The sequence below is a fragment of the Thioalkalivibrio sp. ALJ2 genome, assembly GCF_000378325.1.
Taxonomy (GTDB): Bacteria; Pseudomonadota; Gammaproteobacteria; order Ectothiorhodospirales; family Ectothiorhodospiraceae; genus Thioalkalivibrio.
This window is the reverse complement of sequence record NZ_KB899555.1, coordinates 336,439-393,196: the sequence shown is the minus strand read 5'-3', so window position 1 is coordinate 393,196 and position 56,758 is coordinate 336,439. Positions and strand designations below refer to the sequence as shown.

Genomic DNA, 56,758 nt, shown 5'->3' with positions numbered 1-56,758 from the left:
CGAAGCACGTTCGCCGGTGTGCTCCTCCTCGGCCCTCTCGGCATTGACGAGATCTCGCAACACCGCCGCGTGGCTGTGCTCCACGTCCCGCGTGGCCGTCAGCAGGGTCAGGCGGCCACGGCCGGCGTACCCCAGTAGCCGGCCCCAGGCCTCGGGGGCCGCCCCCAGTTCCGCTTGGTAACGGCGGCAGAAATCGCGCCAGCGCCCCGGGTCATGACCGAACCAGCGGCGCAGCTCCGGGAACGGCGCGATCTCTTTCTCCCAGGCGTCCAGTGCGAGTGCGGATTTCTTCACCCCGCGCGGCCAGAGCCGATCGACCAGCACGCGGCACCCGTCCTCGGGATCGACCGGATCGTAGACGCGCCGGATCCGCACTTTCCCCTGACCTGCCGGTTCATCAGTCGCGTTGACCCTATCGATTGGAGCTGTCCAGAGCTTCCAGCAGCGGCCTCAAATGTGACTCGTAGCGTCGCCACCGTTCCACGGAGCTCTTGTAGATGGGCTTCCTGACCTGCGTGACGCTTGCGGTTTTTACCGGACGCTCGGCCTCATGGAACGCGAGGCAGCGGTCATCCCACTCCAGTCCGCAAAAATCAACAATCCGCCGAGCACCGGAGTCGAGGTCAACAACCATGTCTTCGTAATTGACCTCCAGCATCACGCCTTCCGGCAAGACTTCCCGCCAGTGGCTCATCAACGCTTCGTACCGACGGTAATAACGCCCCAACTCTCCCAGGTCATAACTAAACGCCATTTCGTCGCGAAAAAGCTTGGTGAAACACGACACACAGGTGTCGACCGGGTTACGGCGTGTATGGATGACCCGGGCATTGGGGAACACCATGTGGATCAGGCCCAGAAAAAAGAAGTTGGTCAGAAGCTTGTCCGTGATTCGATCGGCGGTCTCGGAGGTCCCGGAGAGCGCAGTCAGGTAGTGCTGCGCGAGGAACTCGACCTGGCGGTTTGTCAGGGTGGGGGCAATTTCCGGGTGCCGCGGAAGCTCCGGAAACAGGTTGCGGGTGGCATGCAAGGCACCACTGAGGAACTTGACCTCTCCCGCACCGTGCACCTCGGGGTGGCTGGCTAATACCTGCTCCACCAGCGTGCTGCCCGAACGGGGCATGCCCACAATGAAGATGGGCAGGTTGGCCGGATGTGCCCCGGCGTGTGCGCCACGCACAAACTCGTGATTAAAGGTCGAGCGGATGCGCTCGAAATAGCGGATGGACGCCTCTTCATCGAAGGATTGGAGCGAGCGCTTGATGCGCGCGCCCTCCATGTAGTGATGAAACGCGGCATCGTAATCGCCCATGTCGTCGTAGGCCTTGGCCAGCGGGTAGTGGGCAAACATTTCGCTTTCGTCGTCCTGGCCGCTAGCTGACGCGACGCGTTCCTGGAGCAATGGCAGGTGAGGATCGTCCGCGGTGAAGCGCTTGAGGTCCGTCAACGCCGACAGGGCCGCATACGAATCGGGATGGGTTTCCAGCACCCGCTCGAGTTCCGCGCGCGCACGTGGCAGATCACCCAGCGTCTTGTAGGTGTTCGCCAGCGAGATACGGCACTCGTGATACTCGGGACGCTGTTCCAGCGCCTTGCCAAACCACTCCAGCGCCTCGTCATAGCGATCCAGTTCGTGACAGGCCTGGCCGTAGACGCATTGCACCTGGACATCGTCGGGCGCGGCCGCAAGGGCCTCTTCCGCGAGGCGCCCGGCTTCGGGGAAATGGGAGACCCGAAGCCGGGCCCGAGTCAAGGCCACGAGGCCGGAGGCACTACGCTCGCGCGCCAGAGCCTGCTCCAGCAATTCCGTCGCGTCCTCCACACGCCCTTGCTGGAAGAGTACATCCGCCAGCCGATGGATGGCCTCTTCGCGTTCAGGCTGGCGCTCGATCACCCGGCGAAAGGCCTCTTCCGCGGCCTCCGCCTGGCCGGACTCGGCATCCAGAATCCCTCGGTTGTACAGCGCCTCCACGTAGTCCGGCCGCTGCCGAATCGCTTCCGCGTATCCTTCACGTGCTTCTTCGGCCCGGCCCTGGGCCCGCAGAGCATTGGCCAGGTTGTTGTGAGCCTCGGGATATTCGTGCTGGAGCTCGATCGCACACCGGTAGGCCTGTTCCGCGCGCGCGAAGTCGCCCTGATCGAACCAGGCAATGCCCAGATTGTTGTGGGCCTGGGGCGATCCAGGGTCGAGCCGGGTCGCGCGCCTGAGCGCGGCGATCGCGGACTCCAAATCGCCTTTCTGGCGCAGCATTTCGCCAAGGTTGGCATGGTAGTTGGCCACGGCTCCGTTGAGCCGGATCGCCTCGCGTAAACAGGCTATGGCATCGTCCAGATCCCCCTGACGCTGACGGATCACCGCCAGGACATTGTAGTTGTCGACCAGCATCGGCTGGGCCTTCACCAGCTGCCTGCAGAGTGCCTCCGCAGCCTCCAGCCGCCCCGCGTTCATCCACTGCAGGATGCGCGCCTGGGCTTCGGCCGGTGACAGGTTCTTTCGTGTCTGTGATCGCGCGGGGGATTCGGACATCAGCGGAAGTACCTGGACGGGAAACGGGCCGGCAAAACGGCCCGAATGGGGGCCATCAGGCCACCTCGGGATCAGAAGCGATAGGTGCCGTTGAGCATGACATTGTGGTCCGTGGTGTCAGAACTGTACCGCCCGCTATAGCGAACGCCAAGCTCAAGGTTCTCGTCGCTCTGGACCGCGAAACCCGCATCCAGGCCCACGGCATCCTGCGAAAAGTCGGATCCGCGCGAGGAGAAGGAACCGCCCGGCACGCCGGCAAACGAGGTGCGGACTGTGTGCGGCCGGTCGCCGAATTCGCGTTCCCAGCCGACCCGGACCTGGGCCGTCGCGCGTGCATCTCCCGCCACCTCGAATTCGTGGGCGAAGCGCACGCCGAGATCGGAGACCACGCTGGTCCCGCGACCGGCAACACCCAGTTCGGCACCGGTGTCGCCCGATTCCTCGAACGACGAGATCCGACCGCGCGCGTATGTCAGGCCGGCATAAGGTGTCACGTGGGTATTCTCCGCCAGTTTGAATTCGTGCCCGGCCTCGCCTCCCGCACTCCAGACGGTCGCCGTGAAATCGCCTTCGACGGTGCCCTGTACGCCGCCGATGTCGATGGGACGTTGTGCCTCCCCTGAGTAGCGGGCAATCCCGGCCATGCCCCGCACGTACGAGTCGCCCTGGTCGACCTGCCCGTAGACACCGAGCTGGATGCCGTCATAGTCCAGCGAACCCCGGTTGGTGTCGAAGTCAAGATCGGCGCTGTAGTACCCGACGGCGAAACCCGCCCGCGCACTGGGTGTCATCTGGTAGTCGGCACCAAGCATCACGCTGTAACGGTCGTGATCGAAACCCGGCGCGCCGTCATCGCCATCGGTGTCTCCGCGCGTCCCGGTCGCCTGCAGCCAGACCCCCTCGGCCTCCGGATCCGGGTTCGAACTCGGATTGCCCATTGCCGCGCCAGACATCGGCGAGGTGTCCAAGCGCTGTGCGGCCGCCTGCTCGAAGTGGTGCAGGGACCCGGTAATCGAGCGCAGACCCTGCGCATAAATGGAGCCGTCAAGCTGTCCAAGCGCCTGCCGGTAGGCCTCACCATCCAGTGTGAACAACTCGCCCACGAGCGCTCCGTAGGCATCGGATCCCCCACCCGCCTGTAGCGACGGGTAGGTCACTTCGAGGGATTCCGCCACCGACCGCTGGTTGCCCGTCAAGTCATCCGCCGCATCGAATGCGAATCGCTCGACCTGGAGGTCGACGGCGGTCCATTCCGGGTTGAATCCGTCGCGATACACGACATCAACGTCCAGCAGGGCTGATTCGAACACCACGGTATCCCATTCGCCGGAGCCGTCGTCCGTTAGCACGAAGTCCCGATACGTCGTCAGGTCGGCGTACAGGCCACTAGTCGCACGCAATTCCAGGGTCCCGTCCAGCGCGACTTCGTCGGCGTTGACCTGGCTAACCGAAAGGCTCTGTCCTCCGGCCTCCACCGTCTCGTCCCCGGCCGCCATTTCGATGCTCAGCGTGCTGTCCGCCTCTTGCTCGTAGGACCGCAGATTCAGATCGGACCCACCATCCTGCTCGTGAAGCACCAGTTCAAGCCCGCCACCATCCAGGAGACTCAGGGAGCCATTGCGGGCGCTCTCGGCCGGATTCACCACACCACTGAGCCGGGTCACGCCCTCTGATACCTCAATACGGTCATCCTCGCGCAAGGTTATATCGCCAACCAGCCGACCATCCGCCTCGCTACCACGCCAGTCCATGAAGACCGAACTGCCAGTTGCGACCGAGAGATCGATCAATGTGCCCCGGCGCAACGTGTCACCACCGTCCTCGGACCACTCAGCGGTCATCCATCCGCTGTCGTTGAGGATCTCGAACTCCTCGTCGAACTCGACCTCGTCACCGATATCCAGCACGTTCACCCAGCCATCCGCAGTGCCCTGCGCGTAGGCCGACAGGACGGACGAAGCCCCCTGATTGCGAATGAACCCCTGGACACCTTCGACATCCAGGCGCAGCGCACTGGCGTACGCCTCGCCATCCGACGTGGATGCCGAGACTATGATCTGACCCTGGTTAGTGATTTCGCTGACCGTAGGACTGCTGGACGACGCTTGCTGGCCAAGCCCCACCGCCTGGGCTACGGCATCGCTGTTCTGAGCGTTCGCCTCCGCCCAGGCCGACACCACGACAAGCCCGCTGTTGCTCACGGAGAAGGTCGAGCTGTCGCGTCCCGAGGCCTCCTGGCGGATGCCGTAGATATCGGTGGCGCGCGCGGTGGCGGTAGCACTGCCCGGTGCCTCGGCCTCTGCAAACGCCTCGGCCGCCACCAGCAACGTTCCAGTGTTTGCCAGCGTCAGTGTGGCATCGCCCCCTGGCAACACCTCTTGAAACAAACCATGAACATCCGTCGCGAAGGCGGAAACACTGGCTTCGCCACTGGCGCCTTCCGCCAGGGCCCGGGAGTCGGCGACACCCTCAACCTCAATGACGCCGCTGTTTTCCAGAGCCAGTTCGAGTCCGTCCGCGGCACCCCAGGCGCTCTGTTTGATCCCGAACAGCGCACTGACGGACACCGATGTGCCCTCCACCGACGCCATCCCCCCGGCACGTGCCAGCATGTCCAGACGAGCCTGCCCCCGCACCTCGATGGAGCCCTCGTTCAGCGCGCTGATCGTGGCCTCGTCATCGACATCATCGACAAACTGGTGGATTCCGAACAGTTCGCTGACATCCACACTGCTGCCGGATACGCTCGCGTTTCCCGGCGCCTCGGCCGTAGCCTTGCTCCAGGCCTCGCCGTGAATGTCGATCGTACCGACGTTGATAGCCGTATCAGCGGCGCTTGCCGCTGTTCCATCGAACGCCTGGACGATACCTCCAACGCTGCTGACCGACACCGAGCTTAATGTCGCCTCGGCATCGCCGTTGGCGCGAGCCGTCACGCTGCTCCCGCCTACCGCTGACAGGGAAATCGAACCTTCGTTGAAGGCAAGAGCCTCGCGCGCCCCAGTTTCAACTGGGGAAACAAATGTGGAAGCGAACTGCTGGTACAACCCGTACATCGACGAAACCGCCACGGAAGAGGCCTCGGCCACGCCATCGTCTCCCGCAGTAACGGAGGATTTCACAACTCCCTCGGCGTCGATCGCGATGACGCCCGAGTTGACGGCCGTCATATCCAGCGAGTCCGACTCGGACCCCAGCTCCTGATGGATGCCCACCAGATCGGACAACTCGATCTCCACGTCCGTCGCCTCGGCATGACTACCCGCCAGCGCCGTTACCGAGGCCGTGCCGAGCGCCCGCAGGTCGATCACGCCATCATTGACGGCCACAAAGGTCGCGTCCGCCGCGTCGTCCACGTACTGAAGGATGCCGAAGACCTCCGACACGGATGCGGAGCTGCCAGTAGCGTCATCCACCGAGCCGTCCGCCTCTACATCCAGCACCTGGCGACTGGTCCCGGTGATCCGGATGTCCCCCGAATTGTCCGCCACCAGCAGGGCATCGCCACCGGCCTGGTCAATGCTCTGGTGGATGCCGGTCAACGCGGAAACGTTGGCGCTGTCGGCGCTCGCATACGAGACGCTCCCAGCCACAACCCCTCCGGTAACGTAGGCACGACCATCGATCGCGATGGTTCCCTCGTTGACGGCCACCAGCTCGGCGGAGCCGCCAACGTCCTGTGCCCTCTGGTAAATCCCCGCCATCGAAGAGGCGCTCGCACTGGAGACCTCGATATCGGTGGCCTCGCCTGCCGTCTCGACCCGGGCGAAGGTCTCGGCGGCCGCCCGGATATCGATCACGCCCGCGTTCATCGCCACCAGCGTGGCATCGCCCTCGATGCTCGTTAAAACGGAACCCACGCGCTGGTAGACGCCATAAAGATCGTTGACCGTCGCCGACGCCACATCTGCGAACGCCTGCCCACTAGCCGTGCCTTCCACACGGTTCTCAGCCTGACCCAGCACGCTCAACGTGCCCTCGTTGAGGGCGACCAGGCCAGCGTCACCCTCCGAATCCCTCGCATACTGCCGAATGCCATACAAGTCGGTTACGCTCACCGAAGAGGCTTCGATCGACACGTCGCCACCCGCCTCCGCAGCTCCCAGCACTTCCGCATTGCCCGCCACCGTGATCGACCCTTCATTAAGCGCCAGTGCCACCAGATCCTGCTCGACACCTTCAATATCCTGCTTGATGCCGTACAGGTCGCTTACGCTGGCATCGGATGCCAATACCGGGGCATCACCTCCGGCCTCGCCAATGGCTCGACTCGCAGCTCGACCGAGCACATCGATGGAACCGACATTCCGCGCTTCAAGTTGAGCATCGCCCGCGACCGCGTCGACACCTTGCCAAACACCGTAGAAGTCATCGGCCTCGACCGTATCCGACTCGACATAGGCATCGCCGCCCGCCAGGCCGTGCGCCGCCGACTCGACATCACCTCGCACCCGTATGGCACCGTCGTTGGTAGCTTCCAGGACGGCATCACCGGAGATGTCGTCCACCTGCTGGTGGATTCCGTAGAGATCGGAAACCGCGACATCAAGACCGGAGACGGAGTCCACGTCTTGCCCTGCCTCGGCCGTCAGGGCAGCGCGGACCTCGCCGACAACCTCGAGCGTCCCGCTGTTGCTGGCCGTGATATCGGCATCACCATCGATGTTCGACAACGCCTGATAAATCCCGTAGACATCCGACACCGTCGCCGAACTCGCGTCCAGCGAGGCATCGACGCCTGCTTTGACCCACCCTTCGGCATCCGCCAGACCCGAGACCAGGATCGAGCCCGTATTGTCCGCGAGCAGCGACGCCTGCTCGCTGGAACCTGTGGCGCCGACATCGACCATCCGCTGATGAATGCCGTAGAGGTCCGAGACCGACAGGGACGACATCGATCCGGAATCCGCAGTGTCACCGGCCTCCAACCGCAGCCGGGAGCGCGCCTCGGCGCTCACATCTAGGGTTCCACTATTGGAAACGACGCCGGACGCATCGCCGTCCACATCTGCGAAGACCTGGAACAGCCCGAAAAGGTCAGACACGGAGGCCGATCGTGCCCGTGCCGATGCATCCGCCTCGGCAATCGCCTCCAGCTCAACCTCGGCCAGGGCCGTCACGGAAATCGCGCCATCGTTGGACAGGATGGCGTTGGTGTCGCCCCCTACACCCTGACCCGAGTCGCCCAAACGCTGGAACACACCGTAGACGTCGGAGAGGCCAGCGGTGGAAGCGAACACATCCTCGATCTCGCCCGCGGCCCGGGCGGTTGTGTGATTCCCCGCGCGCACGTCGACCGAGATCTGACCGCGATTGGCGAAAACGACGTCGGCGTCCTCGGCTATCGCGATCGCCTCCTGCCGCACACCGTAGACCTGGGATATCTGGACGTCCTGGGTAATATCGCCGATGGAGCCATCCCAGCCGACGTTGCCGCCCGCGTCCAGGTCGGTCTCGAACCGCGCGCCGACATCCACCGTGAGGGCCTGGCCCTCTTCCTGCACGGCCACGGCACCGACCGACCCGCCAACCTGGCTTATGCGCTGAGCAAGACCATAGACCTCGGAGACGGTCACTGCGGGATCGGTGAGGTCAGTGTCACTATCCACCACCCGCGCGTCCCCCAGCGCACGCACGTCCAGCTCGGCCGCGGCGTCCAGGGCAAGGGTCAGGTCGCCATCGTTCACGATGACCGCGCTGACGTCGCCACCGGCGTCGTCGTGGTACTGCAGGATGCCGTAGACCTCGCGGATGTCCGCACGAGTGATGGTGGCCAGGGCATCCCCATCCGCAATCGCTTGCGTCGTCACCAGCACATCAGCCGCAACGGCGACGGGACCCTCGTTCATCAGAGCGGATGCGCTGTCTTCGCCCACCTCAGCATGCAGCTGCGCAACGCCGAACACTTCCTCAACCTCAGCCAGTGCCCCGAAGGAGCGGACATCGGCCTCGCCTTCACTGCGCAAGTGGCTCTCCGCCAGCGCTCCCACCGATACGGAGAACTCGTTGATGGTAATGGACGTGCCCTCGCCACCGATGTCCAGGACGGACTGGCGCACACCGAAGAGCCGGGAAACCGCTGCCGCGAGCCCGGTGTCGGTGCCATCATCCTCATGGAACCCCTGGACGAAAGCGTTGGACACTGCGTGGACCTCGAGAGGGTCCGCGATCATCAGCGACAGATTCCCATTGCCCCCTGAGCCCTGGACCTGCTGATCGACCTCAACCGTATCGGCACTCAGCGTCCCTATGCCGAAGGCCACGCCCAAGGAAATGGCCGAAATCGAAACCGCCGGGGTCTGAACGGCATACCGAAACGCCTGCGGCCTCGTTTTCACGCAGCTTCTCCTCGTGGATGGGCTGTTCGAGCCCAAAGTTGTTCTCCCCGGGCAGTCAAACAGCCGAGGACGCCAACTTCAAACTGATATCTCCCGCCGCGTTAGCTCGGCGTGATCCATTACGGTTTTACCCCTTCGGGCATGGTCATCAGCCCACGTGGGTCTGCAGCCAGTATTCGAGCAGGGCCGCATGCCACAGCTTGGAACCCTGGATGCGGGTGAAGTACTGATCCGGGGCGTCCAGCAGCTTGTCGATGTAGGCCGGCTGGTACAGCCCGCGCTCGCGCGACGCGCGCGAGGTGAGGATGTCGCGCATGAACTCGAGGAAGTCGCCGCGCACGTATTTCAGCGCCGGCACCGGGAAGTAGCCCTTGGGCCGGTCCAGCACCGCGTCCGGCAGACGCCCGCGGGCGATGCGGCGCAGCACGTCCTTGCCGCCGTCGCCCAGCTTCAGGTGCGGCGGCATCGCGGCGGCCGTCTCCACTAGCTCGTGATCCAGGAACGGGACCCGTGCCTCCAGGCCGAAGGCCATGGTCATGTTGTCCACACGCTTGACCGGGTCGTCCACGATCAGCGTGGTCACATCCAGCGCCAGCACCGCGTCGATGAAGGAATCCGCACGGTCGGTCTCGAGTTCGGCAAACTGCTCGCGCAGCCAGTCGCCGGTCACGTCGTTCGCCGGCGGGTGGCGCAGCATCTCGGCCATCTCGGGGTGATCGCGGTCGAAGTAGTGGCGACGGAAACGTTCCACCCAGTCGCCGTGACGGTCCTCGGCCATCTGCGGGTACCAGAAGTAGCCACCGAACACCTCGTCCGCGCCCTGCCCGGACTGCACCACCTTCACATGCTGCGAGACCTGCTCGGACAGCAGGTAGAAGGCGACCGCGTCCTGGCCGAACATCGGCTCGGCCATCGCCCCCACCGCCTCCGGCAGGCGCGCCAGCACCTGGTCGTTGGGGATCAGCGTGGCCTGGTGGTCGGTGGCGTAGCGCTCGGCGACCGGATCGGAGTACTCGAACTCCGAGCCCTTCTCCTCCGGCTGGTCCTCGAAACCGACGGTAAAGGTGCGCAGATCCTGGGCCCCTTCCTCCGTCGCCAGCGCGACCAGCAGAGAGGAATCCAGTCCTCCGGAGAGCAGCACGCCCACCGGCACGTCGGCCACCTCCAGGCGCTTGCGCACGGCGCTGCGCAGACTGTGCTCGATACGCTCCTGCCATTCGGCGTCGGACACGGCCTCGGCCGGGCGGTGGGCATACAGCGTCCAGTAACGTTGCAGTCGCTCCTGCCCACGCGCATCGATACTGAGGTAATGCCCCGGCTCCAGCTTGCGGATACCGCGCAGCACGGTACGCGGCGCGGGCACCACCGCGTGCAGCGAGAACAGCATGTGCAACGCCTCGGCATCCAGCTCGGTGTCCACGTCGCCCGCCGCCAGCAGCGCCTGGGTGTTGGAGGCGAAGCGGATGCCGTCGCCACCGCGCGCCAGATACAGCGGCTTGATGCCCATGCGGTCGCGCGCCAGCAGCAGGCGCTGGGCGTGGCCGTCATACAGCGCAAAGGCAAACATGCCGTGCAGCCGGGCGACGATGCCCTCGCCCCACTCGGCATAGCCGCGCAGGATGACCTCGGTATCGCCGGTGGAGAAGAAGCGATGGCCGCGGCCCTCCAGCTCGCTCCGCAGGGCACGGAAGTTGTAGATCGCGCCGTTGAACACCAGCGCGAGCCCGGTCTCCGGGTCGAACATCGGCTGGTGCGCGCGCTGCGACAGGTCCAGGATCGACAGGCGCCGGTGCCCCAGGGCCACCCGCCCGGAGGCCCACAGCCCGTCGGCATCCGGCCCGCGCCGTTCCAGGCAGGGCAGCATGCGCGCCACGGCCTCGCCACTGGCGCGCCGTTCACCCCAGACGAATTCTCCCGCGATCCCGCACATCGATTCTTTCCTTGCTGGTTGGGTGGCTTGGTTTTGGAGCCGGCTTGTTCCTCTCCGGCGCAGGCAGGGCTTCGCCTGCAGGCAGGCTCCTACCGTTCAGGGGGCTCTGACGAGCTTCCGCCGAAGGCGGCCTCCAGGGCCTCCATCAGGGCCTGGCTGGCGGCCCCGGCGCGGTCGCGATCCGCGTGCGCCATGTAGAACGGCACCTCGTGGCGCGTGCCTGCCTCCAGGTTCAATTCGACCAGACACCCCTGCTCAAGATCCTCCGCGATACGATCCAGCGGCAGCCAGGCGAAGCCGATCCCGGAGCGCAGGATCGCGCGCGCGGTACTCATGTGCGAGACCGTCCAGCGCTGGTCGGCCTCGAGCCAGCCACCCTCCCCGGCCTGCTGCTCGCCGGAATCACGAACCACGATCTGGCGCTGCGCCTGCAGGTCCCGCCGTGTCAGCCGCTGGCCGTCGGCCAGCGGATGTCCCGGGTGTGCCACGCAGACCATGACCTGATCCGCCAGCCAGGCACCCAGATAGCCGCCCGGCAGCTCCGGCGCGATCAGGATATCCACCCGGCCTTCGCGCAGGAGTTCCGGGCCGCCGCTCAGCACAACCTCCTCCAGCTGGACACGCGTGGCCGGATAGGCACGGGAAAAGCGCTCCAGCGCCTGGATCACCGGGCCCCGCGGCAGGATCTGGTCCACCGCCAGCCGCACCTCGGACTCCACACCGGCGGCGAGCGCACCGGCCAGGGCCTCGATCTCGGCGGCCTCCTCCAGCAGGTGCTCGGCACGGCGCAGCAGCGCCTCGCCCGCCGGGGTCAGCACCGCCTTGCGGCCCTGGACTTCGAAGACCTCGACGCCCAGGCGCTCTTCCAGCTTCTGCACCGCATGATTCACACTGGAGGGGCTCTTGTGAACTTGTTCCGCGGCACGAGCAAAACCGCCGGCGGCCACCACCGCCTGCAACATGCGCCATTGCTCCAGGGAGACGCGGATCAATGGACCCGCCTACGTCGGCATCCAGGAGTCCACGCCAGGACGCGGCGGCCCCGTTCTGGTGACAGGCTGCACCGCCACTGCCGCGGCTTCTCAGCACACAGCATCGAACCAAACGCCGCCCGATTCATCCTAGTGTTCCTCGGGGCACCCGCAGCCGGTCTTGTGGATACGCCGATGCCATTCCTCGCGCATCCGCGCGCAGGCGGTCGTGGTCATCAGCAGCAGATGGACCGTGGAGGGGTAGATCCGGCCATCCATGCGCAGGGTCTCGGTCAGCTCCGGGTCCTTGCCCTCGGGAATGTAGAAAAAGTCCTGTCCCTCGCGCAGCTGGTCCTTTTGCGCCTTGAACAGGCGAAAGGCCGTGCCCTTGGGCACTCCGTTCCATTCGTCGATCTGACGCAGGCTCAGGGTGGCGTACCCCGCATGAATAATCGGTTCCGGCGGGGTCGCGCTGGCGGAACCCTCACGCCCGGGAAACAGTCCTGCACTACGGGGGTCTTCGTCGCTTTCGATCCTCATGCTGGCATTATGGCATGCCGAAAGCCGGCCGACGGAACAGGACGACACGGATGGAATTGTTACAGGAATACGGGCTGTTCTTCGCCAAACTCGTGACCGCCCTCGTAGTGGTGCTGATCTTCGTGAGCGCCGTGGCGGGGGTGGTCGCCAAGAGCCGCGAGAGGCGGCCGGACCGCCTGACGGTACGCAAGCTGAACGATCGCTATCGCCGCATGGAGAAAACCATTCGCCACGCGGTCGAGGGAAGCGCGACCTGGCGGGCCCGGCTGCGCAAGAAGCTGGGATGGCGCGGCAGCGATTCCTCGCCCGGCGAAGGCGAATCCACCGAAGCGCCAAAGCCGGAAACCCCGACCGAACACCCCGGCCCGGATTCCGGCGAACAGGAACGGCCCAGGGTGTATGTGCTGCACTTCAACGGCGACATCCGCGCCTCCAGCGTCGACAGCCTGCGCGAGGAGGTCACCGCAATCCTGACCCTCGCCCGCCCCGAGCAGGACCGGGTGATCGTATGTCTGGAAAGCCCGGGCGGGCTCGTCCCGTCGTACGGCCTGGCCGCCTCGCAACTGGCCCGCCTGCGCGACCAGGGACTGGACCTGACCGTCGCGGTGGATCGTGTCGCGGCCAGCGGCGGGTACATGATGGCCGCGGTGGCAAACCGCATTGTGGCGGCACCCTTCGCGGTGCTGGGGTCGATCGGGGTCGTAGCCCAGATTCCGAACCTCCACCGCTGGCTGGAGCGTCATGACATCGATGTCGAACTGCTGACCGCCGGTGAGTACAAGCGCACCCTGACCGTACTCGGGGAGAACACGGACGAGGGCCGGCGCAAGTTCCGCGAGCAGCTGGACGAGGCGCACGACCAGTTCAAGACGTTTCTTTCCCGCTACCGCCCATCCCTGGACCTGGAGAAAGTGGCAACCGGCGAGCACTGGTACGGCGAACAGGCACACGACCTGGGCCTGGCCGATGAACTGCGAACCAGCGATGATCTGCTGCTGGAGACCAGCCGCGAGGCCGACCTGTTCGAGATTACCTATACGCGCCCGCAGCGCCTGAGCCGACGCGTCACGCTGGCGATGGAATCCATCGTCGAGCGTGCGCTGCGCGGCAGCGCTCCTCATGAACGGCTATAACCGGGGAAGAAGCGCCCACCCCCAGTCGTCCAACATCAAGAACCGACCCGGAGGACACGACCATGCAACATCGCTCCCGCACCCCTGCCTTTTTGCTCTGCCTGCTTGCCGGCATTGCCCTGTTCGCGTTGCCGCTGGCGGGCAGTGCGGACGACAAGATGCCCTGGGGCTCGGCCGAGATGATGGACCGCGAATACGAGCCACGAAAGGTGGTCTACGACGTCTATGTGGATACCGAAGACGAGCTGAACATGGTGCTCGATCGCGTCAGCATGCTGAACAACGTCTACGAGTCCGATCCGTTCGAGGCCCACATCGTGCTGGTTTTGCATGGCCGCGAGGTCCCGTTCTTCACGCGCGACCAGTTCGAGGAGCGCGAGGAAACCATGCGTCGCGCCAAGTCCCTCAGTGAAGGCGGCGTCATCGAGTTCCGCATGTGTGAGGCCTCCGCCCGGCTGCGCGGCATCGACCACGAAGACGTCCACGGCTTTGTGAACCTGGTGCCGATGGCCGACGCGGAGATCATCGAACTGCAGCACGAGGGCTACCTGCTGATGCAGTGAGGCCCCGCCTGCAGGCAGACGCCAGAACCCTGGTGTCTGCCTGTTAACGCCCCTTCAATGGCTGCCCCGAGCAAGCCTCCCTACGCCCCATCGATAGCACCCCAAGGAATCCCCGCTCATGAAACGACGTCTGCTTGCCCTCCTGATCGCAGCCACCGGCCCCACCCTGGTTCTGGCCGACGAACCGCGGAAGAGCGACCCTGATCAGAATGTCTACATCCCAGGGGCCGAGGACAGCCAGGGCGTGTTGCGCGTGGCAGCAGTCTACAACGGGGACCGCATCCGGATTCACTACGAGTACGAAACCAACAGCCCCAGCTGGTATCACCAGTACTGGCGCTACGAGGATGGCGAATGGGTGCGCTACGGCTCCGGCGGCCCGGAGCCGGACGAGCACGGCCTGTACGAAGACCGCATCTCGATGATGCTGGACGACGGCTCGGTCGACGACTTCATGCGCCTTGGTGGCTGGATGACGGCACACGAAGGCATGCGCAGCCTGAGCTCGGAGGTGGATCGCGACGACGTGCGCGAACACCCCAAGCTGGGCGAAGCGATGGGCCGCAGCGATGTGCGCAAATACCTGCCGCAGACCCGCGAGACCGATGACCCGGAAGATGTCTCCTGGGACGCCATCCGCGATGATGACGAGCTCGAGGCGATGCGCGAGAACGGCGAATTCCTCGACCTGTGGCAATGGCGGGCCCACCGCAGCCACCCGATGGGGTACGCGGATAACGGCTATGTGCTGCACTACCGCCTCGCCTCCGAGGGCGACAGCATGTTCACCACCAACTGGGACGACGACACCGAGCAGCCCGCCTATATGTTCGACCCCGACCAGGTGGGCGCCCCGGCCCTCGACTGGGAGCGCCTGGTCGCGGGCGAATATGGCCAGAACGACCCCTACTTCCTGTCGGAAAATAACTCGGTCGCGTTTGACCCCGACTATGACTGGCAGGAGGGCGACACCCTGCCCCAGCGCTTCCTGCGCGAGCCCGGTGGCAGCCGCGGCGCGATCGAGGCCACCGGCGGCTACCAGGACGGGGCCTGGCGCATCGCGTTGACCCGCTCGCTCGACGCCCCGAACTCACGCGACAGCAAGGCACTTGAACAGGGCAATACCTACAACGTCGCCTTCGCCGTGCACAACGGCACCGGGGCCCGCTGGCATCTGGTCTCGCTGCCCCTGACGCTGGGGCTGGACAATGGCGAGGCCGACATCGAAGCCCAGTACACGGACGGACACCTGGACGACGCCGACCTCGAATGGACCGAGGTCCCGGTGTTCTATCCGGGACAGATGACCTACCAGAAGCTGCACAGCGACGCGCACGGGGCCGGCGGCCCGCTCGTGCGTGATGGCGACCTGGGCGTGCTTGACGCCCACGATCCGGAGGGCCTCGCGGACCTGATCATCGAGCACGAACTGCGTCAGCTGGAGAACTAGGGGGACCAATGTCTCCCCAGGACTGATCGTCAGCTCGACCCGGATGGTTCCGAGGGTGCCTGCGGGGCGGGGAACAGGCGCGGCATCCAGCGCAGGTAGCCGAGCATCCCGAACAGCTCGACCAGCGACTGCAGCACGATGACCATGACGGCCGCGTGCAGGGCCTCCGGCAGTGCCAGCGCCACCGGCAGCACGACAAACGAGTTGCGCGTACCCAGGCTGAACGCCAGTGTGCGCCCCTGCTCAATGGGCAGGGCGAATACCCGGGCCAGGGCCCATGCCAGTGCGGCCGCCCCGACCAGAAACAGCAGGTACACCGGGATCACCCCCAGCAGCTCCCGCCCGCCCTCGAACACCACCGGGGCCTCCGCCAGCGCGATCAGCCCCACCACCAGCGCCAGCAGCGGAACGGTGGCGACCCCGAAGCGGTTCTGCCAGACCTGCACACGCCCCCGCACCCTGAGCGCCTGCTCCAGCAGAACGGCCGCCGACAGCGGCAGCCCGATCAGCAGCGCCGCCGCGGCGAACACGGTCGGCGACATAAGGCCCACGGTCTCGCCCGGCCCCAGGATGAGGGCCAGGTACACCGGCAGCATCAGGAATTGCGCCGCAAGACTCACCGGCGCAAAGGCCGCGGCACGCGCACCATCGCCCCCGCCCTGGCGGGCAAAGGCAATGAACCAGTCGGTGCAGGGCATCAGCAGCACGAGCAGGATGCCCAGCCGTATCGCCGGGTCGTCGGGGGCCATCGGCAGCAAGGCGATCAGCAACAGCGGCACCAGCACGAAGTTCCCCACCAGTGCGGCCACCAGGAAGCGGCGATCGTTAAAGGCGAGCCGGATCGCCTCCCAGGGGATCTGCGCAAAGGTGACAAACAGCAACAGCCCGAGCGCGATCCATACCCAGGCGGTCAGCCCCTCGCCAAGCCCTGGCCAGAGGCTGGCCAGGACGAGCCCCAGCACAATCGCGGCGAGACAGACCCAGACCTGAAGACGTTCCAGCATCCCGCTACGGTATCAGAACCCCACCCGCCGTCCGGCTTCGTTGTCGGCGGCGCCGCGACCGGTCAGGCTTAGGGTGTTGCTTTGCGTACGTATCCGCACCGTGCAGGGGATGTGATGATCCAGCAGGAGCCTTTGGTGGCCTACCACGATTTCCCGCCCCTGACCCGGGCGCGGCTGGAGACCCTGCAGGCCAACCTCGGCTATGTCTGCAACCAGACCTGCTTCCACTGCCATGTGAACGCCGGGCCGAACCGGCGCGAGATCATGCCGCCAGAGGTGATCGACGAACTGCTCGCCTGCTGCGATCGCTGCGACGTCCAGACCCTGGACCTGACCGGTGGCGCCCCGGAACTGAATCCCGGCTTTCGCGACCTGGTCCGCGCCGCCCGCCAGCGCGGGATACACGTGATGGATCGCTGCAACCTGACCATCCTCGGTGAACCCGGGCAGGAAGATCTGGCAGCTTTTCTGGCCGAACAGGGCGTCGAGATCGTGGCCTCGCTCCCCTGCTATCTGGAAGAGAATGTCGATGCCCAGCGAGGCGACGGCGTGTTCGAGCGAAGCCTCGCCGGCCTGAAGCAGCTCAATGCCCTGGGCTACGGCGACCCCGGCAGCGGGCTCCGCCTCAATCTGGTGTACAACCCGCAGGGCCCCAGCCTGCCGCCGCCACAGGCCGAACTGGAGGCCGCCTATCACGAGCATCTCGAGCGCGAATACGGCATCCGCTTCAACGCGCTGTTCACGATCACCAACATGCCGATCCACCGCTTCGCCAAGACACTTGCGCGGGAAGGCCGTTACAACACGTACATGCAGACACTGCGAAACGCCTATCAGTCGTCTAACCTCGCAGCCGTCATGTGTCGGACACTCGTCTCGGTCGACTGGCAGGGGTACGTGCACGACTGCGACTTCAACCAGATGCTGGAGTTGCCCCTGGGGGCCGGTCGGGGCCGTCGCGTGTACATCGGCGAGCTGACGCCAGAGCACCTGGCGCAGGCACCGATCGCGGTCGGCGACCATTGCTACGGGTGCACGGCCGGCCAGGGCTCCAGCTGCGGCGGGGCGCTGTAAAGGTAACGGAGCGGTGAGGGCTCCGGGCGTCAGCATCCGGAGGTCCATTCGTTTCGTTATAGTGGGGGCCGGACCCAATTCATCGGGAGACTCATGAATCGCCCGCCTCATTTCAATTTATCGGCGCGGGCCGAAGATGTGCTCGGCTGGCGCGAGTGGGTCGGCCTGCCGGATCTCGGCCTCGGAGCCATCAAGTGCAAGGTGGATACCGGCGCGCGCAGCTCCGCGCTGCATGCCTTCTATATCGAGAGTTTCACCCGCAACGGGCGTGAGTGGGTGCGCTTTGGCATCCATCCCTATCAGCAGGATGCCGAGACGGAAGCCTGGTGCGAAGCCCCGGTACTGGATGTCCGGAACGTCACCGACTCCGGCGGCCATACCGGCGAGCGTTACTTCATTGCCACCCGCGCAAAAATCGGTGATCGAGTGATCCCTCTGGAACTCTCCCTGACCAGCCGCGATACCATGCGGTTTCGTATGCTGCTCGGGCGCGAGGCCATGCGGGGTCGCTTTCTGGTCGACCCCCAGGCCTCGTTCCTGCTCGGGCGTCCCGCTCCACATCTTGCAACACCGGAACCCACGCCCGAATGAAGATCGGAATCCTCTCGCGCAACAGCAAGCTCTACTCCACCCGGCGCCTGGTCGAGGCCGCCCAGGAACGCGGCCACGAAATCCGCGTGGTGGACCCGCTGCGCTGCTACATGAACATCACCGCACACAAGCCCCAGATTCACTACAAGGGCGATGTGCTCGACCAGTTCAACGCCGTCATCCCGCGTATTGGCGCCTCCATCACCTTCTACGGTACCGCGGTGCTGCGCCAGTTCGAGATGATGAGCGTCTATCCGCTGAACGAGTCGGTGGCCATCTCGCGCTCGCGCGACAAGCTGCGCAGCCTGCAACTGCTCTCGCGCCGCGGCATCGGGCTCCCGGTGACCGGGTTTGCCCACTCCCCCGATGACATCGACGATCTGCTGGCCACCGTCGGCGGCGCGCCTGCCGTGATCAAGCTGCTGGAGGGCACTCAGGGGCTGGGGGTCGTGCTGGCCGAGACCAATCAGGCAGCGGAGAGCGTAATCCAGGCCTTCATGGGTCTGAAGCAGCACATCCTGGTGCAGGAGTACATCAAGGAGGCCAAGGGCTCGGACATTCGCTGCCTGGTGATCGGCGACAAGGTCGTCGCCTCGATGAAGCGCCAGGCGAAGGAAGGCGAGTTTCGCTCCAACCTGCATCGCGGTGGCAGCGCGAGCCTGTGCCGCATCACGCCCGAGGAGCGGGCCACGGCGGTGCGCGCGGCCAAGGTGATGGGGCTGAACGTCTGCGGCGTGGACCTTTTGCGCTCCAACCACGGCGCGGTGGTGATGGAGGTGAACTCCTCGCCGGGGCTGGAAGGAATCGAAAACGCCTCCGGAAAGGACGTGGCCGGCATGATCATCGACTTCATCGAGAAGAACGCCAAGCCGAACCGCACCAAGACCAAGGGCCGTGGCTGATGGCCACGCCCCGGGCCGACCGGAACGACCCGATCACGATCGGCGGGACGACCGTCCGCCCGGGTGAGCGCCGCACGGTGGAACTGCAGCTCGGCGCCCTGTACACCCACACCCCGACCAATATGCCCGTGCAGGTGCTCTGCGGACGACGCAAGGGGCCGGTGCTGTTCATCAGCGCCGCCATCCATGGCGACGAGATCAACGGCGTGGAGATCATCCGCCGCCTGCTGAAGATCCCGGCACTGCGGCGCATGCGCGGCACGCTGCTGACCATTCCCGTGGTCAACATGCACGGCTTCATCAACCAGAGCCGCTACCTGCCCGACCGCCGCGACCTGAATCGCTGTTTCCCCGGCTCGCCCAAGGGCTCGCTGGGGGCCCGGGTCGCACGGCTGTTCATGCGCGAAATCGTCCACCGCAGCACCCACGGGATCGATCTGCATACCGGGGCGATCCATCGTTCCAACCTGCCGCAGATCCGGGCCAACCTCGACCACCCGGAGACACAGACGCTGGCGCGCGCATTCGGCGCGCCGGTGATCCTGAATTCCGCGCTGCGCGACGGCTCCCTGCGCGAGGCCGCGGCGGAGCGGGACACCCCGATCCTGCTGTACGAGGCTGGCGAGGCACTGCGCTTCGACGAGCTGTCCATCCGCGGCGGCGTGCACGGGATCATCGAGGTCATGCGGCATCTTGGCATGCTGCCGGCGAGCCGGCGGCGCACCCCGCGCGAGCCGATCATGGCTCGCACCAGCGGCTGGGTACGCGCCCCGCAAAGCGGCATCCTGCGCAGCTTCGTCCGTCAGGGCGACCGCGTGGTCCGCGACCAGACGCGCCTGGCGATCGTCTCCGACCCCTTCGGCGAGACCGAGACCGAGGTCCTCGCCCCGGCCTCGGGGATCATCATCGGCCAGCTCAACCTGCCGCTGATCAACGAGGGCGATGCCCTGTTCCATATCGCCCAGTTCAACCGGACCGATCTGGCGGTGGAGCGCCTGGAGACCTTCCAGGAAAACCTCGAGGCCAGCGACTACCCCTACGCCGACGCCCCGCGCCCGGAAACGCCCTGACGTTCACACTCGCGGGGGATCAAAACCCGCAGCGGTCGCGTCTAGGAACTGAACCTATTCCATTAGAACCCTGCCCATGATCCCTCTGCCCCTGTGGCTCAGTGCCCTGCTCCTGACTGGCGCCCTGTGTGCCAGCCCCGCCCTGGCACAAGAGATTGCCGAAGAGACCCCGGACGATGCCCAGACCGGCGCGGTCTCGGCCGCCACCAGCGTCGACGCGGGCGGGGCCGAGATCCCGGTCGAGCGCTATCCGACTGATGGCGAGGCCGTGCTGCTGTGGTTCCCGTCCGAGCACGGGCTACTGGACGGCCACCGGCAGCAGGCCCTGGCGCTTCAGGCTGCCGGCGTCGAGGTCTGGCTGGCGGACCCGTTCGCCGGGCATTTCCTGCCGGAGGCCGCCTCCAGCTTCGACGAGATGCCGATCGAGACCGTGGGCGACCTGATCGAGGCCGCACACGCGGAGGACGAGCGTGCGGTGTTCGTGTTCGGCAATGACCGCGCCCTGCCCTGGCTGCTCACGGGCCTGTATCACTGGCAGGAGGAGCACCCCGAGGCAGAACACCTCGCGGGGCTGATCATGATGAGCCCGTACCTGCATACCGGCGTGGACACCGACGAGGCCGAGATGCAACCCATCGTCGGCGTCACCAACCTGCCGATCTACATCATCCAGCCGATACTCTCCCCGCAGTTCCAGCACCTGGGCCTGATCCGTTCGACCCTGAGCGACGGAGGCAGCTCCGTCGGGGCGCGCCTGCTGCCCGAGCTGCGTGACCGGTTCTTCTTCCGCCCCGATGCAATGGAGGCTGAACTCCTGGCACGCGAGATCTTTCACCAGGAGCTCGTCTACGGCATGGACCTGTTGCGTCGCCTGCCGGCCGCGCGCACCGCCGCCGCATCCGACGACCTGGACCTGAGCGTGAACACGCCCACCGGCGGCGACGCCCAGCTGGATACGCTGGACGAACCCGTCACGGCGCCCGAACTGGTCCGCCCGGACCTGGCCGGCGAAGAGCACCGTCTGGAGGACTATCGTGGCGAGGTCGTGCTGATCAACTTCTGGGCCAGCTGGTGCCCGCCCTGCGTGCACGAAATGCCGTCGATGCAGCTGCTGGAAGACGAGCTGCGCGAACAGGGCTTTCGCATCCTCGCGGTCAATCTTGGCGAGGACGAAGAGACCATCCGGGACTTCATCGAGAACGAGGTGCAAACGGAGTTCACCATCCTGCTCGATCCGGACCAGGAGTCGCTGAACGACTGGCGCGCGATGGCCTACCCCACCAGCTATGTCGTCGACCGCGAGGGCAACCTGCGCTACTACCTGTTCGGCGCGATCGAGTGGACCGAGCCCGGCGTCGTCGACCAGATGCGCGAACTGCTCGAGGAAGACTACAGAGCCCTGGACGGCGACGATTAGTCCGAATCAGGTGCCGCCCCGAACGCCTCGCGCAGCCACTCGCGCAGGGCGTCAAAGCCATGCTCCGCCCGCTCCGAAGGCGGCTGCATGCCCGGGACGAACCCGTATTCGCGAAACGGCTCCAGCAAGGCCGGATCGCCGCTGATGATATGCACGGGCACGGCCCAGCTAGCGTCCTGACCAGTCACCAGGGCGGCCGGCTGGTGATCGCCCAGCATGAAAAACAGCGTGTCCTCGTCCGCATACCGCGCCGCATAGCCCCCGGTCACCTCCAGCGAATAGCGCACGGACTCCGCGTAGTACTCGCGCACGCGATCGAAGTCCCGCCACAGCCCCTCTGGTGTCGGCCCTTTGCCTGCCCACTCGTCGAAGACCGCGCCGTCCCCGACCGCCTCCCAGTCCTCCAGCACCGGCAGGATCGGGGTCCACGGCGCATGCGAACTGATCAGGGCCAGCATCGCGAATACCGGGCGTTCCGAGGGCCCGCGGATCTCGCGCTCGAAGAACGACCAGGTGTACTGATCCGGCATGGTCACCCAGAAAAACGGCGGCCCGGCGTAGTCGAATCCGTGCTTGTCGACGATCCGGTCCCAGCGAAACCACCGCCCCTCCGGCCAGTCGAGCTGGATCGCCGGGGCCAGCATGGTCGTCTCGTGCCCGGTCGCCTGAAAGTCCTGCACCAGGGTGTCGCGGGTCTGCGCCTGCAGGGCGTCGTAATGTCCGGCGTAACGCACCTGCAGGCCCGTGAGCAGCGAGGCCTGCGCCAGCCAGGACTGTCCACCCGCGATCGGGGCCTCCAGCACGCCGGTCACCACATGCAGGTCCGCGGCGTCGAGCTGCTCGCCGATGGACTCGAGGCTCGGCACAATCACCGGGGCATAGCGCTCGTCGAACACAGCCGAGACCCCGTAGGACTCCACCAGCCCCAGGATCACGTCCACGTCATCAAGACCTGGCAGAGGGCGCCCCTCGGCCTGCTCGCGGGTCTGTGCCAGGCGCTCGCGAAACGCCCGGTTCTCCGCCAGCGCCTCCTGCCCGGCCACGATCTGCTCCTGGACCGAAACGAGCCCGGGCGCGGCCGTACCCGGCGGTGCCGCACCCCGTGCGGAGACGACCGCCCCCACCAATCCAAGCGTGAGCAGACCGACCGCAACGGACAGGGGTACTCGGCGCAGACGCTCCGGATGCGCGGTCAGCGCGAACAACCCGCGGCCCGCGCCCGCGATCACCGCGACCAGCCCCACGATCAGGACACCGGCCAGCGCCACGGTGGCCCAGACATCCAGGTTGCCGGTCACCAGCCGGTAGACCGCGTCCAGCAGGATCCAGTCCTGCATTACGTTCAGGGGGCGCACCAGACTGACGCGGGTCAGGGCATCGAACAGCGCCAGCACCACCAGCGCCAGCAGAACGAATCCGGCCAGCCAAGCCAGCGCGCGCGCCATCCGCCCAGAGGGCAGCAGCGCAAACAGCCCGACCAGCAGGACCGCCTCCCAGGCCAGCCAGTGCGGGCCGATACCCGCGTACCGGGGCACATCCAGTCCCAGCAGCACGAGGTTGAGTGCCGCGAGGGTCAGCAGCAGTCGAATCACGGGCGGACGGGCATTAGGGAAACACTGATCAATGTACACGCTCGCGCTGCGGGGAACCGAACGTCATCCGCTGCAGGACACCATCCCGTCGCACACGCCAGTGGTACAGGGCCGCCGAGATATGACCCAGTGTCAGCACCAGAAGGGTGATCCCCAGGATCTGGTGCCAGGCGAACAGGGTCTCCGACAGCGCCTCGTTTTCCGGGAACAGCCCCGGCAGGATCAGCGGACCCAGCTGCACCGGGTAGCCGCCGGCGGCCGTGGCCCACCAGCCGATGACCGGCATCACGATCAGCAGCAGATACAGCAGCCCGTGGACCGAGTCCGCGGCAATGCGCTGAGCCGGCGGCAACGCGACCGCGTAGGGTGGTTTGCCGTGACGCAGGCGCAGGCCCACACGCACCAGCATCAGCAGCAGCACCAGCACGCCGAAGCTCTTGTGCCAGGTGTAGATGGTGTCGGTCGTGCCTTCGCCAAAGCGCTCCTGGAGACCCTCGAAGCCATACCAGCCGATGGTCCCGCCCAGCGCCAGCGCACCCAGCACCAGCACGGCGACCGCCCAGTGCACGATCCGCTGGCTCAGGGCGTAACGCGGCCACACTCCGGTATTGTCCGTCTCCATCCCGCACTCCCGTTCGTGTATGCCCCCAACATGCCGCCCCCACAGCATGCCCGCAACCCCAGCCCGGCTGACGATATCCCCCATTGGCCGTACCGGGCCATTATGCTTTGAGGATGCGATCCTCCATCCCCAACCCCACGCCGCTGACCGGCGTACGCTGCCTGACGTTCGACCTCGACGACACGCTGTGGCCGGTGATGCCGGTGATCCACCATGCGGAGGCGCGCTTCTACGCCTGGCTGCGCGAGCACGCGCCGGTGGTCTGCGAACGCTTTGATCCGCAGGCCCTGATTGCTGAACGGGCCGCCTTCATGCGCGCGGCCCCGCAGAGCGAGCGCCACGACCTGACCGGCCTGCGCAAGCGCTGGCTGCGCCGGCTGGCCACGGATTGCGGCTGCTGTCCCGATCTGCTCTCGGGCGAGGGATTCGCGGTGTTCTGGCATGCGCGCAACGAGGTGACGCCCTTCCCCGAGGCGGATGGCGTGCTCGCCACGCTGTCGCGTCACTTCCGGCTGGGCGCGATCAGCAACGGCAATGCCGATGTCTTTCGCACCCCCCTGGGGCGCCACTTCGACTTTGCGATCGCGGCGGGCGAGGCCGGCGCGGCCAAGCCCGACCCGGTGATCTTCGCCCAGGCCCGCGAGCAGGCCAGCGTCGAGGCCAAGCAGATCCTGCATGTGGGGGATGACAGCACCAGCGACGTCCTGGGAGCCCTGAACGCGGGGTTTCAGGCCGCCTGGTTCAATCCCGACGCGCTGCCCTGGGAACACGGGCGCCCCCGACCAATACTGACACTGGGCCGCCTGGGCCAGCTGCCGCGGCATCTCGGGATCGACTAGGCGTCTATCGCCGCAGCCCCACCCTCTCAGTCGGGATCGACGCGGCCGCGCAGGGCCTTCTTGCGGCCACGGTGGGTCTTGCCCTCTAGCCGACGCAGCTTGGAGGCACGTGTGGGCCGGGTCGGCTTGCGCGTCTTGATCGGGCGGCCCGCCTCGCGCAGGAGCTCGGCCAGGCGCTCCAGCGCATCCTCGCGATTGGCCTCCTGGGCACGGTACTGCTGCGCCTTGATCACCACCACGCCGTCCTTGCTGATGCGCTGATCACGGCGGCGCAGCAGGCGCTGCTTGTAGACCTCCGGGAGACTGGAGGCATGGATATCGAAACGAAGATGGATGGCCGAGGCCACCTTGTTCACATTCTGCCCGCCCGCGCCCTGGGCCCGGATCGCGGTCAGTTCGATCTCGTCGTCCGGCACCGTAACGCTGTTGGAGATACGCAGGGTCATGGCAGCGTATTCGCTAGCGAAAGTCGCCGTCCTGGATTCGACCCTCGTCATCCAGCTCGGCGAAGAAGCGCGAGTTGTCCTGGCGGTACTCGTGGGTCGCGATCTCGCCCGGCAGCACCAGCGTCACGTCCGGGTAGACGCGCTCGAACTCCTCGGGGCTCGGCCGGGTTTCCAGGAAGTGCAGAAACGGGTTCATCTGCTTGACCGTCCCCGGACGCGGCTCCGGCCCGTCGGGCCGCGTCTCGGTCTTGTGGACCGCGCAGCCGCTAACCCCCAGCGCCAGCATCACTGCCACTACGGACATCCATCGAAGTACTCGTGACATGCATCCCTCCGGCGTCAGTCGTATGCAACTTTATTGCGAGGCACCGCAGGCGCCGCAGCAGTCGCAAACTGGCATCAAGCCACGAACCACTGGTTTCGGATGGAGGTCCCCAGGTCGCTACGCTCCTCGCGATGACGGTGCCAACGCAGGGCTCCGGGGTCGCCCCTACTCGGTTGGCTGGCCGTGCTCGCGGGTGGCCTCGAAGCGGACCTCCGGCCATTTCTCCTGCGCCATCTGCAGGTTCACCCGTGTCGGGGCGATATAGACCAGATCGCCGCCGTGGTCGATCGCCAGGTTGACCGCGGCCTTCTCCTTGAACTCCTCGAGTTTCTTCGGATCGTCACATTCGACCCAGCGTGCAGTCTGGACGTTCACGTTCTCGAACTGCGCCTCGACCTTGTACTCGGTGCGCAGGCGCTCGGCGACCACATCGAACTGCAGCACGCCAACCGCGCCCAGGATCAGGTCGTTATTGGTCAGCGGGCGGTAGAGCTGGGTCGCCCCTTCCTCGCACAGCTCCTGCAGGCCCTTGGCGAGCTGCTTCATCTTCAACGGGTCCTTCAGCTGCGCGCGCCGGAACAGCTCCGGCGCGAAGTTGGGCACGCCGGTAAAGGTCAGGTCCTCGCCCTGGGTGAAGGTGTCCCCGATGCGGATCGTGCCGTGGTTGTGGATGCCGATGATGTCGCCCGGATAGGCGGTCTCCACATGCTCGCGGTCCGAGGCCATGAAGGTCAGCGCATCGGGGATCTTCACGTCGCGCCCGATGCGCACATGGCGCAGTTTCGCGCCCTTGTCGAAGGTGCCGGAGCAGATGCGCATGAAGGCGATGCGGTCGCGATGTTTCGGGTCCATGTTCGCCTGGATCTTGAACACGAAGCCGGTGAACTTCTCCTCGGTGGGCTCGACCTTGCGCGAATGGGTCGGCCGCGGCAGCGGACCCGGGGCGTATTCGACGAAGTCGTCCAGCAGTTCCTCGATGCCGAAGTTGTTGATCGCGGAGCCGAAGAACACCGGGGTCTGGCCGCCACGCAGGTAGCCGTCGGAATCGAACTCATGTGAGGCACCCCGCACCAGCTCCATCTCGTCACGCAGCTCCTGTGCCTGATCGCCGAGCACCTCGTCCAGGCGCGGATTGTCCAGCCCTTCGATGATCTCGCCGGTGGACTTCTTGCCACCCTCTTCCGGGTCGTACAGGTGCACCGCATCGCGGCGGATATGGTAGACGCCGCGGAAACGCTTGCCGGACCCGATCGGCCAGGTGATCGGGGCACACTGGATTTTCAGCACCTCTTCGACCTCGTCGAGCAGCTCGATCGGGTCGCGGCCCTCGCGGTCCATCTTGTTGACGAAGGTCATGATTGGCGTATCGCGCAGCCGGCAGACCTCCATCAGCTTGATGGTGCGCTCCTCAACACCCTTGGCCGCGTCGATCACCATCAGCGCGGAGTCCACCGCGGTCAGCGTGCGGTAGGTGTCCTCGGAGAAGTCTGCATGCCCGGGGGTGTCCAGCAGGTTCACGATGCGGCCCTTGTAGGGATACTGCATCACCGAGGAGGTCACCGAGATCCCGCGCTGCTTTTCCATCTCCATCCAGTCGGAGGTGGCATGGCGCGACGCCTTGCGCCCCTTGACCGTACCGGCGAGCTGGATCGCACCACCGTACAGCAGGAGCTTTTCGGTCATGGTGGTCTTGCCCGCGTCCGGGTGCGAGATGATCGCAAACGTCCGGCGACGGGCGGTTTCCTCGAGAAAAGACATGGTCTTGGGCCGCCTGAGTGAAGCGCGGGAGTTTAACGCGAAAACGGGGCAGGCGTTGCGTTTCCCGGTGCCCGTAATGCAAACGGCCCCGGATCAAGATCCGGGGCCGTTTGCAGCAGGCCCTGAACAATAATGGCTCGCGCTAGCGTGCAGAGGCTCGCTGGATCGCGGAGGACTGTTCGTCCAGCCGGCTCTGGGCCAGGTCCAGATCACGCTGGCTCATGCGCGTCTTCACGGCCTCCATGCGCTCGCGGTCCTCGGCCAGGGAATACCAGACATAGGCCTCGACCAGATCACGTTCCACGCCCTGTCCGTTCTGGTGCAGGCGCCCGAGACCGATCTGCGCATTACGATCGCCTCGCTCCGCGGCCTTGGTGTACCAGCGGGCGGCCTCACCGGGATTCCGGTTCGTCCCGCGACCCGTCTCGTGCAGGAAACCGTAGTAGTACTTGGCCGAAACCTGGCCCTGCTCGGCCGCCTTGCCCAGCCACTCCAGGGCCTCGCCATTCGACTGCTCGTTACGGGCATAGTGGCTGCCCAGCCAGTACTGCGCATTGGCGTAGCCGAGTTCGGCCGAGCGGGTGTAGTGCTCGAGGGCCTTGTCTTCATCGGCAGCCGTGCCACGGCCGGCGGCAAACATGAAACCAAGGTAGTAGTGGGCGCCCGCATGGTCGTCGTCCGCCGCACGCGCGAACCAGTGCAGCGCCGCGTCGTAATCCACGTCAGTGCCACGGCCGACATAGTTGGCCATACCCACGTCGAACATGGCGCGGGTGTCACCGCGCTGGGCGTTGCCTTCACGAATCTCGTACCAGACGCCGAGCAACTCCTGTTGCCGCTCGACTTCGTCGTAGCCGAAATCCTGGGCCTGAGCCGCACCGACCCCAAAGGCCAGGGGCAATGTCAGGGGAAGAGAGAAAAACAACGCACGCAGGGATCGGGACATGGGACAGCCTCGCAGGGAATTCCGGCATCAATGCCGGTTACGATCATAGACCGCCCCCCATCCGCGCGCAAAACCCGTCCACGGGTACGAGAACCGCTGGCCGCAAAACGCCCTCCGAACGCCGAAAAAACGTGGCGGACGTCACACTGTGTCGCGTCACGCCCCGGCCGGGGCGTCGCAACGGCAACTCAGCACCCAGGCATCCTCGCGGCCGCTGTGCAACGGGTAGTAGCGCGGCCGGGTGCCGATGTGCTCGAAGCCCTCCGAACGATAAAGCTGGACCGCCGCGACATTGGAGGGACGCACCTCCAGAAGCAGGGCCTCGGCCCTCTGGTCGCAGGCATAGTCGAGCAGGCGGCGCAGCATGAAGCGACCCAGCCCGTAGCCCTGCCAGCGTCGGTCCACGGTCAGATTCAGAAGATGCGCCTCGCCGGCCGCCACGGTCAGCACGGCGTGTCCCACCTGGCGTTCATCCACCTCCAGCACCCAGCAGTCGTATCCGACCCGGATGCAGTCCTCGAAGATGCGCGCGGTCCACGGATAGTGATACGCCTCGCGCTCGATGCCCATCACACACTCGACATCCTCGGCCAGCATGCGGCGCATCCGGGGTTGTACTTGCGGCTCGGCACTCATGGCGTCGGGCTGGATCTCCTGAGTTTATTACCTGGGCTGAACATATAGGCGAGTCCGCGTTCGCTGCGTTCCCTAACACCTACACTCTGCAGGGTTACCCTCCGGGCGCACTCGTCAGACAGGCCCGCGCGCGCTGCAGATCCTGCCAGGCCCTGGCCTTGTCCTGCGGCTTCCGCAAAAGGTAGGCCGGATGATAGGTCACGACCAGCGGGACCTCACGATACCGGTGCAGGCTGCCCCGCAGGGATCCCAGCGGCTGGTCGGTCTCCAGCAGTTGCTGGGCGGCGACACGCCCCAGCGCCACGATCACCTCCGGCTGCACCAGTGCGATCTGCCGGTCCAGGAAGCCACGGCAGGCCCGGGATTCCTCCGGACTGGGGTCGCGGTTGTTCGGCGGACGACACTTGAGGACATTCGCGATAAAGACATCCTGCCGTCGATCGAGTCCCAGCGCGGCGAGCATGCTGTCCAGCAACTGGCCGGCACGCCCGACAAACGGTTCGCCTCGGCGGTCCTCCTCGGCCCCGGGTGCCTCGCCCACGAACAGCCACCGGGCACGGCGGTCGCCCACGCCAAACACGGTCTGCGTACGCTGGGCCGCCAGTTCGGCGCAGGCCGTGCAGTCGCGCACACGGGCTTCGAGCTCGGGCCAGTCCAGAGCCGCAACTTCGACTTCCACCGGCCCGCTCGCGGGGGGCACGAGCGGCTCGGGTATCTCGGGTGTCTCGGGGGGCGCACTGGTCGCTTGAGCCGACGCGGCCTCGGGCATTAGCGGGGCAGTGGGAGGCTCGACGGTCGGGGCTGCGGCCGGCACGCCAGGAAAGGCGCCGTCCCGGGCACGCCAAACGGGGATCCCCATATCGGCCAGGATACGGCGTTTGCGCGCCGACAGGTCCACGCCTCAATCCCCCGAGGGCGTACGGCGACGGTGGCGGCGCCAGCGCTCCAGCGTCAGCAGGGGTCCGGACAGGGCGTAAATCACGAAGCCCGCCCAAAGGACCTTGGGCGGATCCAGCGCCAGCAGCATCAGTGCGCCCACCACCCCGACGATCGCCAGGAAGGGCACCCGATGCTTGAAGTCCATGTCCTTGAAGCTGAAGTAGGTCAGATTGCTGACCATCGCCGCACCCGCCAGAACCGTCACGATCAGGATCGCCACCACGTACGGATCGGCCAGATCCGCCGGAATGCCAAGATCCTCGAGCACCCAGACCATCCCCACCACCAGCGCGGCGGCGGCAGGGCTCGGCAGCCCCTGGAAGAAACGTTTGTCGACCACGGCCAGTCGGCTGTTGAAGCGCGCGAGACGCAATGCCGCGGCCGTGGCAAAGAAGAAGGCCGCCACCCAGCCGAGATTGCCCAGATCCTGCAGCTGCCACAGGTACACGACGAGGGCCGGGGCCACGCCGAAGGAGACCAGGTCGGAGAGCGAGTCGTACTGCGCCCCGAACTCGCTTTGCGTGTCCGTCATACGCGCCACGCGGCCATCGAGGGTATCCAGGACCATGGCCACGAATACCGCGATCGCGGCGGTCGTAAACTCGCCATTGATCGCGGAGACAATCGCGAAGAAGCCAGAGAACAGCACCCCGGTCGTGAACAGGTTGGGCAGCAGAAAGATCCCGCGGCGACGCCGGGAACGGCCCTCGTGCCGCTCGTCGGCCCCGTTCATCTCGTCGATATCGCTTGATCTCTCGTCATCCGGCGTCACTCCAGCACCTCCACGGTCGCTTCCTCGTCGCCACTGGCCTCCGGCAGCCCACCGATCACGGTGGAGCCCGCCAGCACCTTCTGGCCGACCTGGGCCATGACCTGCGACCCGGCCGGCAGCCAGACCTCGAAGGTAGCACCGAACCCGGCAAAACCCATGCGTTTACCGCGCCCGAGTCGATTCCCGGGCACCACATTCTGCAGGCGGATCATGCGCGGCCAGTGATTGACCGACAGCGCGAGCGTCAGGCGCGTGCCCTCGTCGGTCGCCAGCGCAAATGCCAGGCGGTGATCGAGCTGCCCGTCCGGCGGGCTATCCGTCTCCTTACCCGGCCAGACCCGCTCCACCACCTTCGATTCCTGCGGGGCATGGACGTTGTATTCCCCCAGGCGTCGCTGACGAATGCGGATCCGCAGGGCTGACTTGCCCGTGAACGGATCGGTCGTCTCGTCGATCGCCTCCACCGTGCCATCGGCCGGGGCAATCACGCCCAGCGCGGGGGCCGCCGCCTTGCGCCGAAGGTCGCGGAAAAGCCCCATCAGCGCCACGGTCAGCAGCACCATGAACAGGCCCAGCTCCGCCTCCCCGACTAGCAGCGAGATCACCGCCATCCAGGCGGAGATGATCACGAACAGACGGCCTTCGGGGGCAAGCGGAAACAGCATGGGGTTCTCGGAGGGGGTGCGGGTGCGCAACCCGGGGTCTGTGCCCCGGGTCGCCCCGACGGATCAGTTGCGGGACTTGTCGACCAGCTGGTTGGCCTTGATCCACGGCATCATCGCACGCAGGCGTTCGCCCACCTGCTCGATCTCGTGGGCCGCGTTCAGGCGGCGGTTGGCGGTCATCGACGGGTAATTCATCGCGCCTTCCAGGATGAACTGCTTGGCGTACTCGCCGTTCTGGATGTTCTTCAGCGCCTCGCGCATCGCCCAGCGCGACTCCTCGTTGATCACCTGCGGGCCGGTCACGTACTCGCCGTACTCGGCATTGTTGGAGATCGAGTAGTTCATGTTGGCGATGCCACCCTCGTACATCAGGTCGACGATCAGCTTGAGCTCGTGCAGGCACTCGAAGTAGGCCATCTCCGGGGCGTAGCCGGCCTCGGTCAGGGTCTCGAAGCCGGCCTTGACCAGTTCCACCGCACCGCCGCAGAGCACGGCCTGTTCGCCGAACAGGTCGGTCTCGGTCTCGTCCTTGAAGGTGGTCTCGATGATGCCGGTGCGGCCGCCGCCGATCGCGGAGGCGTAGGACATCGCGATGTCACGGGCCTTGCCGGAGGCGTCCTGCTGGATCGCGATCAGGTCGGGGATGCCGCCGCCACGCACGAACTCGGAGCGCACAGTGTGGCCCGGGGCCTTCGGCGCGATCATGATCACGTCCAGGTCCTTGCGCGGCACGATCTGGTTGTAGTGGATCGCGAAGCCGTGGGCAAACGCCAGGGTCGCACCCTCCTTCAGGTTCGGCTCCAGCACGTCGCGGTACAGGGCGGCCTGGTATTCGTCCGGGGCCAGCACCATGATCAGGTCGGCGCCGGCGGTCGCGGCGTCGACATCGGCGACCTTCAGGCCAGCTTCTTCGGCCTTGGCGCGCGAGGCGGAGCCGTCGCGCAGGCCCACGGTCACGTCCACACCGGAATCCTTCAGGTTGTTCGCATGGGCGTGGCCCTGCGAGCCGTAGCCGATGATCGCGACCTTCATGCCCTGGATGATGGAGAGGTCGGCGTCTTTGTCGTAATACAGATTCATGGCAGTCATTTCCTTGGCAACAGGCCCCGCCAGGGGGCCGATGACGAATAAAAAGCCCGTGCCTGGCCGGCACGGACGAAAACGAAGACGATTACAGCTGCAGCGCGACGTCGCCGCGGGCGATGCCCATCACACCCGAGCGCACGACTTCCAGCACCGGGAACGGCGAGACAGCCTCGAGGAAGGCATCCAGCTTGGAGCCCTCGCCGGTGATCTCGATCACGTAGGTCTGTTGGGTCACGTCGATGATGCGACCGCGGAAGATATCGGTCAGGCGCTTGACCTCTTCACGGTCGGCGGCCTCGCCGACGCGTACCTTGACCAGTGCCATCTCGCGCTCGATGTGCGGATGCGCGGTCATGTCCAGCAGCTTGATCACGTCGACCAGCTTGTTCAGCTGCTTGGTGATCTGCTCGACGATCTCGTCGGAGCCACTGGTGACGATGGTCATGCGCGACAGCGACGGGTCGTCGGTCGGCGCGACGGTCAGCGATTCGATGTTGTAGCCACGCGCGGAGAACAGGCCGGCCACCCTTGAGAGGGCACCGGATTCGTTTTCCAGCAGGACACTGATGATATGACGCATACGGCTCTTCCCTGTACCCGGTTCAGACCAGGATCATTTCGTTCTGGCCGGCGCCGGCCGGGATCATCGGATAGACGTTCTCGGACTGGTCGGTGAGGAAGTCCAGGAACACCAGGCGCTCCTTCTGCGCGAGGGCCTCCTTGATCGCGCCCTCGACGTCGCCCGGCTTGTCGATACGCATGCCCACATGGCCATACGCCTCGGCCAGCTTCACGAAGTCCGGCAGCGCGTCCATGTAGGACATCGCGTAACGGCCCTGGTAGAAGAATTCCTGCCACTGCCGGACCATGCCCAGGTAGCGGTTGTTCAGGTTCAGGATCTTGATCGGGAGCTGGTACTGGTAGCAGGTCGACAGCTCCTGGATGCACATCTGGATGCTGGCCTCGCCGGTGATGCAGCCGACCGTCGCGTCCGGGTGCGCGAACTGCACGCCCATCGCAAACGGCAGGCCCACGCCCATCGTCCCCAGGCCACCCGAGTTGATCCAGCGGTTGGGCTTGTCGAAGCCGTAGAACTGCGCGGCCCACATCTGGTGCTGACCGACGTCGGAGGTCACGAAGGCATCGCCCTGCGTCAGCTCCCAGAACTTCTGCACCACGTACTGCGGCTTGATCAGTTCGGACTCGCGGTCGTATTTCAGGCAGTCCTGCGACTGCCACTCGCGGATCTGCTTCCACCAGGCATCCAGCGCCGCCGGGTCCGGCTTCGCGTTGGCGGCGTCCAGCGCCTTGATCAACTCGCGCAGCACCGGCTCCACCTCGCCGACGATGGGCACGTCGACCTTCACGTTCTTGGAGATCGAGGATGGGTCGACATCGACATGCACAATCTTCGCGTGCGGGCAGAACTTCTCGATGTTGCCGGTCACGCGGTCGTCAAAGCGCGCGCCGATCGCAATCAGCACGTCGGCGTGGTGCATGGCCATGTTGGCCTCGTAGGTCCCGTGCATGCCCAGCATGCCGAGGAACTGCTTGTCCGACGCCGGATAGCCACCCAGCCCCATCAGGGTGTTGGTGATCGGGTAGCCCAGCTTGCGGGTGAACTCGGTCAGTGCCTCGGAACCCCTGCCCAGGATCACGCCCCCGCCGGTGTAGATCATCGGCTGCTTCGCCGACAGGATCAGGTCCACCGCCTTGTCGATCTGGCCTGTATAGCCGCCAAAGGTCGGGTTGTACGAGCGCATGTGGATGGACTCGGGATATTCGAACTCGCAGCTCGCCGCGGTCACATCCTTCGGGATATCCACGACCACGGGGCCGGGGCGGCCGGTGGTCGCCACGTAGAAGGCCTTCTTGATCGTGGTCGCCAGGTCCTTCACGTCCTTGACCAGGAAGTTGTGCTTCACGCAGGGGCGGGTAATCCCCACGGTATCCACTTCCTGGAAGGCATCGTTGCCGATCAGGCTGGTCGGCACCTGGCCGGTGAACACCACCAGCGGCACCGAATCCATGTAGGCATCGGCGATCCCGGTAATCGCATTGGTCGCACCGGGGCCGGAGGTGACCAGCGCGACACCCGGCTTGTCGGAGGACTTGGCATAGCCCTCGGCCGCGTGCACCGCACCCTGCTCGTGACGCACCAGTACGTGCGAGACTTTGTCCTGGCGATACAGCGCATCATAGATGTGCAGTACCGCCCCGCCGGGATACCCGAATACGACATCGACACCCTCGGCCTGCAGGCTGCGGCAGAAGATTTCGGCGCCGGTGATGGCGGTGGAGGAACTTGAGGTCTCGGACATGGTGGTCGACTTCCTTACCTAAGGGCTCGTGCGTGATCGTGACGGGATCACCCAGCAGGAATCAAAATAGCCCAACATCCTAATATGAAATGACGATTTTTCCCAGCACCAGGGTGCGGAAAACCACCCCTGGAGGCGGCCCAGCGTCATACAGACAGCCGGCTTCAGTCGTCCGACTTCTTCACGTCCGCCGCGGGCAGGCCGGGGTTGGTCGGGCGGCGGGCATCGTCGCTGGACATGTCCTGCGGCGCCATCTGCTGTTCCAGCCCTTGCGGCGGGTTGGCCTCTTCTTCCTCGCCTCCGCAACCGGCCAGCACAAGCGTGGCGGCAACCGACAGAACGAGGAATCCAGTGATTCGGGCATGGCGGTACATAGTGTTCTTCCTTGCAAGACAGGGGCGTGAACTGGCGAGCTTGCCGTGGCGCCAATGGCTTGGCAACAATCCACCACGGCGAGACGCTGATTCCCGCGCGGGCCCGGACCCTACGACATCCCCACCGGCAGTATCCGCGTCCCGGCCCGCCCCGCAATAATCGCGGCAGCGTCCTCGAGCGCCCCGATCCCGGCACGGGCACCGTATTCCGCGACGCGCCACGCGGCCTCCATCTTCGGGCCCATCGAACCGGCCGGGAACGACGCGGGGTCGACCGCGCTCACCAGCAATGCCTTCAAGCGCGTGGCGTCAGGCTCGCCCCAGTTCCAGTAGACGCCGTCGACGTCCGTCAGCATCAACAGCCAGTCCGCGCCCAGCTCCACTGCGAGGCGTGCGGCGGTCAGGTCCTTGTCCACCACCGCCTCGATACCGTACAGCCTTCCCTCAGCGTCTCGCGCGACCGGCACACCGCCGCCGCCCGCGCAGATCGCGAGGGACCCGCCGTCGACCAGGGTCCGTACGGCCTCCACGCCCAGCACCTTCTGCGGCTCCGGCGAGGCCACCACGCGCCGCCAGCCGTCACCGTCGCGGGCGATATCCCAGCCGCGTGCCTCGGCCAGTGCACGCGCCCGGGATTCACCCCAGACCGGGCCGATGAATTTCTCGGGGCGGGCGAACGCCGGATCGTCCGGGTCGACCTCGGTCTGCGTCAGGAGGCTGGCAATCCGGTCATGGCCCAGGGCGTTGTGCAGTTCCTGCGCAAGGATGTAGCCGATCATCCCGTGGCTCTCGGCGCCGACCACATCCAGTGGCCAGTGGATGGAGTCGGCCTCCGCCTGGCTGGCGAGCAGGCCCACCTGCGGGCCATTGCCGTGGGTCACAACGACCTCGTGCTCGTTTGCGACTGCGGCGACAGCCCGCGCCGCGGCACGGGCGTTGCGCCGCTGGGCCTCGGCCGACGGCGTCTCGCCGCGTTGCAGCAGGGCGTTTCCGCCCAGCGCGATCACGATGCGCATGGCGGCCTCCTGGGTAGAAGGGTGAGTGCGTCAGGTACGGGGCAGTGTTACGCCGCGCTGGCCCTGATACTTGCCTCCGCGGTCCTTGTAGGACGTCTCGCAGACCTCGTCGGACTGCAGGAACAGCATCTGCGCCACACCCTCGTTGGCGTAGATCTTGGCTGGCAGCGGCGTGGTGTTGGAGAACTCCAGGGTCACGTGGCCTTCCCACTCGGGTTCCAGCGGGGTCACGTTCACGATGATGCCGCAGCGCGCGTAGGTCGATTTGCCGAGGCAGATGGTCAGCACGTCACGCGGGATGCGGAAGTACTCGACGGTATGCGCCAGCGCAAACGAGTTGGGCGGGATGATGCAGACATCGGAATGCACGTCCACAAAGCTGCCCTCGTCGAAGCCCTTGGGGTCGACGATGCTCGAGTTGATGTTGGTGAAGATCTTGAAGTGCTCCGAGCAGCGCACGTCATAGCCATAGCTGGACGTGCCGTAGGAGACGATGCGCTGCTCGTCGCGATAGCGGACCTGACCGGGCTCGAAGGGCTCGATCATGCCCTTCGTCTCGGCCATCTCCCGGATCCAGCGGTCCGACTTGATGCTCATCTGCCCTGTCCCTGGTTGTGATCGCCGGATCAGTTGTTCTGGATGACGATATTGGGGAATTTGCTGCTGTAGTCCTTCGCCTGCTCCGCGAGCTTGGCGCCGGTACGGCGGGCGATCTCGCGATAGATCTCTGTGATGCGGCCGTCCGGATCGGCGATCACGGTCGGTTCACCACCATCGGCCTGCTCGCGAATGCGAATATCCAGCGGCAGCGCGCCGAGCATGTCCACGCCATACTCTTCGGCCATGCCCTGGGCACCGCCCTGGCCGAAGATGTGCTCCTCGTGGCCACAGCTCGAGCAGATATGAATGCTCATGTTCTCGATGATGCCCAGTACCGGCACCTCCACTTTCTCGAACATGCGCAGGCCCTTGCGCGCATCCAGAAGTGCGATGTCCTGCGGGGTGGTGACGATCACCGCGCCGGAGACCGGGATCTTCTGCGACAGGGTCAGCTGGATGTCGCCGGTGCCCGGCGGCAGGTCGATCACCAGGTAGTCGAGATCCTTCCAGTTGGTCTCGTTCAGCAGCTGCTCAAGGGCCTGGGTGACCATCGGGCCACGCCAGATCATCGGCGTGTCCTCGTCGATCAGGAAGCCGATGGACATCGCCTGCACGCCGTGGCGTTCCAGCGGCTCCATGGACTTGCCGTCTTTCGACTCCGGGCGGTCCTTGATGCCCAGCATGCGCGGCTGGCTGGGGCCATAGATATCCGCATCCAGGATGCCGACCTGCGCGCCTTCGGCCGCCAGGCCCAAGGCCAGGTTGACCGCGGTGGTGGACTTGCCCACCCCGCCCTTGCCGGAGGCCACAGCGATGATGTTCTTGATGCCGGGCATCGGCTTCAGGCTCTTCTGCACCGCGTGGGCGGTCACCCTGGTGGTGATCGTCACTTCGGAGGACTCCAGCCCGGCGACGCCGGCCAGCGCCCCCTGGATCGCGGCGCGCAGCTCGTCGTGATAGCCGCTCGCGGAGTAGCCCATCTCGAGGGTGATGGCCGCCCGTGCGCCCTCCACACGGATGTCCTTGACCGCACCGGCGGCCACCAAGTCCTGCTCCAGGTACTTGTCCTGAACGGTCTTCAGGGCGTTTTCGATCTGCTCGCGCGAGAGTTCGGCCATGGCGTTCGTTCCATCCGGCAGTTGGGAGTGATCGCGCGATTCTACTGGGCCGCAATCAGCACGCCAATGGCACCACCACACGCCAGCCCTTTACCCATGCCGCAAGAGGCGCCACAGATGATCTGTCAACCCCTATTCGCGACTTTTATACACATGAATCTTCGCTGCCCCTGAAAACGCCCCAGATAGCAGCCAAAACACCGAAAGCACTACACAAAGAACCTTCATGTATTTGTTTTTTCGGCATAAAAAGAAATTGAACGTTTTTTGACCAATCTGTACAAGGCCCTTGCGTGACAAGGCCTGACGATGAATTCCACTGGGTTGCCCACAGAGTTATCCACAGCTTCTGTGGAAAAGCCCGTGACGGACTTTTCCACGCCTCGACAACCCGGCTGGCAGCCCCGACAATAGCGCCCCTGCATGCCACCGCCCGCCGCTACCGACGCACGAGTCCGACGATGACAGACACGCCGCGCAAGATCCTGGTCACCAGCGCCCTGCCCTACGCCAACGGGCCGATCCATCTGGGGCACCTGGTCGAGTACATCCAGACCGATATCTGGGTGCGCTTCCAGCGTGCGCGCGGCCACGAGGTGATCTACGTCTGCGCGGATGACGCCCACGGCACGCCGATCATGCTGAAGGCCCGCGCCGAGGGCATCGAACCCGAAGAGTTGATCACGCGCGTACGCCAGGAGCACGAGGCCGACTTCAGCGAGTTCCTAGTGGATTTCGACCACTACCACTCGACCCACTCGGACGAAAACCGCGAACTGGCCGCCCACATCTACACCGCGCTGCGCGACGCCGGGCACATCGAGACGCGCACCATCGACCAGGCCTACGACCCCGAGGCCGGGATGTTCCTGCCCGACCGCTTCATCAAGGGCACCTGCCCCAACTGCGGCGCCGAGGACCAGTACGGCGATTCCTGCGAGGCCTGCGGAGCCACCTACAGCCCGCTGGACCTGAAAGACCCGGTTTCCGCGATCAGCGGCGCCCGTCCCGAGTCGCGCCAGTCCGAGCACTACTTCTTCAAACTCGGCGACTTCGAGGCCTTCCTGCGCGAATGGACCGGCTCCGGCCGCCTGCAGGACGCGATCCGCAACAAGCTCGACGAGTGGTTCGATGCGGGCCTGACCGACTGGGACATCTCGCGCGATGCCCCCTACTTCGGCTTCGAGATCCCCGACGCCCCGGGCAAGTACTTCTACGTCTGGCTGGACGCGCCGATCGGCTACATGGCGAGCTTTCGCGCCTACGCCGAGAAGCAGGGCCTGAACTTTGATGCCTGGTGGGGCGCGGATTCCGATGCCGAGCTGTATCACTTCATCGGCAAGGACATCGCGTACTTCCATACGCTGTTCTGGCCGGCGATGCTGCACGGCGCGGGCTTTCGCACGCCCAGCGCGGTGTTCTGCCACGGCTTCCTGACCGTCAACGGGCAGAAGATGTCCAAATCGCGCGGGACCTTCATCCGCGCGCGCGACTACCTGGACCACCTGAACCCCGAATCCCTGCGCTACTACCTCGCCGCCAAGCTGGGTGCCGGGGTCGACGACCTCGACCTCAACCTGGACGACTTCGTCCAGCGTGTGAACTCCGATCTGGTCGGCAAGCTGGTCAACATCGCCAGCCGCTGCGCCGGCTTCATTACCAAGCGCTCGAACGGCGAGCTGGCGGCCGAGCTGCCACGTCCGGACCTGCACGAGGCCTTCGTCGCCGAGGGCGACGCCATCGCGGCCGCGTTCGAGAACCGCGAATACGCCCAGGCCATCCGCCGCATCATGGCGCTGTCCGATCAGGCCAACCAATACATCGACGAGGCCCAGCCCTGGGTGCTGGCGAAGCAGGAGGGCCGCGAGGCCGAGGTACAGGCCATCTCCACCCAGGGCCTGGACCTGTTCCGCATCCTGATCGTCTACCTCGCCCCGGTGCTGCCGCGACTGGCGGCCGACGCTGCGGCCTTCCTCCGGCTGGACAGCCTGGCCTGGGACACGCGCGCGCCGCTGGTCGGGCGCTCGATCGAGAAGTTCAAGCCGCTGATGACCCGCATCGAAGGCGAGACCGTCGACAAGCTGCTGGAGGCCTCGAAGGCCACCCTGGCCGCGACCGCGCAAACGCCCACCCCCAGCACCAAAGCGGAGCCCGACGTGGACCCCATCGCCGAGACCATCGACTTCGACACCTTTGCAAAGGTGGACCTGCGCATCGCCCGCATCGCCAGTGCCGAGCACGTGGAAGGTGCCGACAAGCTGCTGAAGCTCACCCTCGATATCGGCTCGGAGACGCGCCAGGTGTTTGCCGGGATCAAGTCGGCCTACGCGCCGGAGGACCTGGTCGGCCGGCATACTGTGATGGTCGCCAACCTCGCGCCGCGCAAGATGCGCTTTGGCGTATCCGAGGGCATGGTCCTGGCGGCCGGCCCCGGCGGCTCGGAGCTGTACATCCTGAACCCGGACGACGGCGCCCAAGCCGGGATGCGGGTCAAATAGGCCGCCCGCGTCATGGATTTGCACCCACGGCTCGCGTAAGCTGCCGCTCTTTTGTCGATACCCGGACGCATGGACCAAAGCCCCGAATTCCTGGCGCAGGTACGCCTGCTGGCCGAAGCAGGCCGCGATCTCTCGGCGCGCGGCTGGCTGCCCGCGCGCACCGGCCACTTCTCCGCGCGCCTGGACGACCGGCATATCGCCGTCACCGCGCCCAATCGCGAGAAGAGCTTTCTCGACCGCCACGACTTCCTGGTGGTCGATCTCGACGGCCACGTGGTCGCCGGCAGCGAAGAGCCGGCCCCGGAGACCTTCCTGCACATCATCATGTACCGCCACGATGTCCAGCTGGGCGCCGTGCTGCACACGCATTCCGTACATGCGACCGTACTGTCGCGCCAGTTCCCCGGCACGCTTGCCCTGCGCGACTACGAGGTCCTGCGCGAACTGCCCGGCGTGAAGAATCCCGCGCGGGGCCTGGACCTGCCCGTGTTCGCGAACGACCCCGACGTACAGCAACTGGCCGCGCGGGTCGACGCCGCCATGACCCGCGAGCCGAATCTCGCCGGGTTCCTGATCGGCGGCCACGGCCTCTATACCTGGGGCGCGAGCGTGGAGCTGGCACTGCACCGGGTCGAGGCCTTCGAATTCATGTTCCAGTGCGAGACGCTTGCACACCAGATGAGCCGATGAACATGTCACCGAATCCCGCGCCCCAGGCCCTGATCCTCTCGTTCGAGGGGGTGCTGGCGCCGCCCGGCGTACTGCGCGACACGCTCGAGCCCTATTCGCTGGAGGCCTTGCCGGGCTTTCTCGAGCGCCACGCGGAGAGTACCGCGGTGCAACGCGTGCTCGCGGATATCCTCGCCTATTCCGGCCGCGAGCTGGACGTCGACGGGCTGCTCGCGCAGATCCGCGCCTGGATTCGCGGCGGACAGGACATCACGCCCCTGCGCCAGCTACAGGGGCTGATCTGGGCCGACGCCCTGGAGGCCTCGATGCTGCGCCCTGAGCTGTCGGACGACACGGCCCGCGCCCTGATGGCGCTGGACGATGCCAGCGTGGCCCTGTACAGCTTTGGTGCGAGCCCGGCCCCGGTCCAGCGCGACTGGCTGCGTCACGGCCCGTATCCGGAGGTGGAGCAGCGTCTGACCGGGCTGTTCGACACCCGCATCGGCGGTCGCCGCGATGCCGGCAGCTACCGCCGTCTGGCCGACGAGATCGGCATCGCGCCGGAGGCGATCATGCTGCTGTCGGTGCGCGGCGAGGAGCTGGATGCCGCACACCAGGCCTGGCTGCAGACCGCCCGCCCGTTCACCGACCCGGCGGCTACCGACCAACACCCACTGCGCAGCCTGGAATCGCTCATCCCGGCAGGCGACTAGACTCTATCCTGCAGGGGCAAGCCTGTCCGCGAATGCCGCCCGCCAAGGTCCGGCTATTGCAGGGGCTTCGCGGGCAGGCCCGCTCCCACGCAAAACCAGCGCCCCGGAAGGGTTGAGTCGGGATAAGCAGTCCCTGATACTATTTTGTTGACCTGACGACTCGGAATTAACGTGGAATACGTCCTGATCCTCATCAGTACGATCCTCGTGAACAACTTCGTACTGGTGAAGTTTCTGGGCCTGTGCCCGTTCATGGGGGTCTCGCGCAAGGTCGAGACGGCCACCGGCATGGGCCTGGCCACGACCTTCGTGCTGACGTTGTCCGCGGTCAGTTCCTACGTGATCAACGAATACCTGCTGACCCCACTGGGGCTCGAGTACCTGCGCACCATCGCGTTCATCCTCGTGATCGCCGCCGTGGTCCAGTTCACCGAGCTGGTGGTGCGCAAGACCAGCCCGCTGCTCTACAACGTGCTGGGCATCTTCCTGCCGCTGATCACCACCAACTGCGCGGTGCTGGGCGTGGCCCTGCTGAACGTCCAGGAGGCACACAACTTCGTCGAATCCGCGCTCTACGGCTTCGGCGCCGCGGTCGGCTTCTCCCTGGTGCTGATCCTGTTCTCCGCCATTCGTGAACGCATCGCGGTGGCCGATGTGCCCGTGGTCTTTCGCGGCAGCGCGGTCGCCATGGTCACCGCGGGCCTGATGTCGCTGGCGTTCATGGGCTTCTCCGGGCTGGTGCGGCTGTGAGTGTCGTCTACGCCATCCTCGCGATCGGCGGTCTGGCCGCCGCGTTCGGACTGATCCTCGGCTTTGCCGCGCAGCGCTTTCGCGTCGAGGCGGATCCGGTCGTCGACCAGATCGACGCCCTGCTGCCCCAGACCCAGTGCGGCCAGTGCTCCTACCCTGGCTGCCGCCCTTATGCCGAGGCGATCGCTGCAGGCGAAGCCGACATCAACCGCTGCCCGCCCGGTGGCCAGGCCACGGTCCAGGCGCTGGCGGACCTGCTGGACCGCGAGCCGACCCCGCTGGAAGAAGAGGAACAGGAAAAGGCCGTCGCGGTGATCGACGAAAACATCTGCATCGGCTGCACCCTGTGCATCCAGGCCTGCCCGGTGGACGCCATCCTGGGCGCAGCCAAGCAGATGCATACCGTGATCGAGGAGGAATGCACCGGCTGCGAACTGTGCATCGAACCCTGTCCAGTCGACTGCATCGACATGGTGCCGGTCCAGACCGATATCACCGAGTGGCGCTGGGCGGAGCCGGAACCCTCGCCCATCGAGCGGCCCATTTACGCGATTGCGGACGTCTCGCGCAGCGGGCACTAAGCCCCGCACCCGCGAAACGTTAGAATACGCCGATGCAGCTGCACCGCTTCCATGGAGGCCTGAAACTGGCCGACGAGACCGACGCCAGTACCGCCAATCCGGTGCTGGTGATGGGCGTGCCCGCGAAACTGACCGTACCGCTTGGCCAGCATATCGGCGAGGCGACCGAAGCCTGCGTCCAGGTCGGCGACCACGTGACCAAGGGCCAGCGCATCGGCCAGTCCAAGGGCTACATCGCGGCGCACGTGCATGCACCCACCTCCGGCGAAGTGGTCGATATCGACCTCTACCCCGTACCCCACCCCTCGGGCCTCAATGCCCCCTGCGTGGTAATCGAGCCCGATGGGCGCGACGACTGGGGCGAGGCCCGCATGGAACCCTGGCTGGACTGGGATACCCGCGACCTGCGCGCGCTGCGCCAGCGCCTGCGCGCCGGAGGGATCGTCGGGCTGGGCGGCGCGGCCTTCCCCACAGCGGTCAAGCTGAACCCGCGCGCCGGCCAGCGCATCCACACACTGATCGTCAACGGGGCAGAGTGCGAGCCCTACATCAGCGCCGACGACATGCTGCTGCGCACCGCCCCCGAGGCGGTGTTCGAAGGGATTCGCATTACCGCCCGCCTGCTGGGCGTGGAGCGGGTGCTGTTCGCGGTCGAGGACAATATGCCGGAGGCGATGCGCTCGCTGACCGAGACCCTGCCCCCCGAGCTGCGCGATCTGATCGAGCTGGTATCGGTCCCCTCGATCTATCCCACCGGGGGCGAGCGCCAGCTGATCAAGGTACTGACCGGCCAGGAGGTCCCGAGCGGCGGCCTGCCTGCGGATCTCGGGATGGTCTGCCACAATCCAGGCACCTTCAAGGCGATCTGCGACACGGTGATCCAGGGCCGCCCGCTGCTGTCCCGCATCGTCACGGTCACCGGCCCCGGCGTGAAACACCCGCGCAACGTGGAGGCCCTGCTCGGCACCCCGTTCGCCGACGTGATCGAGGCGGCCGGAGGCTATGCCGAAGGCGTCGACCGGCTGGTGATGGGCGGCCCGATGATGGGTTTCGCGGTCCACGACGACTCCATGCCAGTGATCAAGGCCACCAACTGCCTGCTCGCCACGCGCCCCCAGGACACGCCCGCGCCCGGCCCGGTCATGCCCTGCATCCGCTGCGCCGAGTGCGCGGCCGTCTGCCCGGCCCAGCTGCTGCCGCAACAGCTCTACTGGCAGGCAAAGGCGAAGGACTTCGACGCGATCCAGGACTACGGGCTGTTCGACTGCATCGAATGCGGCTGCTGCGCCTATGTCTGCCCCAGCAACATCCCGCTGGTGCAGTACTACCGCTATGCCAAGAACGAGATCTGGGCGCGGGAGAAGGAGCGCCAGAAGTCGGACATCGCGCGCGAGCGTTACGAGTTCCGCCAGGAGCGCATCGAGCGCGAGGAGCGCGAGAAGGCCGAGCGCCTGGCGAAGAAGAAGGCCGCGCTGAAGAACAAGGAAGCCGACGGCGACAAGCAGGCCGCGATCCAGGCGGCACTGGAACGCGCCCAGAAGAAAAAGGCCGCCCGCGCGGAAGAGCCCGCGCAGGACAGCGATCAGGCGTCCGGCTCGGAGACGACCGGCGAGGCAACCTCCACGACAGACAACACCCGGGACGGGGACGGCCGCTGATGCGCTTTCGTACGCAATCCTCCCCCCATGTGATCCCGGCGCACTCCGTGGGCGGCGTGATGCAGCAGGTGCTGATGGCGCTGGTGCCCGGCACCCTGGCCATGACCTGGTTCTTCGGCTGGGGCGTGCTGGTCAACGTGCTGCTGGGCGTGCTGTTCGCGGTGGCCTTGGAGGCGGCGATGGTCGCCGCGCGCAAGCGGCCCGTCATGGCCACGCTGGCGGACAACTCCGCGATCGTTACCGGCTGGCTGTTCGCGCTGGCGATCCCGCCACTGGCGCCGTTCTGGGTCACGCTGATCGGGATCGCGTTCGCGATCATCGTCGCCAAGCACCTGTACGGCGGGCTGGGCTACAACCCGTTCAACCCCGCGATGGTCGGCTATGTCGTCGTGCTGGTCTCGTTCCCGCGCGAAATGGCGCTCTGGCCGGCCCCCAGCACGCTGCCGGAATCCCCGCTGAGCCTGCTGCAGACCCTGCAGACCGTCCTGACCGGCAGCCTCCCCGGCGCCCAGGCGTGGGACGCGGTCACGCGCGCGACACCACTCGATGCGATGCGTGAGGGGCTGGTCTCCGGGCGAACCGTGGGCGAGATCACCGCCAGCCCGCTGTTTGGCACCTTCACCGAGACGGGCTGGGAATGGGTCGGCAACTTCTTCCTGCTCGGCGGGCTGTACCTGCTGTTCCGCCGTATCATCCACTGGCACATCCCGGTGGCGGTCATCCTGGGCGTGGCCATCCCGGCCGGCTTCTTCTGGCTGCTGGACCCGGACTCGTTCGCCTCGCCCGCCTTCCACGTGTTCTCCGGGGCGGTCATCATCGGCGCGTTCTTCATCGCCACCGATCCGGTCTCCGCTTCCACCACCCCGCTCGGCCGCATCCTCTACGGGGCCGGGATCGGCGTGCTGATCTTCGTGATCCGGACCTGGGGCGGCTACCCGGACGCGGTCGCCTTTGCCGTACTGCTGATGAACATGGTCGCCCCGACGCTCGACCACCTGACGCGACCCCGAGTCTTCGGGCGCAGCCGCGGCGGGCCGCCGCCAGGCGACGGTCATGCTTAACCTGAAACCGCGCGACATCCTGATCGCCACCGTCCTGCTGGCCGGCTTTGCGGCGGCCGGTGCCGGACTGGTCGCACTGGTGCAGGAAGGCACCGAGGCGCGCATCGCGGACAACCGCATGGAGGTCAATCGCAACCGCATCGCGGAGCTCACCGGCGATCTCGATTACGCCAACGACCCGGTGCACGATACGGCGGCGCTGAGCGACGAGCGTCTGGGAGGCGACAACCTGCCGGCGTGGTTCGCACGCGACGCAGACGACAACGTCATGGGCATCGTGTTCTCGGCAGTCGCGCGCGACGGCTACAGCGGCAACATCCATCTGCTGATCGGCGTGGACCGCGACGGCGAACTGCTGGGCGTACGCGTCTCCAGCCACCGCGAGACGCCGGGACTGGGCGATGCGATCGAGGCCGAGCGCTCCGACTGGATCCATGGCTTCGAAGGCCGCTCCCTGGGCGACCCCGAGCCTGGCGATTGGGCGGTGCGGCGCGATGGCGGCGTGTTCGACCAGTTCACCGGCGCCACCATTACCCCGCGTGCGGTGGTTCGCGCCGTGCGCCGCACACTGGAATACTTCGACGACTACCGCGACGACCTGCTCGCGACCGCGCCAAAGGAAGAGGAAGGCGCGGTGGTCGAACCGATAGGGAAAGACTGATGAACCCGACCCTGACCGACATCATTCGCGACGGCCTGTGGAACAACAACCCGGGCCTGGTCCAGCTGCTCGGCCTGTGCCCGCTGCTGGCGATCTCCGGGACGATGGTCAACGCCATCGGGCTGGGCATCGCGACCACCCTGACGCTGCTGCTATCGAACGTGCTGGTCTCGATGATCCGCCGCCACGCCCGCCCGGAGATCCGTATCCCGGTCTACGTGCTGATCATCGCCTCGATCGTGACCGCGATCGAACTGGCGATGAACGCCTGGTTCCACGGCCTGTTCCTGATCCTCGGCATCTTCATCCCGCTGATCGTGACCAACTGCGCGATCATCGGCCGCGCCGAGGCCTTCGCGTCACGCAACTCGGTCCCGCGCGCCGCGCTGGACGGGCTGATGATGGGGCTGGGCTTTACCGGCGTACTGATTGCGCTGGGCGCGCTGCGCGAGGTCCTGGGCCAGGGCACGCTGATGGACAACGCCCACCTGCTGTTCGGCGAGTGGGGCCACGCGATGACCATCCAGATTTTCCCGTCGGAGCATGGCTTCCTGTTGGCCCTGCTGCCGCCTGGCGCCTTCATGGCCATGGGCCTGCTGATCGCCGCCAAGAACTGGATCGACCAGCACACGGCGACCGAGCCGGAACCCGCTGCCGACGAATCCCGCGCCGAGGCCTCCGAAACCACCTGACCCCGCGCAGCACGCAGCACCCATAACGAAAACGCCCCACCGGGGCGCTCCGGCGGGGCGTCGGGGTGACCGTATGGGCAATCAGGCGGTCGTGTCGACGTTATTGCCCACGTGGTCGGGCAGGCCCTGGGAGGTCGCCTGCATCTCGCTGATGTTCGGCATGGCCTGCAACAGGCCCTGTGCCGCCATCTCTTCCGATTCCATGGCCTTCTTCTGCACTGCCACATCCTTTTGCATGGCAATGTTCTGCTGGCTCATCTGCGTGGCCTGGCTGGCAATCGCACTGGCATCCATCATTCACTCCTGATTCGAATGTAGAGCCAGCCCGCCGGGCGCGTTCAGCGTCAATTCGGACCTGGCTCTCCCGGGGTGACGACCACGAATGCTCAGACTTTAGAGTTCGCCTCGAATTTTTCTGGGTGGGCCACGAAGCGCCGCATGACCCCGCGCGACTCGCGATCCTCCGCCTCGATCGCGAACCCGGCGCGCTCTACCGCCGCCTCGGTATCACGGTTCGGGTGGCAGCCCCCGGTCACACAGGTCCAGGTCGGCTGCACGCGATCCTGCATCCAGCCCAGGCTCGGGCGGCGGTGCCGCACGTGCTCGAGCATGCGTAACTGGCCCTCGGTGCCCAGCACACGGAGGATCTCCGCCAGCCCCCGCTCCGGATCCTGAACCGAACAGAACACCAGCCCCGACACGACCGTGTCGAACCGTGCATCGGCAAATGGCAATGCCTCGGCCCGGGCGACCACAAAAAGCGCCCCGGGCGCGCGATCGCGCGCCCGATGCAGGGCCGCCAGATCTGGATCGAGCGCAACCACCTGCGTCGGGTCGGAATACAGAGGAAGATTGCGGCCCGTGCCGCAGCCCAGCTCGAGGACGCGACCCCGTGCCCCCGCGACGAGACGCCGGCGCCAGCCACGGAAACCGAGCGCGTCCGCCAGCCCCATCAGGGCGTCATAAAGCCAGGGAATCTGTTCCACTCCGCGCATGGAGACCATTCTACGCGCCGCAAAATGTGAACGCGTTCGCGTGATACCCGGATCCGAAAGGAACCTGTGGGCAACACCCCTGTCCACCGAGGCAAGAGCGGATAAATCGGCGCCTGGCAACGGCCGCCGCTGTTCCGCCGTTCAGACTCAAAGACTCCATCACACGGTTGTCTGAACGTTCGGCCCGGACTCCCACCGGGCCTTTTTTTTGCCTGGGCCCACGACCGGGGTCGGCGCGGGCCAACGCCTGACTCACGCCTGCGCGGTCACTCCCCCCTTACCCTGATACGATTCGGCGCTTTCGTGCTCCCCACGCGGTGATGCAATGACCGAACCCTCGCAATCGAAGATTCTCTACGAGGTGGATGACCATCCGCCGGTCGGGAAATGCGCGCTCAGCGCCCTTCAGAGTCTGATCCTGGTCGCCCCGACCATTATCCTCGCGCCCCTGATTCTGGCGCGCACCATCGGCCTCGACCTGGCCGCCACCCAGTGGACCGTCTTTGCCGCACTCATCGGCAGTGCGCTCGCCACGCTGGTCCAGGTTCGTCGCGTCGGGCCGGTCGGTTCGGGCTACCTGATCTTCATGGGCACCTCGACCGCGTATCTGGCCGTCGGCATCGAGGCGGCCATGGTCGGCGGCATGGCGCTGGTCGCGACGCTGGCCATCCTGTCCGCACCCGCACAGTTACTGTTCGCCCGCTACCTGGGTCTGTTCCGGCGCATCATAACGCCGACCGTCAGCGGGGTCGTGATCATGCTGCTGGTGCTGACCGTGATCCCGTCCACGGCCGACATGATGCATGGAGAAGGCGAGTACGAGGGCACCTGGCGCGCCCTGGTCGTCGCCCTGTTTACGCTCGGCTTCACCATCCTGCTGGCGATCTTCGGCGGTCGCATGCTGCGCCTTTGGGCACCCATCATCGGGCTCGGGGTTGGCGTCGCGGTGGCGGTTGCATTCAACATCACTGACTTTTCCAGGGTCGCGGACGCCGCCTGGCTGGGCCTGCCGCCACTGGAATGGCCGGGCTTCAACTTCGAGTTCTCGACCGCCTGGTTCACACTACTTCTGACCTTCATCATCGTCACCCTGGTCGGATCGGTCGAGTCGGTGGGCGACACCATGGTCGCGCAACGCAACTCCCACCGGACCCCGCGCAAGGTTGATTACGACCGCGTGCGCGGCGGCCTCTATGCGGACGGGGTCGGCAACATGATCGCCGGCGGCCTGGGTACGCTGCCGAACACCACCTACGGGATCGGCGTGTCCTCGATCGAGCTGACCGGCATGGCTGCGCGGCGCGTCGGCTACTACTTCGCCGGCTTCCTCGCCCTGGTCGCACTCATCCCCAAACTCAACATGGTGATGATCTCGCTCCCCGGCCCGGTCTTCGGAGCCTTCCTGCTGATCCTTCTGGCGCTGCTGTTCGTGGCCGGCATTCGCCTGTGCGCACAGGACGGCCTGAGCTACCAGAGCGGGCTGATCATCGGCGTGGCGTTCTCCACCGGCTTCCTGTTCCAGAACCAGTTGTTCTTCCATCACTTAATCCCGGACGCGCTGGGGCCGTTCATGAACAACAGCGTGACCACGGGCGGCACCGTCGCGGTCGCCATCAGCCTGATCTTCAACCTGCGCCCGCGCCCACGACGCCGCAGCACCTTCGCGCCCGAGGCCGAATCCCTGCCGCAGATCCAGGCCATGGCGCGGGAGTTCGGCGAGAGTCTGAGTCTGCCGGAGAAGCAGTCCGTCAAGCTGCAGGTGGCCTTGGAAGAGGTGTTCATGCACCTGTCCGAACAGGCCGCCAGCGAGCCGGGGCGCAGCCGCCCGGTGGATGTCCGTCTGGAACGCGAGGGCGAACACCTCGCGGTGGAGATGATCGACCGCAGTGCGGCGGCCGAAGTCGACGAGGCCTCGCTGCGCAAGGCCCGGCAATGGGGTCACAACGACGAGCAGTCCCTGCGCGAACTGGGGCTGTACCTGCTGAATAGCCTCGCGCAGGATGTGCGACACCTGCGCATGGCCGGGGTCAACTACATCTCGTTCAGTATCCCGCTGCGCCCGATGTAATCACTCGACGCCGGTTCGCCGGTTCAGGGCCCCGCCGCCAGCGGTTCAGTCGCGGGAGCCGTGGATCAGGTTGAGGAACTCGCGACGGGTACGCGCATCTTCGCGGAAGGCACCCAGCATCACCGACGTCGCCATCGAGGAGTGCTGCTTCTCCACCCCGCGCATGGTCATGCACATGTGCTTGGCGTCCACGACCACGCCCACGCCCTTGGCATTGGTGACCTGCTTCAGGGCCTCGGCGATCTGCCGCGTCATGTTTTCCTGGATCTGCAGGCGCGCGGCGAACATATCGACAATCCGCGCGATCTTGGAGAGGCCGATCACCTTGCCATTCGGCAGGTAGGCGACATGCACCTTGCCGATAATCGGCAGCAGGTGGTGCTCACACAGCGAGTACAGCTCGATATCGCGCAGCAGCACCATCTCGTCGTTGTCGGAGCTGAACAGCGCGCCGTTGACGATCGTGTCGAGGTCCTGGTGATAGCCCCGGGTCAGGTACTGCATCGCCTTGGCCGCCCGCATCGGCGTATCCAGCAAACCCTCGCGGTTCGGGTCTTCATTCAGGCCGGCGAGGATCTCGCGATAATGACGGGCCAGGGCCTCGGGGGCCGGCAGCGGCCGCCCATCGGCTGCGCTGGTCACGGGTTCGTCCGCGGTACGGGCATCTGCTTGCATCGATAGGTCCTTGTTCTGTGCCATCTTCGGCATTCCTAGGGGCGTGCGGGCGCGTCAGCGCACCATGATAACGGCCAGCCCGGAGGCCAGCGAAACGATAGCCCCCGCAGTCAGCGCCATGCGCAGTCCCAGGTACCCGCGCGGCAACGGCCGCCCACGCAGGCTCAACCGGTCCACCCACAGCGCCCCCAAAAACAGCGCGGCCAGGGTCATCAGCGCCTCGGGCAGCGGTTGCAGCAACGCCAGCCAGGCGAGGATCGCCGGGACCACCGCCCACACGGGTGCCGACAGCGGGCCCACCCGGTGCTCACGATCCGCCAGGTAAAGGCCCCAGTGGATCGCTCCGAGAAACGACAGGATGACGGCACCATAAAACGCCAGGGCCTCCAGCGCGAAAACCTGCCATTCCGGCTGGGCCATCCAGGCCCCGAAGCCCAGGACCACAAAGGGGATCAGACCTCCGTATCCCAGCACCTGAAGCATCGGTGCCGAGGCTTCCTGGGACTGTTGCGTCTGCCCTACCCGTTCCGCGACGTCACGCGGACCTCTGTTAGCCCCGGCCGCGACAGCCCGCGCACCGAGGTACTCACGCAATTCGGGGAGCCCCCCGATTGCACCGTCCCGCGCAACGAAATAGGGCAATACATCGGCCCCGGTCGCCTGCTGCAGGGCATGAAACTGCTCGCGGTTGTGAGCAGAGCCCATGCCCCACTCCAGGCGCACCCAGCGACCGGGCAGCATTGCATCCAGCAGGGCCACGGCATCGCGCACATCGGACAGCCCGGAGGTGATCGCGACGACCTCGTGCTCGACCAGTGCCTGGCGCACCTCGGCAGGCCAGCCGCTCATGGTCTGGGCGGTGTCGTTCATAACGCGGCCTCGATCGCGGGGCGCAAACGCCGGTCCTCGGACGTCAGGCCTGCCCTCAACAGCTCTATCACCACAAGCAACCGACTACCCCTACGCATCGCTGCACCCTCCGCGCCCCGGGCTGTGCGGGGCTCACTGTGCGCCGTATTCTGGACGACGACCATTTGCAGGCATTGTACAGGTATTGTATAAGATGTACATCACCCTTTGATGGAATCGGAACCGTCATCATGAGCACCTCTCGCATCGCCGTCATCGGTGGCGGCATCGCCGGGCTGGCCAGCGGCTGGATCCTGCAGTCGCGCCACCAGGTGCGCCTGTTCGAGGCGACGCCCGAACTGGGTGGTCATGCCCACACCATCGAGGTATCCGACCCGGAGGGCCCCACGCACCTCGATACCGGCTTCGTGGTGTACAACGAGCGCAACTACCCGCTGCTGACCCGCCTTTTTCGCGACCTAAGCGTGCCGACCCAGCCGACTGAAATGTCGTTCTCCTGTTCCCGGCATCCCCACGGCGTGGAATACGCCGGCAGCGACCTGAACACCCTGTTCGCGCAGCGGCGCAACCTGCTCAGCCCGCGCTTTCTGCGCATGAGTGCCGACATCCTGCGCTTCAACCGCCTGGGCCACCGACTGTTCGAGCGCGGCGAGACCCCGCAGGGCACCTTGGGCCATTTTCTGTCGCGGCACCGCTTTGGCCAGGGGTTCATCGAGGACTACCTGTTGCCGATGGCCGCCGCGATCTGGTCCGCGCCGCCGGAGTCCATCCGCGAGTTCCCGTCCGCGAGTTTCCTGCGGTTCTTTCGCAACCACGGGCTGCTGGACCTGCGCGACCGCCCGCAGTGGCGCACCGTGCGCGGTGGCAGCCGCGAATATGTGCAGCGCCTCGCCGCGCGGCTCGAGCCACGTAGCGTCATCCACGAGGCCGTCCGCGCCGTGATCCCCGAAGGCGGCCAGTGGCGTGTGCTGACCGCGGAGCGCTCCGAGGGATTCGATCAAGTCGTGTTCGCCTGTCATGCGAACGACGCCCGCCGCCTCCTGGGGCGAACCATGCCCGCGCTCGACGGCCTGCTGGCGGACTGCCGCTTCCAGGAAAACCGCGCCATCGTGCATACCGACGCCACCCTGATGCCCCGCTCACGCCGCGTCTGGTCCTCGTGGAACTACCTGAGCGGACGCACCACGCAGCCTAGTGAACGGGTTTCGGTCTCCTACTGGATGAACCGCCTGCACAACCTGGAGCGTCGCCGCGACTACGTGATCAGCCTGAATCCCTGGCGCGAGCCCCACCCCACCGCAGTGCTTGGCGAGCACCTTTGGGAACATCCCGTAATGGATGCCCCCGCCGAGATCGCGCGCCAGCGCCTGATGGACCGCCAGGGCCAGGACGGACTCCATTTCGCCGGGGCCTGGATGGGCGACGGCTTTCACGAGGACGGGCTGCGCTCCGCCGTCGCGATCGGCGAGGCGATGGGCATCGCGCCCCCTTGGGGCTCCACGCCGAGTGCTACACCCGCGCCGGTGGCGGTGGATTCGGAGCCGGTCAACGGCGGTGGCGCGACGCCGACCGCGGCACCGGCTGCGCGCCCCGAGGATGCCTGAGGCGCTGGCATGGACGCGGCCCTCGTCTACACATCGGTTGTGCACCAGCGCATTGCGGCGCCGGCGTACCGCTTTCGCTACCCGGTAATCGCCGCGCTGTTCGACATTGATCGCCTGGAGGCCACCGCGGCCCGCTGCCGCGCTTTCTCCCTGAATCGTTTCAACCTGTTCAGCCTGCATACCCGCGACCATGGCCCCCGCGACGGTCGCCCCTGGCGGCCCTGGATCGAGTCCCGTCTCGCGGAGCACGGCATTGAGCTCGCGGGCGGCACGATCCACCTGCTCGCGATGCCGCGCGTATTCGGGCACGCGTTCAACCCGCTCAGCGCCTGGTTCGCCTATCACGCGGATGGCGGGTTGCGTGGCGTGTTGCTGGAAGTCCGCAACACCTTCGGCGAGCACCACCACTACCTGCTGCACGAAGGCGGGTGCGCCATGACCACGCCGGTACGCCAGGAGAAGGACAAGGCCTTTCATGTATCCCCGTTCATCGACATGGATGCGCGCTACGCCTTCACCATCTCGCCCGCACGGCTGGAACGCGGGGCCACCGTGCGGTTGGCAATCCGCGAGACCCAGGCGGGTTCACCATTCCTGGTCGCAACCCAGCACGGCCGCCTGCGCGACTTTGCCGACCGAACGCTGCTGGCCGCATTGATGCACCAGCCCTGGATGACCCTCAAGGTCCTGCCACTGATTCACTGGCAGGCACTCAAGATCTGGCTGCGCGGCGGACGCTACCACCCGCGCCCTGCGCCGCCGCAAAAGGAGATGCACTGATGTCCGTCGAACAAGGAAGCGCGACGACCGGGTTCGCGACCCGCCGGCACTGGGCCCTGCAACTGATCGCCCGGGCCCTGCGCGGTCTCGAGCAGGGACAATTGACGCTGGTCGGCCCACGCGGGGAACGGGAGGTCGTACAGGGCGAGCAACCCGGACGTGAAGTGATCTGGCACCTCAAGCGGCCCTGGCGGACGCTGCTGCGCATCCTGCGCCACGGCGATCTCGGCTTTGCCGAGGGCTATATTGCGGGGGACTGGAATACGCCGGACCTGAAGGGCCTCCTGCACCTCGCCACCGACAACGAGGCGGCGCTGGCCGATCTTGCGGCTCGCCCCGTGGTCCAGCGTCAATTCGACGCCCTGCGCCACTGGTGGCACCGCAACAGCCGCCGCGGCAGTCGTGCCAACATCCGCTTCCACTACGATCTAGGCAACGACTTCTATCGCATGTGGCTGGATCCGAGCATGAGCTACTCCGCGGCCCTGTTCAGCCGCGGCGACGAGGCACTGGAAAGTGCCCAGCAGCGCAAGTACGAGCGCCTGCTGGATCAACTCGACGCCGCCCCCGGGTCCCACATCCTCGAGATCGGGTGCGGCTGGGGCGGCTTTGCCGAACTCGCCGCACGTCGCGGCCATCAGGTCACGGCCATTACCCTGTCGCAAGAGCAGCTCGACTACGCTCGCGAGCGGATCGAGCGGGCCGGTCTCTCCGACCGTGTCGAACTGCGCCTGCAGGATTACCGGGATCTGCACGGCCAGTTCGATCACGTCGTCTCGATCGAGATGTTCGAGGCGGTCGGACAGCAATGGTGGCCCAGCTTCTTCGAGACTGTGCGTGCCTGCCTGCGCCCAGGCGGGCGCGCCGCACTGCAGGTCATCACCATCGACGAAGCCGCGTTCGAGTATTACCGCAACAACGCCGATTTCATCCAGATGTATGTCTTCCCGGGCGGGATGCTGCCGTCCGTCCCCCGCTTCAACGCCGCCGCCCGCCAGGCGGGCCTCGCGATCGGCGATCAGCAGTTCTTTGGGCAGGACTACGCCGAAACCCTGCGTCGCTGGGATCGCGAGGTGCGTCATGCCGAACCCGTTATCGAGGCCCTGGGATACTCGCCCGAGTTCCTGCGCATGTGGCGCTACTACCTCGCCTACTGCGAAGTCGGTTTCGAGCACCAGCGTGTCGACCTGATGCAGGTAGTCCTGGAGCCCCACGACCGGGACGAGCGCGCGCCCCACATGACTTCCCAATAATCCAAGATTCTCAAGACCCCTCCCCACCGATGAGCGCAAACTAGTACCCAATCACCAGTTTATTGGGACACCAGTCACAGGACGGTTCTGGATTCGTCGACTAGAATGCAAATTTCCGGGCTTATGGAAAGCGGGATCCGCCCACCACCCGCCCCGTGTGGTCGAGCCCCGATTGGTCGAGGACCCCAGCCATGCAACAACGCATTCAGTTCCGCGAGGCCAGCTGGCCCGCCGACGCCGAAGCCATCTCCGCCGTCCGACGCGAGGTCTTCATCGACGAACAGGGCGTCCCCGAGCCGCTGGAATTCGACGGTCTGGATGTGACCGCATTGCACTGGCTGGCCATCGGCCCCGGCGACGAACCCATCGGTACCCTGCGCATGCTGCCCTCCGGTCAGATCGGGCGCATGGCCGTGCGCGAACCCTGGCGCGGCCACGGAATCGGCTCGCGGCTGCTCGACTACGCCGTCGAGGCCGCCATCCGCCATGGCTGGCGCGAGGTCTGGCTAAACGCCCAAAACACCCGCCTGGGCTTTTACGCCCAGCACGATTTCTTCATCATCTCCGACACCTTCGAGGACGCCGGCATCCCCCACCGCCGCATGCTCCGCCGCATCCGCCAGCCCCTGGCGCAGGCCAGGTAACCAACACCTGCTCGCGAGTTGCGAGTCCTCCGAAAATACTCGGGCCGCACACCACGCTGTGGGTGACCGCGATTGTTGGTACGGCCCCTTCCCGGCACAGCCGCTCGAACCGAATCATCCATCTCCATTGACTGCGAATGCGCGTAGATGCGCGATGGGCGGTAGTTGCCTATGCTGAGTAGAGACCCTGCCCGGAGGCAACTGCATGGCCGAACCGACGACCGACCCCGTGATGGAAGATGCCGCCGTGCTGCTCGGGGAGCTGCTGGACCAAACCCGGCGGCGCTTCTGGCTGCATGCGCGCGTGGGACTCCTGGCGGAGTTTCGCGGGCTGGAGCTGGGCTCGTATCTGGCCAACATCGCGCGCCGCCACCGGCATACGGACATCCGCATTCTGGTGGACGACGATCTGGCGCTGCGGGATCGCATCCCTGGACTGGTCGAAACCATCAAGCGTCTGCCCACCGCCGTCACCGTGCGCCGGCTCGATGCCGCCGAGGAGAGCCCCCTGACGCTGACCGCAATCGCTGACCACAGCGGCTGGATGCAGCTGACGCAGGCTGGAGGGCAACGAATCCTTCGGGGGGATGTCGATGATCGTGGGGGCACCCAGCGGGCCGCCCTGGATTTCGAGGCGAACTGGAGTCTCAGCGATGAAGCGATCGAACTGCGCAGGCTCATGGTCTAGGCGCCACACCCTGCGCATCCTGGCGGGGAGCCTGCTACTGCCCGGACTCTCGGCACCTGCGTTGGCCCGCGACCCACAGGCCGAGGTCGCCGTGCTCCCGCTGCAAAATCGCCCGGCCGCCGAGATCCTGCCAGAGCTAGAGGGCCTGTTCGGGAATGCCGCCACGCTGCGCGCCGATGGGTTCCGCCTCCTGGTTCGCGCCGACGCCCAAACCCTCGTGCAGATCCGCAAGGTCGTGGCCGAACTCGACCACAGCGCCCAGGATCTCGTCCTCTCGGTACGCCGCAGCAGCGAGCGCCCCCGGCAGGAAACCGGTGCAGGGATCGACATCGA

Annotated in this window: 53 protein-coding genes (2 of these 53 running past the window's edge); 25 read left to right on the top strand and 28 right to left on the bottom strand. The window is 66.1% G+C overall.

Annotation, left to right across the window (positions count from 1 at the left end; genetic code table 11):
* The 6 genes from F468_RS0107105 to F468_RS0107080 form a co-directional block, all read right to left on the bottom strand.
* Nucleotides 1–420: the 5' portion of a DUF488 domain-containing protein gene (locus F468_RS0107105; protein ID WP_051080569.1), read on the bottom strand. 42 nt of this gene lie to the left of the window's left edge; only the first 420 of its 462 coding nucleotides appear in the window; the start codon lies at nucleotides 418–420; its stop codon lies off the left edge, out of view.
* Nucleotides 413–2,527, bottom strand: a complete 2,115-nt coding sequence (locus tag F468_RS0107100; RefSeq protein ID WP_018994840.1) for a tetratricopeptide repeat-containing sulfotransferase family protein — start codon at nucleotides 2,525–2,527, stop codon at nucleotides 413–415. Before F468_RS0107100 ends, F468_RS0107105 begins: the two co-directional genes overlap by 8 nt.
* A 71-nt stretch (nucleotides 2,528–2,598) precedes the next feature.
* Nucleotides 2,599–8,865, bottom strand: coding sequence for an autotransporter outer membrane beta-barrel domain-containing protein (locus F468_RS0107095; RefSeq protein WP_018994839.1), 6,267 nt, complete (start codon nucleotides 8,863–8,865; stop codon nucleotides 2,599–2,601).
* Nucleotides 8,866–9,013: 148 nt separating this feature from the next.
* Complete coding sequence (locus F468_RS0107090; protein WP_018994838.1) at nucleotides 9,014–10,795, bottom strand: N-acetylglutaminylglutamine amidotransferase; 1,782 nt, start codon at nucleotides 10,793–10,795, stop codon at nucleotides 9,014–9,016.
* An 89-nt stretch (nucleotides 10,796–10,884) separates the two neighbouring features.
* Complete coding sequence (locus F468_RS0107085) at nucleotides 10,885–11,787, bottom strand: LysR family transcriptional regulator (RefSeq protein ID WP_255349412.1); 903 nt, start codon at nucleotides 11,785–11,787, stop codon at nucleotides 10,885–10,887.
* Between the two features lie 129 nt (nucleotides 11,788–11,916).
* Entirely contained in the window at nucleotides 11,917–12,306 is a 390-nt protein-coding gene (locus F468_RS0107080) for a hypothetical protein (protein WP_017925307.1), read from the bottom strand.
* A 50-nt stretch (nucleotides 12,307–12,356) separates the two neighbouring features.
* On the opposite strand from F468_RS0107080, the gene sohB reads away from it, so the two are divergent.
* From sohB to F468_RS0107065, 3 genes are all read left to right on the top strand, one after another.
* Nucleotides 12,357–13,439 (top strand): protease SohB, encoded by a 1,083-nt coding sequence (gene sohB, locus F468_RS0107075; protein WP_018649326.1) that lies wholly within the window; start codon nucleotides 12,357–12,359, stop codon nucleotides 13,437–13,439.
* Between the two features lie 62 nt (nucleotides 13,440–13,501).
* Complete coding sequence (locus F468_RS0107070; RefSeq protein WP_018138414.1) at nucleotides 13,502–14,002, top strand: DsrE family protein; 501 nt, start codon at nucleotides 13,502–13,504, stop codon at nucleotides 14,000–14,002.
* A 118-nt stretch (nucleotides 14,003–14,120) separates the two neighbouring features.
* A complete protein-coding gene (locus F468_RS0107065) occupies nucleotides 14,121–15,452 on the top strand; it encodes an ethylbenzene dehydrogenase-related protein (RefSeq protein ID WP_018994836.1) in 1,332 nt (443 codons plus the stop codon).
* A gap of 29 nt (nucleotides 15,453–15,481) precedes the next feature.
* On the opposite strand, the gene F468_RS0107060 is transcribed toward F468_RS0107065, so the two are convergent.
* Nucleotides 15,482–16,456 carry an arsenic resistance protein gene (locus F468_RS0107060; protein WP_018994835.1) on the bottom strand — a complete coding sequence of 325 codons (975 nt, stop codon included), beginning with the start codon at nucleotides 16,454–16,456 and terminating at the stop codon, nucleotides 15,482–15,484.
* Between the two features lie 114 nt (nucleotides 16,457–16,570).
* Between F468_RS0107060 and arsS the strand changes: the two genes are divergently transcribed.
* The 5 genes from arsS to F468_RS0107035 all read left to right on the top strand — a co-directional run bounded on the left by arsS (nucleotide 16,571) and on the right by F468_RS0107035 (nucleotide 21,510).
* Nucleotides 16,571–17,530 carry an arsenosugar biosynthesis radical SAM (seleno)protein ArsS gene (gene arsS / locus F468_RS0107055; protein WP_018138411.1) on the top strand — a complete coding sequence of 320 codons (960 nt, stop codon included), beginning with the start codon at nucleotides 16,571–16,573 and terminating at the stop codon, nucleotides 17,528–17,530.
* Between the two features lie 93 nt (nucleotides 17,531–17,623).
* Complete coding sequence (locus tag F468_RS0107050; protein WP_018138410.1) at nucleotides 17,624–18,121, top strand: ATP-dependent zinc protease; 498 nt, start codon at nucleotides 17,624–17,626, stop codon at nucleotides 18,119–18,121.
* Nucleotides 18,118–19,023 (top strand): 30S ribosomal protein S6--L-glutamate ligase, encoded by a 906-nt coding sequence (gene rimK, locus F468_RS0107045; RefSeq protein WP_018138409.1) that lies wholly within the window; start codon nucleotides 18,118–18,120, stop codon nucleotides 19,021–19,023. The genes F468_RS0107050 and rimK overlap by 4 nt, the downstream gene beginning before the upstream one ends.
* Nucleotides 19,023–20,093 carry a succinylglutamate desuccinylase/aspartoacylase family protein gene (locus tag F468_RS0107040; RefSeq protein ID WP_018138408.1) on the top strand — a complete coding sequence of 357 codons (1,071 nt, stop codon included), beginning with the start codon at nucleotides 19,023–19,025 and terminating at the stop codon, nucleotides 20,091–20,093. The genes rimK and F468_RS0107040 overlap by 1 nt, the downstream gene beginning before the upstream one ends.
* A 76-nt stretch (nucleotides 20,094–20,169) precedes the next feature.
* Nucleotides 20,170–21,510 (top strand): TlpA disulfide reductase family protein, encoded by a 1,341-nt coding sequence (locus F468_RS0107035; RefSeq protein ID WP_018994834.1) that lies wholly within the window; start codon nucleotides 20,170–20,172, stop codon nucleotides 21,508–21,510.
* Here F468_RS0107035 and F468_RS0107030 read toward each other — a convergent pair.
* Together F468_RS0107030 and F468_RS0107025 are read right to left on the bottom strand one after the other, a co-directional pair.
* Nucleotides 21,507–23,102, bottom strand: a complete 1,596-nt coding sequence (locus F468_RS0107030) for a hypothetical protein (protein ID WP_018994833.1) — start codon at nucleotides 23,100–23,102, stop codon at nucleotides 21,507–21,509. The two genes, F468_RS0107035 and F468_RS0107030, sit on opposite strands and share 4 nt — an antisense overlap.
* A 28-nt stretch (nucleotides 23,103–23,130) precedes the next feature.
* Nucleotides 23,131–23,724: a cytochrome b gene (locus F468_RS0107025; RefSeq protein WP_018994832.1), complete on the bottom strand. Its 594-nt coding sequence runs from the start codon at nucleotides 23,722–23,724 to the stop codon at nucleotides 23,131–23,133.
* 113 nt (nucleotides 23,725–23,837) lie between these two features.
* Here F468_RS0107025 and F468_RS0107020 point away from each other — a divergent pair, with 113 nt between their 5' ends.
* Nucleotides 23,838–24,563, top strand: a complete 726-nt coding sequence (locus F468_RS0107020; RefSeq protein WP_018994831.1) for an HAD family hydrolase — start codon at nucleotides 23,838–23,840, stop codon at nucleotides 24,561–24,563.
* A gap of 26 nt (nucleotides 24,564–24,589) precedes the next feature.
* Here the strand turns inward: F468_RS0107020 and arfB are convergent, their stop codons facing one another.
* The 15 genes from arfB to apbC all read right to left on the bottom strand — a co-directional run bounded on the left by arfB (nucleotide 24,590) and on the right by apbC (nucleotide 37,565).
* Entirely contained in the window at nucleotides 24,590–25,009 is a 420-nt protein-coding gene (gene arfB, locus F468_RS0107015) for an alternative ribosome rescue aminoacyl-tRNA hydrolase ArfB (protein ID WP_018138403.1), read from the bottom strand.
* A gap of 13 nt (nucleotides 25,010–25,022) precedes the next feature.
* Complete coding sequence (locus F468_RS0107010) at nucleotides 25,023–25,295, bottom strand: hypothetical protein (protein WP_018138402.1); 273 nt, start codon at nucleotides 25,293–25,295, stop codon at nucleotides 25,023–25,025.
* A gap of 204 nt (nucleotides 25,296–25,499) precedes the next feature.
* A complete protein-coding gene (locus F468_RS0107005) occupies nucleotides 25,500–27,092 on the bottom strand; it encodes a peptide chain release factor 3 (protein WP_018138401.1) in 1,593 nt (530 codons plus the stop codon).
* 142 nt (nucleotides 27,093–27,234) lie between these two features.
* On the bottom strand, nucleotides 27,235–28,038 hold the full coding sequence (locus F468_RS0107000) for a tetratricopeptide repeat protein (RefSeq protein WP_018138400.1): 804 nt from the start codon (nucleotides 28,036–28,038) through the stop codon (nucleotides 27,235–27,237).
* A 156-nt stretch (nucleotides 28,039–28,194) separates the two neighbouring features.
* On the bottom strand, nucleotides 28,195–28,674 hold the full coding sequence (gene rimI, locus F468_RS0106995; RefSeq protein ID WP_026182202.1) for a ribosomal protein S18-alanine N-acetyltransferase: 480 nt from the start codon (nucleotides 28,672–28,674) through the stop codon (nucleotides 28,195–28,197).
* A gap of 94 nt (nucleotides 28,675–28,768) precedes the next feature.
* Nucleotides 28,769–29,572: a uracil-DNA glycosylase family protein gene (locus F468_RS13740; protein ID WP_026296508.1), complete on the bottom strand. Its 804-nt coding sequence runs from the start codon at nucleotides 29,570–29,572 to the stop codon at nucleotides 28,769–28,771.
* 3 nt (nucleotides 29,573–29,575) lie between these two features.
* The gene (gene pssA / locus F468_RS0106985) at nucleotides 29,576–30,385 is read right to left on the bottom strand and encodes a CDP-diacylglycerol--serine O-phosphatidyltransferase (protein WP_018138397.1); all 810 of its coding nucleotides are present in this window, start codon (nucleotides 30,383–30,385) and stop codon (nucleotides 29,576–29,578) included.
* Entirely contained in the window at nucleotides 30,382–31,050 is a 669-nt protein-coding gene (locus F468_RS0106980; RefSeq protein WP_018138396.1) for a phosphatidylserine decarboxylase, read from the bottom strand. The genes pssA and F468_RS0106980 overlap by 4 nt, the downstream gene beginning before the upstream one ends.
* A 63-nt stretch (nucleotides 31,051–31,113) precedes the next feature.
* The gene (gene ilvC, locus F468_RS0106975; protein WP_018138395.1) at nucleotides 31,114–32,130 is read right to left on the bottom strand and encodes a ketol-acid reductoisomerase; all 1,017 of its coding nucleotides are present in this window, start codon (nucleotides 32,128–32,130) and stop codon (nucleotides 31,114–31,116) included.
* Nucleotides 32,131–32,221: 91 nt separating this feature from the next.
* Nucleotides 32,222–32,716 (bottom strand): acetolactate synthase small subunit, encoded by a 495-nt coding sequence (gene ilvN, locus F468_RS0106970; RefSeq protein ID WP_018138394.1) that lies wholly within the window; start codon nucleotides 32,714–32,716, stop codon nucleotides 32,222–32,224.
* Nucleotides 32,717–32,738: 22 nt separating this feature from the next.
* Nucleotides 32,739–34,457 carry a biosynthetic-type acetolactate synthase large subunit gene (gene ilvB, locus F468_RS0106965; RefSeq protein ID WP_018138393.1) on the bottom strand — a complete coding sequence of 573 codons (1,719 nt, stop codon included), beginning with the start codon at nucleotides 34,455–34,457 and terminating at the stop codon, nucleotides 32,739–32,741.
* Between the two features lie 164 nt (nucleotides 34,458–34,621).
* Entirely contained in the window at nucleotides 34,622–34,831 is a 210-nt protein-coding gene (locus F468_RS0106960) for a fimbrillin family protein (RefSeq protein WP_018994829.1), read from the bottom strand.
* Between the two features lie 110 nt (nucleotides 34,832–34,941).
* Nucleotides 34,942–35,847, bottom strand: a complete 906-nt coding sequence (locus F468_RS0106955) for a carbamate kinase (protein WP_018994828.1) — start codon at nucleotides 35,845–35,847, stop codon at nucleotides 34,942–34,944.
* Between the two features lie 30 nt (nucleotides 35,848–35,877).
* Nucleotides 35,878–36,444, bottom strand: coding sequence for a dCTP deaminase (gene dcd, locus F468_RS0106950; RefSeq protein ID WP_018138390.1), 567 nt, complete (start codon nucleotides 36,442–36,444; stop codon nucleotides 35,878–35,880).
* Nucleotides 36,445–36,473: 29 nt separating this feature from the next.
* Nucleotides 36,474–37,565, bottom strand: coding sequence for an iron-sulfur cluster carrier protein ApbC (apbC, locus tag F468_RS0106945; protein WP_018138389.1), 1,092 nt, complete (start codon nucleotides 37,563–37,565; stop codon nucleotides 36,474–36,476).
* Nucleotides 37,566–38,026: 461 nt separating this feature from the next.
* On the opposite strand from apbC, the gene metG reads away from it, so the two are divergent.
* The 9 genes from metG (at nucleotide 38,027) to F468_RS0106900 (ending at nucleotide 46,848) form a co-directional block, all read left to right on the top strand.
* The gene (metG, locus tag F468_RS0106940) at nucleotides 38,027–40,063 is read left to right on the top strand and encodes a methionine--tRNA ligase (RefSeq protein ID WP_018994827.1); all 2,037 of its coding nucleotides are present in this window, start codon (nucleotides 38,027–38,029) and stop codon (nucleotides 40,061–40,063) included.
* Between the two features lie 69 nt (nucleotides 40,064–40,132).
* Nucleotides 40,133–40,753 carry a methylthioribulose 1-phosphate dehydratase gene (gene mtnB / locus F468_RS0106935; RefSeq protein WP_018994826.1) on the top strand — a complete coding sequence of 207 codons (621 nt, stop codon included), beginning with the start codon at nucleotides 40,133–40,135 and terminating at the stop codon, nucleotides 40,751–40,753.
* Nucleotides 40,750–41,445: a hypothetical protein gene (locus F468_RS0106930; protein WP_018994825.1), complete on the top strand. Its 696-nt coding sequence runs from the start codon at nucleotides 40,750–40,752 to the stop codon at nucleotides 41,443–41,445. The genes mtnB and F468_RS0106930 overlap by 4 nt, the downstream gene beginning before the upstream one ends.
* A 171-nt stretch (nucleotides 41,446–41,616) precedes the next feature.
* The gene (rsxA, locus tag F468_RS0106925; RefSeq protein ID WP_017925285.1) at nucleotides 41,617–42,195 is read left to right on the top strand and encodes an electron transport complex subunit RsxA; all 579 of its coding nucleotides are present in this window, start codon (nucleotides 41,617–41,619) and stop codon (nucleotides 42,193–42,195) included.
* A complete protein-coding gene (gene rsxB / locus F468_RS0106920; protein WP_018138385.1) occupies nucleotides 42,192–42,776 on the top strand; it encodes an electron transport complex subunit RsxB in 585 nt (194 codons plus the stop codon). The genes rsxA and rsxB overlap by 4 nt, the downstream gene beginning before the upstream one ends.
* Before the next feature lie 32 nt (nucleotides 42,777–42,808).
* A complete protein-coding gene (rsxC, locus tag F468_RS0106915; protein WP_018994824.1) occupies nucleotides 42,809–44,434 on the top strand; it encodes an electron transport complex subunit RsxC in 1,626 nt (541 codons plus the stop codon).
* Nucleotides 44,434–45,495 (top strand): electron transport complex subunit RsxD, encoded by a 1,062-nt coding sequence (gene rsxD, locus F468_RS0106910; RefSeq protein WP_018994823.1) that lies wholly within the window; start codon nucleotides 44,434–44,436, stop codon nucleotides 45,493–45,495. The genes rsxC and rsxD overlap by 1 nt, the downstream gene beginning before the upstream one ends.
* A complete protein-coding gene (gene rsxG / locus F468_RS0106905; RefSeq protein ID WP_018994822.1) occupies nucleotides 45,488–46,156 on the top strand; it encodes an electron transport complex subunit RsxG in 669 nt (222 codons plus the stop codon). The genes rsxD and rsxG overlap by 8 nt, the downstream gene beginning before the upstream one ends.
* Nucleotides 46,156–46,848, top strand: coding sequence for an electron transport complex subunit E (locus F468_RS0106900; RefSeq protein WP_018174137.1), 693 nt, complete (start codon nucleotides 46,156–46,158; stop codon nucleotides 46,846–46,848). Before rsxG ends, F468_RS0106900 begins: the two co-directional genes overlap by 1 nt.
* 81 nt (nucleotides 46,849–46,929) lie before the next feature.
* Here the strand turns inward: F468_RS0106900 and F468_RS0106895 are convergent, their stop codons facing one another.
* Together F468_RS0106895 and F468_RS0106890 are read right to left on the bottom strand one after the other, a co-directional pair.
* A complete protein-coding gene (locus F468_RS0106895; protein ID WP_018994821.1) occupies nucleotides 46,930–47,142 on the bottom strand; it encodes a YjfB family protein in 213 nt (70 codons plus the stop codon).
* A 92-nt stretch (nucleotides 47,143–47,234) separates the two neighbouring features.
* Nucleotides 47,235–47,843 carry a class I SAM-dependent methyltransferase gene (locus tag F468_RS0106890; RefSeq protein ID WP_026296507.1) on the bottom strand — a complete coding sequence of 203 codons (609 nt, stop codon included), beginning with the start codon at nucleotides 47,841–47,843 and terminating at the stop codon, nucleotides 47,235–47,237.
* A 325-nt stretch (nucleotides 47,844–48,168) separates the two neighbouring features.
* On the opposite strand from F468_RS0106890, the gene F468_RS0106885 reads away from it, so the two are divergent.
* Nucleotides 48,169–49,911 carry a uracil-xanthine permease family protein gene (locus F468_RS0106885; protein ID WP_018138379.1) on the top strand — a complete coding sequence of 581 codons (1,743 nt, stop codon included), beginning with the start codon at nucleotides 48,169–48,171 and terminating at the stop codon, nucleotides 49,909–49,911.
* A gap of 45 nt (nucleotides 49,912–49,956) precedes the next feature.
* Here the strand turns inward: F468_RS0106885 and folE are convergent, their stop codons facing one another.
* Entirely contained in the window at nucleotides 49,957–50,610 is a 654-nt protein-coding gene (gene folE / locus F468_RS0106880) for a GTP cyclohydrolase I FolE (protein WP_018138378.1), read from the bottom strand.
* Nucleotides 50,611–50,640: 30 nt separating this feature from the next.
* Complete coding sequence (locus F468_RS0106875; protein WP_018994819.1) at nucleotides 50,641–51,456, bottom strand: DUF3429 domain-containing protein; 816 nt, start codon at nucleotides 51,454–51,456, stop codon at nucleotides 50,641–50,643.
* A 230-nt stretch (nucleotides 51,457–51,686) separates the two neighbouring features.
* On the opposite strand from F468_RS0106875, the gene F468_RS0106870 reads away from it, so the two are divergent.
* The 6 genes from F468_RS0106870 to F468_RS0106845 all read left to right on the top strand — a co-directional run.
* Nucleotides 51,687–53,060 carry an NAD(P)/FAD-dependent oxidoreductase gene (locus tag F468_RS0106870; protein ID WP_018994818.1) on the top strand — a complete coding sequence of 458 codons (1,374 nt, stop codon included), beginning with the start codon at nucleotides 51,687–51,689 and terminating at the stop codon, nucleotides 53,058–53,060.
* A gap of 9 nt (nucleotides 53,061–53,069) precedes the next feature.
* Nucleotides 53,070–53,840, top strand: coding sequence for a DUF1365 domain-containing protein (locus F468_RS0106865; protein WP_018994817.1), 771 nt, complete (start codon nucleotides 53,070–53,072; stop codon nucleotides 53,838–53,840).
* The gene (locus F468_RS0106860) at nucleotides 53,840–55,093 is read left to right on the top strand and encodes a cyclopropane-fatty-acyl-phospholipid synthase family protein (protein WP_018994816.1); all 1,254 of its coding nucleotides are present in this window, start codon (nucleotides 53,840–53,842) and stop codon (nucleotides 55,091–55,093) included. Before F468_RS0106865 ends, F468_RS0106860 begins: the two co-directional genes overlap by 1 nt.
* A gap of 191 nt (nucleotides 55,094–55,284) precedes the next feature.
* Nucleotides 55,285–55,737, top strand: a complete 453-nt coding sequence (locus F468_RS0106855; RefSeq protein ID WP_018174145.1) for a GNAT family N-acetyltransferase — start codon at nucleotides 55,285–55,287, stop codon at nucleotides 55,735–55,737.
* A gap of 205 nt (nucleotides 55,738–55,942) precedes the next feature.
* Nucleotides 55,943–56,425: a hypothetical protein gene (locus F468_RS0106850; RefSeq protein WP_018174146.1), complete on the top strand. Its 483-nt coding sequence runs from the start codon at nucleotides 55,943–55,945 to the stop codon at nucleotides 56,423–56,425.
* Nucleotides 56,426–56,486: 61 nt separating this feature from the next.
* Nucleotides 56,487–56,758, top strand: partial view of a hypothetical protein gene (locus F468_RS0106845; protein ID WP_018994815.1) — the 5' portion only. 469 nt of this gene lie beyond the right edge of the window; 272 of the gene's 741 nt are visible here — the first part of the coding sequence; its start codon is at nucleotides 56,487–56,489; its stop codon lies beyond the right edge, outside the window.

What these genes read in the sequence shown, in the direction of transcription:
- apbC (WP_018138389.1), bottom strand. Translation starts at nt 37,565, where the DNA reads ATGGCCGAACTCTCGCGCGAGCAGATCGAAAACGCCCTGAAGACCGTT.
- ilvN (WP_018138394.1), bottom strand. Translation starts at nt 32,716, where the DNA reads ATGCGTCATATCATCAGTGTCCTGCTGGAAAACGAATCCGGTGCCCTC.
- F468_RS0107070 (WP_018138414.1), top strand. Translation starts at nt 13,502, where the DNA reads ATGCAACATCGCTCCCGCACCCCTGCCTTTTTGCTCTGCCTGCTTGCC.
- F468_RS0106865 (WP_018994817.1), top strand. Translation starts at nt 53,070, where the DNA reads ATGGACGCGGCCCTCGTCTACACATCGGTTGTGCACCAGCGCATTGCG.
- F468_RS0106890 (WP_026296507.1), bottom strand. Translation starts at nt 47,843, where the DNA reads ATGCGCGGAGTGGAACAGATTCCCTGGCTTTATGACGCCCTGATGGGG.
- F468_RS0106895 (WP_018994821.1), bottom strand. Translation starts at nt 47,142, where the DNA reads ATGGATGCCAGTGCGATTGCCAGCCAGGCCACGCAGATGAGCCAGCAG.
- ilvC (WP_018138395.1), bottom strand. Translation starts at nt 32,130, where the DNA reads ATGAATCTGTATTACGACAAAGACGCCGACCTCTCCATCATCCAGGGC.
- F468_RS0106850 (WP_018174146.1), top strand. Translation starts at nt 55,943, where the DNA reads ATGGCCGAACCGACGACCGACCCCGTGATGGAAGATGCCGCCGTGCTG.
- F468_RS0107065 (WP_018994836.1), top strand. Translation starts at nt 14,121, where the DNA reads ATGAAACGACGTCTGCTTGCCCTCCTGATCGCAGCCACCGGCCCCACC.
- F468_RS0107060 (WP_018994835.1), bottom strand. Translation starts at nt 16,456, where the DNA reads ATGCTGGAACGTCTTCAGGTCTGGGTCTGTCTCGCCGCGATTGTGCTG.
- rsxD (WP_018994823.1), top strand. Translation starts at nt 44,434, where the DNA reads ATGCGCTTTCGTACGCAATCCTCCCCCCATGTGATCCCGGCGCACTCC.
- F468_RS0107035 (WP_018994834.1), top strand. Translation starts at nt 20,170, where the DNA reads ATGATCCCTCTGCCCCTGTGGCTCAGTGCCCTGCTCCTGACTGGCGCC.
- rimI (WP_026182202.1), bottom strand. Translation starts at nt 28,674, where the DNA reads ATGAGTGCCGAGCCGCAAGTACAACCCCGGATGCGCCGCATGCTGGCC.
- F468_RS0107080 (WP_017925307.1), bottom strand. Translation starts at nt 12,306, where the DNA reads ATGAGGATCGAAAGCGACGAAGACCCCCGTAGTGCAGGACTGTTTCCC.
- rimK (WP_018138409.1), top strand. Translation starts at nt 18,118, where the DNA reads ATGAAGATCGGAATCCTCTCGCGCAACAGCAAGCTCTACTCCACCCGG.
- mtnB (WP_018994826.1), top strand. Translation starts at nt 40,133, where the DNA reads ATGGACCAAAGCCCCGAATTCCTGGCGCAGGTACGCCTGCTGGCCGAA.
- F468_RS0106960 (WP_018994829.1), bottom strand. Translation starts at nt 34,831, where the DNA reads ATGTACCGCCATGCCCGAATCACTGGATTCCTCGTTCTGTCGGTTGCC.
- F468_RS0106875 (WP_018994819.1), bottom strand. Translation starts at nt 51,456, where the DNA reads ATGAACGACACCGCCCAGACCATGAGCGGCTGGCCTGCCGAGGTGCGC.
- F468_RS0107000 (WP_018138400.1), bottom strand. Translation starts at nt 28,038, where the DNA reads ATGTCCCGATCCCTGCGTGCGTTGTTTTTCTCTCTTCCCCTGACATTG.
- F468_RS0106885 (WP_018138379.1), top strand. Translation starts at nt 48,169, where the DNA reads ATGACCGAACCCTCGCAATCGAAGATTCTCTACGAGGTGGATGACCAT.
- folE (WP_018138378.1), bottom strand. Translation starts at nt 50,610, where the DNA reads ATGGCACAGAACAAGGACCTATCGATGCAAGCAGATGCCCGTACCGCG.
- arfB (WP_018138403.1), bottom strand. Translation starts at nt 25,009, where the DNA reads ATGACCCTGCGTATCTCCAACAGCGTTACGGTGCCGGACGACGAGATC.
- F468_RS0107100 (WP_018994840.1), bottom strand. Translation starts at nt 2,527, where the DNA reads ATGTCCGAATCCCCCGCGCGATCACAGACACGAAAGAACCTGTCACCG.
- F468_RS0107020 (WP_018994831.1), top strand. Translation starts at nt 23,838, where the DNA reads ATGCGATCCTCCATCCCCAACCCCACGCCGCTGACCGGCGTACGCTGC.
- F468_RS0106955 (WP_018994828.1), bottom strand. Translation starts at nt 35,847, where the DNA reads ATGCGCATCGTGATCGCGCTGGGCGGAAACGCCCTGCTGCAACGCGGC.
- sohB (WP_018649326.1), top strand. Translation starts at nt 12,357, where the DNA reads ATGGAATTGTTACAGGAATACGGGCTGTTCTTCGCCAAACTCGTGACC.
- F468_RS0106930 (WP_018994825.1), top strand. Translation starts at nt 40,750, where the DNA reads ATGAACATGTCACCGAATCCCGCGCCCCAGGCCCTGATCCTCTCGTTC.
- F468_RS0106980 (WP_018138396.1), bottom strand. Translation starts at nt 31,050, where the DNA reads ATGCTGTTTCCGCTTGCCCCCGAAGGCCGTCTGTTCGTGATCATCTCC.
- F468_RS0106900 (WP_018174137.1), top strand. Translation starts at nt 46,156, where the DNA reads ATGAACCCGACCCTGACCGACATCATTCGCGACGGCCTGTGGAACAAC.
- F468_RS0107010 (WP_018138402.1), bottom strand. Translation starts at nt 25,295, where the DNA reads ATGCTGGCGCTGGGGGTTAGCGGCTGCGCGGTCCACAAGACCGAGACG.
- metG (WP_018994827.1), top strand. Translation starts at nt 38,027, where the DNA reads ATGACAGACACGCCGCGCAAGATCCTGGTCACCAGCGCCCTGCCCTAC.
- F468_RS0106860 (WP_018994816.1), top strand. Translation starts at nt 53,840, where the DNA reads ATGTCCGTCGAACAAGGAAGCGCGACGACCGGGTTCGCGACCCGCCGG.
- F468_RS0107005 (WP_018138401.1), bottom strand. Translation starts at nt 27,092, where the DNA reads ATGTCTTTTCTCGAGGAAACCGCCCGTCGCCGGACGTTTGCGATCATC.
- F468_RS0107040 (WP_018138408.1), top strand. Translation starts at nt 19,023, where the DNA reads ATGGCCACGCCCCGGGCCGACCGGAACGACCCGATCACGATCGGCGGG.
- F468_RS0107090 (WP_018994838.1), bottom strand. Translation starts at nt 10,795, where the DNA reads ATGTGCGGGATCGCGGGAGAATTCGTCTGGGGTGAACGGCGCGCCAGT.
- F468_RS0106870 (WP_018994818.1), top strand. Translation starts at nt 51,687, where the DNA reads ATGAGCACCTCTCGCATCGCCGTCATCGGTGGCGGCATCGCCGGGCTG.
- rsxC (WP_018994824.1), top strand. Translation starts at nt 42,809, where the DNA reads ATGCAGCTGCACCGCTTCCATGGAGGCCTGAAACTGGCCGACGAGACC.
- ilvB (WP_018138393.1), bottom strand. Translation starts at nt 34,457, where the DNA reads ATGTCCGAGACCTCAAGTTCCTCCACCGCCATCACCGGCGCCGAAATC.
- arsS (WP_018138411.1), top strand. Translation starts at nt 16,571, where the DNA reads ATGATCCAGCAGGAGCCTTTGGTGGCCTACCACGATTTCCCGCCCCTG.
- dcd (WP_018138390.1), bottom strand. Translation starts at nt 36,444, where the DNA reads ATGAGCATCAAGTCGGACCGCTGGATCCGGGAGATGGCCGAGACGAAG.
- F468_RS0107025 (WP_018994832.1), bottom strand. Translation starts at nt 23,724, where the DNA reads ATGGAGACGGACAATACCGGAGTGTGGCCGCGTTACGCCCTGAGCCAG.
- F468_RS0106855 (WP_018174145.1), top strand. Translation starts at nt 55,285, where the DNA reads ATGCAACAACGCATTCAGTTCCGCGAGGCCAGCTGGCCCGCCGACGCC.
- rsxG (WP_018994822.1), top strand. Translation starts at nt 45,488, where the DNA reads ATGCTTAACCTGAAACCGCGCGACATCCTGATCGCCACCGTCCTGCTG.
- F468_RS0107050 (WP_018138410.1), top strand. Translation starts at nt 17,624, where the DNA reads ATGAATCGCCCGCCTCATTTCAATTTATCGGCGCGGGCCGAAGATGTG.